The organism is Streptomyces sp. NPDC006339, from assembly GCF_040612775.1.
GTDB lineage: Bacteria > Actinomycetota > Actinomycetes > Streptomycetales > Streptomycetaceae > Streptomyces.
Window position 1 is genome coordinate 1 of sequence record NZ_JBEXQW010000054.1, and the last position, 50,614, is coordinate 50,614.

The 50,614-nt window shown below is 73.5% G+C and carries 43 protein-coding genes and 1 pseudogene; 17 read left to right on the plus strand and 27 right to left on the minus strand.

The annotated features are described in order from the left end of the window. The 3 genes from ABZ135_RS32130 to ABZ135_RS32140 all read right to left on the minus strand — a co-directional run. Window positions 1-349, minus strand: a 349-nt coding sequence (locus ABZ135_RS32130) for a sigma factor (protein ID WP_356700769.1), incomplete at its 3' end; no start/stop codon positions are given. 2 nt (window positions 350-351) lie between these two features. Further along, window positions 352-1,587, minus strand: coding sequence for an FAD-dependent oxidoreductase (locus tag ABZ135_RS32135; RefSeq protein WP_356700771.1), 1,236 nt, complete (start codon window positions 1,585-1,587; stop codon window positions 352-354). 279 nt (window positions 1,588-1,866) lie between these two features. Continuing rightward, window positions 1,867-2,313 carry a cytidine deaminase gene (locus ABZ135_RS32140; RefSeq protein WP_356700843.1) on the minus strand — a complete coding sequence of 149 codons (447 nt, stop codon included), beginning with the start codon at window positions 2,311-2,313 and terminating at the stop codon, window positions 1,867-1,869. Window positions 2,314-2,458: 145 nt separating this feature from the next. Between ABZ135_RS32140 and ABZ135_RS32145 the strand changes: the two genes are divergently transcribed. After that, a complete protein-coding gene (locus ABZ135_RS32145) occupies window positions 2,459-4,072 on the plus strand; it encodes an adenosine deaminase (protein WP_356700773.1) in 1,614 nt (537 codons plus the stop codon). 51 nt (window positions 4,073-4,123) lie between these two features. Here ABZ135_RS32145 and ABZ135_RS32150 read toward each other — a convergent pair whose 3' ends face one another. Continuing rightward, window positions 4,124-4,957 carry a hypothetical protein gene (locus ABZ135_RS32150; RefSeq protein WP_356700775.1) on the minus strand — a complete coding sequence of 278 codons (834 nt, stop codon included), beginning with the start codon at window positions 4,955-4,957 and terminating at the stop codon, window positions 4,124-4,126. 229 nt (window positions 4,958-5,186) lie between these two features. Between ABZ135_RS32150 and ABZ135_RS32155 the strand changes: the two genes are divergently transcribed. From ABZ135_RS32155 to ABZ135_RS32190, 8 genes and pseudogenes are all read left to right on the plus strand, one after another. Further along, window positions 5,187-6,302, plus strand: coding sequence for an AI-2E family transporter (locus tag ABZ135_RS32155; protein WP_356700777.1), 1,116 nt, complete (start codon window positions 5,187-5,189; stop codon window positions 6,300-6,302). 117 nt (window positions 6,303-6,419) lie between these two features. After that, window positions 6,420-7,139, plus strand: a pseudogene (locus ABZ135_RS32160) (lytic murein transglycosylase); the annotation flags it as partial. Between the two features lie 117 nt (window positions 7,140-7,256). Continuing rightward, on the plus strand, window positions 7,257-7,898 hold the full coding sequence (locus ABZ135_RS32165; RefSeq protein WP_356700779.1) for a hypothetical protein: 642 nt from the start codon (window positions 7,257-7,259) through the stop codon (window positions 7,896-7,898). A gap of 119 nt (window positions 7,899-8,017) precedes the next feature. Continuing rightward, window positions 8,018-8,398, plus strand: coding sequence for a VOC family protein (locus ABZ135_RS32170; protein ID WP_356700781.1), 381 nt, complete (start codon window positions 8,018-8,020; stop codon window positions 8,396-8,398). Between the two features lie 409 nt (window positions 8,399-8,807). Next, window positions 8,808-10,271 carry an FAD binding domain-containing protein gene (locus ABZ135_RS32175; RefSeq protein ID WP_356700783.1) on the plus strand — a complete coding sequence of 488 codons (1,464 nt, stop codon included), beginning with the start codon at window positions 8,808-8,810 and terminating at the stop codon, window positions 10,269-10,271. After that, on the plus strand, window positions 10,268-12,727 hold the full coding sequence (gene xdhB / locus ABZ135_RS32180) for a xanthine dehydrogenase molybdopterin binding subunit (protein ID WP_356700785.1): 2,460 nt from the start codon (window positions 10,268-10,270) through the stop codon (window positions 12,725-12,727). The genes ABZ135_RS32175 and xdhB overlap by 4 nt, the downstream gene beginning before the upstream one ends. Window position 12,728: 1 nt before the next feature. After that, entirely contained in the window at window positions 12,729-13,541 is an 813-nt protein-coding gene (gene xdhC / locus ABZ135_RS32185; RefSeq protein ID WP_356700787.1) for a xanthine dehydrogenase accessory protein XdhC, read from the plus strand. Window positions 13,542-13,677: 136 nt separating this feature from the next. Beyond that, complete coding sequence (locus tag ABZ135_RS32190) at window positions 13,678-14,367, plus strand: DUF4232 domain-containing protein (protein ID WP_356700789.1); 690 nt, start codon at window positions 13,678-13,680, stop codon at window positions 14,365-14,367. Window positions 14,368-14,404: 37 nt separating this feature from the next. On the opposite strand, the gene ABZ135_RS32195 is transcribed toward ABZ135_RS32190, so the two are convergent. From ABZ135_RS32195 to ABZ135_RS32215, 5 genes are all read right to left on the minus strand, one after another. Then, entirely contained in the window at window positions 14,405-15,364 is a 960-nt protein-coding gene (locus tag ABZ135_RS32195; protein WP_356700791.1) for an ABC transporter substrate-binding protein, read from the minus strand. Window position 15,365: 1 nt separating this feature from the next. Continuing rightward, window positions 15,366-17,387, minus strand: coding sequence for an ABC transporter permease subunit (locus ABZ135_RS32200; RefSeq protein WP_356700793.1), 2,022 nt, complete (start codon window positions 17,385-17,387; stop codon window positions 15,366-15,368). A 106-nt stretch (window positions 17,388-17,493) separates the two neighbouring features. Beyond that, window positions 17,494-18,579 carry a glycine betaine/L-proline ABC transporter ATP-binding protein gene (locus ABZ135_RS32205; RefSeq protein WP_356700795.1) on the minus strand — a complete coding sequence of 362 codons (1,086 nt, stop codon included), beginning with the start codon at window positions 18,577-18,579 and terminating at the stop codon, window positions 17,494-17,496. Then, window positions 18,576-20,102, minus strand: a complete 1,527-nt coding sequence (locus ABZ135_RS32210) for a GMC oxidoreductase (RefSeq protein WP_356700797.1) — start codon at window positions 20,100-20,102, stop codon at window positions 18,576-18,578. The genes ABZ135_RS32205 and ABZ135_RS32210 overlap by 4 nt, the downstream gene beginning before the upstream one ends. Further along, window positions 20,099-21,607 carry an aldehyde dehydrogenase family protein gene (locus tag ABZ135_RS32215; RefSeq protein WP_356700799.1) on the minus strand — a complete coding sequence of 503 codons (1,509 nt, stop codon included), beginning with the start codon at window positions 21,605-21,607 and terminating at the stop codon, window positions 20,099-20,101. The genes ABZ135_RS32210 and ABZ135_RS32215 overlap by 4 nt, the downstream gene beginning before the upstream one ends. 253 nt (window positions 21,608-21,860) lie before the next feature. On the opposite strand from ABZ135_RS32215, the gene ABZ135_RS32220 reads away from it, so the two are divergent. Beyond that, window positions 21,861-22,082, plus strand: a complete 222-nt coding sequence (locus ABZ135_RS32220) for a hypothetical protein (protein WP_356700801.1) — start codon at window positions 21,861-21,863, stop codon at window positions 22,080-22,082. Between the two features lie 84 nt (window positions 22,083-22,166). Here the strand turns inward: ABZ135_RS32220 and ABZ135_RS32225 are convergent, their stop codons facing one another. From ABZ135_RS32225 to ABZ135_RS32300, 16 genes are all read right to left on the minus strand, one after another. Beyond that, a complete protein-coding gene (locus tag ABZ135_RS32225; protein WP_356700803.1) occupies window positions 22,167-22,925 on the minus strand; it encodes an SDR family oxidoreductase in 759 nt (252 codons plus the stop codon). A gap of 73 nt (window positions 22,926-22,998) precedes the next feature. Next, window positions 22,999-24,243 (minus strand): MFS transporter, encoded by a 1,245-nt coding sequence (locus tag ABZ135_RS32230; RefSeq protein WP_356700805.1) that lies wholly within the window; start codon window positions 24,241-24,243, stop codon window positions 22,999-23,001. Then, window positions 24,240-25,508 (minus strand): ATP-grasp domain-containing protein, encoded by a 1,269-nt coding sequence (locus ABZ135_RS32235; protein WP_356700807.1) that lies wholly within the window; start codon window positions 25,506-25,508, stop codon window positions 24,240-24,242. Before ABZ135_RS32235 ends, ABZ135_RS32230 begins: the two co-directional genes overlap by 4 nt. Window positions 25,509-25,700: 192 nt before the next feature. Further along, a complete protein-coding gene (rocD, locus tag ABZ135_RS32240; RefSeq protein WP_356700809.1) occupies window positions 25,701-26,909 on the minus strand; it encodes an ornithine--oxo-acid transaminase in 1,209 nt (402 codons plus the stop codon). 27 nt (window positions 26,910-26,936) lie between these two features. Further along, a complete protein-coding gene (locus ABZ135_RS32245; RefSeq protein ID WP_356700811.1) occupies window positions 26,937-28,262 on the minus strand; it encodes a GTP-binding protein in 1,326 nt (441 codons plus the stop codon). Window positions 28,263-28,264: 2 nt separating this feature from the next. Beyond that, complete coding sequence (gene cysD, locus ABZ135_RS32250; protein WP_356700845.1) at window positions 28,265-29,161, minus strand: sulfate adenylyltransferase subunit CysD; 897 nt, start codon at window positions 29,159-29,161, stop codon at window positions 28,265-28,267. Between the two features lie 65 nt (window positions 29,162-29,226). Beyond that, window positions 29,227-29,790 (minus strand): adenylyl-sulfate kinase, encoded by a 564-nt coding sequence (cysC, locus tag ABZ135_RS32255; RefSeq protein WP_356700813.1) that lies wholly within the window; start codon window positions 29,788-29,790, stop codon window positions 29,227-29,229. Further along, window positions 29,787-30,659, minus strand: a complete 873-nt coding sequence (locus ABZ135_RS32260; RefSeq protein ID WP_356700815.1) for a [LysW]-aminoadipate kinase — start codon at window positions 30,657-30,659, stop codon at window positions 29,787-29,789. Before ABZ135_RS32260 ends, cysC begins: the two co-directional genes overlap by 4 nt. 22 nt (window positions 30,660-30,681) lie before the next feature. Continuing rightward, window positions 30,682-31,707, minus strand: coding sequence for an N-acetyl-gamma-glutamyl-phosphate reductase (gene argC / locus ABZ135_RS32265; protein WP_356700817.1), 1,026 nt, complete (start codon window positions 31,705-31,707; stop codon window positions 30,682-30,684). 37 nt (window positions 31,708-31,744) lie between these two features. Then, window positions 31,745-31,918, minus strand: a complete 174-nt coding sequence (gene lysW, locus ABZ135_RS32270) for a lysine biosynthesis protein LysW (RefSeq protein WP_356700818.1) — start codon at window positions 31,916-31,918, stop codon at window positions 31,745-31,747. Between the two features lie 20 nt (window positions 31,919-31,938). After that, window positions 31,939-32,889 carry a transketolase C-terminal domain-containing protein gene (locus ABZ135_RS32275; RefSeq protein ID WP_356700820.1) on the minus strand — a complete coding sequence of 317 codons (951 nt, stop codon included), beginning with the start codon at window positions 32,887-32,889 and terminating at the stop codon, window positions 31,939-31,941. Next, on the minus strand, window positions 32,886-33,731 hold the full coding sequence (locus ABZ135_RS32280; protein ID WP_356700822.1) for a transketolase: 846 nt from the start codon (window positions 33,729-33,731) through the stop codon (window positions 32,886-32,888). Before ABZ135_RS32280 ends, ABZ135_RS32275 begins: the two co-directional genes overlap by 4 nt. After that, on the minus strand, window positions 33,728-35,023 hold the full coding sequence (locus ABZ135_RS32285; protein WP_356700823.1) for a DegT/DnrJ/EryC1/StrS family aminotransferase: 1,296 nt from the start codon (window positions 35,021-35,023) through the stop codon (window positions 33,728-33,730). The genes ABZ135_RS32280 and ABZ135_RS32285 overlap by 4 nt, the downstream gene beginning before the upstream one ends. Before the next feature lie 46 nt (window positions 35,024-35,069). Beyond that, window positions 35,070-36,122 carry a BtrH N-terminal domain-containing protein gene (locus ABZ135_RS32290; RefSeq protein ID WP_356700825.1) on the minus strand — a complete coding sequence of 351 codons (1,053 nt, stop codon included), beginning with the start codon at window positions 36,120-36,122 and terminating at the stop codon, window positions 35,070-35,072. Further along, window positions 36,119-36,592 carry a hypothetical protein gene (locus ABZ135_RS32295; protein WP_356700826.1) on the minus strand — a complete coding sequence of 158 codons (474 nt, stop codon included), beginning with the start codon at window positions 36,590-36,592 and terminating at the stop codon, window positions 36,119-36,121. The genes ABZ135_RS32290 and ABZ135_RS32295 overlap by 4 nt, the downstream gene beginning before the upstream one ends. A gap of 216 nt (window positions 36,593-36,808) precedes the next feature. Then, window positions 36,809-37,540: a sulfotransferase family protein gene (locus ABZ135_RS32300; protein ID WP_356700827.1), complete on the minus strand. Its 732-nt coding sequence runs from the start codon at window positions 37,538-37,540 to the stop codon at window positions 36,809-36,811. Between the two features lie 279 nt (window positions 37,541-37,819). Here ABZ135_RS32300 and ABZ135_RS32305 point away from each other — a divergent pair, with 279 nt between their 5' ends. The 5 genes from ABZ135_RS32305 to ABZ135_RS32325 are packed head-to-tail and all read left to right on the plus strand — an operon-like array spanning window position 37,820 to window position 46,333. Beyond that, on the plus strand, window positions 37,820-38,698 hold the full coding sequence (locus ABZ135_RS32305; protein ID WP_356700828.1) for a RimK family alpha-L-glutamate ligase: 879 nt from the start codon (window positions 37,820-37,822) through the stop codon (window positions 38,696-38,698). After that, window positions 38,695-39,819: a M20/M25/M40 family metallo-hydrolase gene (locus tag ABZ135_RS32310; protein WP_356700829.1), complete on the plus strand. Its 1,125-nt coding sequence runs from the start codon at window positions 38,695-38,697 to the stop codon at window positions 39,817-39,819. The genes ABZ135_RS32305 and ABZ135_RS32310 overlap by 4 nt, the downstream gene beginning before the upstream one ends. Then, window positions 39,816-43,964, plus strand: coding sequence for an amino acid adenylation domain-containing protein (locus ABZ135_RS32315; RefSeq protein WP_356700830.1), 4,149 nt, complete (start codon window positions 39,816-39,818; stop codon window positions 43,962-43,964). The genes ABZ135_RS32310 and ABZ135_RS32315 overlap by 4 nt, the downstream gene beginning before the upstream one ends. A 10-nt stretch (window positions 43,965-43,974) precedes the next feature. Continuing rightward, window positions 43,975-45,174 (plus strand): acyl-CoA dehydrogenase family protein, encoded by a 1,200-nt coding sequence (locus ABZ135_RS32320; RefSeq protein WP_356700832.1) that lies wholly within the window; start codon window positions 43,975-43,977, stop codon window positions 45,172-45,174. 1 nt (window position 45,175) lies between these two features. Then, the gene (locus ABZ135_RS32325; RefSeq protein WP_356700833.1) at window positions 45,176-46,333 is read left to right on the plus strand and encodes an acyl-CoA dehydrogenase family protein; all 1,158 of its coding nucleotides are present in this window, start codon (window positions 45,176-45,178) and stop codon (window positions 46,331-46,333) included. A gap of 88 nt (window positions 46,334-46,421) precedes the next feature. On the opposite strand, the gene ABZ135_RS32330 is transcribed toward ABZ135_RS32325, so the two are convergent. Continuing rightward, window positions 46,422-47,075, minus strand: a complete 654-nt coding sequence (locus tag ABZ135_RS32330; RefSeq protein ID WP_356700835.1) for a response regulator transcription factor — start codon at window positions 47,073-47,075, stop codon at window positions 46,422-46,424. An 875-nt stretch (window positions 47,076-47,950) separates the two neighbouring features. Between ABZ135_RS32330 and ABZ135_RS32335 the strand changes: the two genes are divergently transcribed. After that, the gene (locus tag ABZ135_RS32335) at window positions 47,951-48,340 is read left to right on the plus strand and encodes a hypothetical protein (RefSeq protein WP_356700837.1); all 390 of its coding nucleotides are present in this window, start codon (window positions 47,951-47,953) and stop codon (window positions 48,338-48,340) included. A 62-nt stretch (window positions 48,341-48,402) separates the two neighbouring features. On the opposite strand, the gene ABZ135_RS32340 is transcribed toward ABZ135_RS32335, so the two are convergent. Continuing rightward, window positions 48,403-49,596: an MFS transporter gene (locus ABZ135_RS32340; protein ID WP_356700839.1), complete on the minus strand. Its 1,194-nt coding sequence runs from the start codon at window positions 49,594-49,596 to the stop codon at window positions 48,403-48,405. A gap of 117 nt (window positions 49,597-49,713) precedes the next feature. On the opposite strand from ABZ135_RS32340, the gene ABZ135_RS32345 reads away from it, so the two are divergent. Beyond that, window positions 49,714-50,517, plus strand: coding sequence for a hypothetical protein (locus ABZ135_RS32345; RefSeq protein WP_356700841.1), 804 nt, complete (start codon window positions 49,714-49,716; stop codon window positions 50,515-50,517). Window positions 50,518-50,614 lie beyond the last annotated feature (97 nt).

Sequence of the window (50,614 nt, forward strand, 5' to 3'; positions counted from 1 at the left end):
TTTCGAGGACGAGCATCATCGCCATCGACACGCTCTCGGCCAGCTCGACGTCCTCGGCCACGTCCGGCGCGGTCAGCAGCGGCTCGGGCAGCCACGGACCGACGTACGCCTCGCGGCGGCGCTTCAGGGCGCGCAGCCGGTCGACGGCCTGGCGGGTGGTGATCCGGACCAGGTAGGCGCGCTGGTCCCGCACCTGCTCCAGGTCCGCCCTGACCCATCGCAACCAGGTCTCCTGGAGGACGTCCTCGGCGTCGGCCGCCGAGCCGATCACCTCGTACGCGACGGTGAAGAGCAGGCTGCGATGGGCGACGAACGCCTCCGTCGCCGCGTCGGTGGCGTCGTCGCTCATGGTCAGACCCCCCGGTCGGCGGCGGCCGGTGCCTCGGCGCTCCGGGCGAGGCGGGTGCTCCGGGCCAGGTGGGCGCGCAGCAGCCGCCGGCGCCTGTCGGCGCCTCCCGGCATGCGGTGGAGCCGGAACGAGCCCGGCTTGCGCGCCTCCTTGACCAGGTGCTGGAGGATCCCCTGGCAGACCGCTTCCTTCACTCTGGCGCCCAGGCCGCCGTCGATGTGCAGCCCCACCGCGACGTCGGACCTGTCGGCGAACTGGAAGATCCCCGCCTCGCGGCCCAGGCTGACGCACTGGGCGTAGAACCCCTGGTGGAGGGTCTCCGGCCGCTCGCCCGCGAGGCGGCTGAGCACGGTGTCGGCGGCCCGCGCGCCCAGCGGCTGCGCGTTCAGGCAGCTCATCCGCAGCGGCAGGTCCGAGGGGGCCGCCGCGTCCCCGGCCGCGAGGATGCGCTCGTCGTCCACGCTGGTCAGCGTCTCGTCCGTGCGCACCCGGCCCACGGCGTCGGTGCTCAGTCCGCTGCGCGCGGCCAGGTCCGGCACGCCGAAGCCGACGGTCCAGACGGTGACCTCGCTCGGCAGCGCGCGGCCGTCCGCGAGCCGCACGCCGTCGCGGGTCACGGCCGTCACCTTCGCCTCGGAGCCGTCGACGACCGTCACCCCGAGGGCGGCGAGCCGCTTCGCGACCGAGCGCCGGCCCCGGGTGTGCAGGTACGGGCCGAGGACGCCGCCGCAGACCAGGGTCACGGCGCGGCCCTGCTCCGCGAGCTCGGCGGCGGTCTCGATGCCGGTGGGACCCGCCCCGACCACCGTCACCCGGGCCGTCGCGGGCGCGGTGTCCAGGGCCGCCCGCAGCCGCCGGGCCTCCTCCAGGGTCGCGAGCGGGTACGCGAACGCGGCCGCCCCCGGCACGCTCGGTGCGGCGCTGCCGCTGCCCACGGCGTAGATGAGGTAGTCGTAGCCGAGCCTGCCGCCGCCCGCCAGCGCCACTCCGCGCCCGGCCGCGTCGATCCCGGTCACGCTGTCGACCACCAGCCGGACCCGGTCGGCCAGGACGTCCTGGTAGGCGACGACCGCGTCGTCGGAGCCGCCCGCCAGTTGGTGCAGGCGTACCCGGTGGACGAGCTCCGCCCGCGGGTTGACCAGCGTCACGGTCACGTCGTCGCGGCGCGTCAGCCGGTTGGCCGCCATCACGCCCGCGTAGCCGCCACCGATCACGACCACCCGTGTGTTCTCCGTCATGATGCCTCCTCCGTCGCACGGTGTTCGGCCTCAAGACGTCGGCCATCCACGCCCTGTGACAGGTTGTGAGCCGGATCACTCCGCCGGGCGGGACGGCCGGGTACGGGACGGCCGCGGGCGGGAAAGAGGCGGCGGAGGAGGACGGATCCGCGGGCGCCGCGGCAGCGGGTGCCAGGGACGAGGCGACGCCTGACGCGGCGAGGAGGACCGGTGCCAGAGGCGTGGCGCTCACAGGTGCCTACACAGCGTGTCCACCGCCCGTCTCGAACGCTGAAGTGATCATCCTGACAGCGGAACGGGGAACTCCGGGCCCTCGCCGGCGTCGAGCTGGTGGTCCGCCCAGACATAGCTCTCGGGAAGCAGGTCGGTGACGGGCACCGTGCGCAGGCCGTCCTTCGTCCCGACGATGACCTCGAGCGCCGGGAAGTAGTCGAGCAGGACCTGGCGGCAGCGGCCGCACGGGGGCACCACGCCTCGGTCGCGGTCCCCCACGGCGACGACGGTCTCCAGGTCGTAGGCGCCCTGGGCGGCGGCGGTGCCGATCAGGACCAGCTCCGCGCAGGGGCCGCCGGTGAAGTGATAGGCGTTCACCGCGGTGACGATCCGCCCGTCCCCGGCGCGCGCCGCGGCCGCCATGGTGTGGTTGTCGCCCCGGCAGCGCGTCGCCGCGACGTGTGCCGCCGCCCGGACCAGTTCCTGGTCGACACGATCGGTCGGTGTGCTCATCTTCTCCGCCTTCGTACGGTGTTCGGGCGACATCTGGCCCATGGACGACGGAGTGTAGGCACCGAGGTCACCCGCGCGAGTGGTCGCCGGCGCACACGCCGCAGCGGTACGACGCATCGGGCGCCCGCGTTGCCGATCATGTGGGGTGACCGCTTCACTCCCCGGCTCCCGACGCCGGCACCGCTCCCTGTTCACCGCGGGTCTGAGCGCGCTGACCCTGCTGTCGTCGCTCTCGGCGTACGGCACGCGGGCCCACGCCGTTCCGACCGCTCCCCCCGCGCCCCAGCCGCGCCCGGCCACCGCCCTGGAGGCGGCCACGGCCGCCCGGCTCGACGCCCTGCGGGGTCACCCCCGTCTGCTGCGCGACTTCTTCCGCGATCTGCCCAAGGGCGGAGACCTGCACAACCACCTCTCCGGCGCGGTCTCCACCGAGTACCTCATCGAGCTCGCCGCCGAGGACGGGCTGTGCGTCGAGACGGCGACGATGACCGCCGTCGCGGCGCCCTGCGGCACCGGCACCCGGCCGGCCGCCGACGCCCGTACCGACCGCGCCTTCCACGACGCGCTCGTGCGGGCCTGGTCCATGCAGGACTTCCCGCCCGGCGGCAACGGCCACGACCACTTCTTCGACACCTTCGGCAAGTTCGGCGAAGTGACCTGGCGGCACCGCGGCAAGCTGCTCGCCGAGGTCGCCGACGACGTCGCCGCGCAGAACCAGTTCTATCTGGAGACCATGGTCTCCCCCGCGTCCGACGGCGCCAAGCGCCTCGCCGCCGAGGTCGGCTGGGACGCCGACCTCGCCCGGCTGCACGGCAGGCTGACCGCCGGCGGCAGGCTGGACAAGCTGGTCACCGAGGCGCGCGGTGAGGCCGACGACGCGGACACCGAGTTCCGCGCCGCCGCCCGCTGCGGCACCGACCGTGCCCGGCCCGGCTGCCGCCTCCCCGTGCGCTGGATCTCCCAGGTCTCGCGCGGCAGTTCGCCGGAGCGGGTCTTCACACAGATGGCACTCGGCATGCGCCTGGCCGAGCGGGACCCGCGGTTCGTCGCGGTCAACCTCGTGCAGCCCGAGGACTGGGACAGCTCGCTCACCCACTACAGCCTGCAGATGCGCATGCTGAAGTATCTGCGCGGGGTCTACCCCAAGGTCCACGTGACGCTGCACGCGGGCGAGCTGTGGCCCGGTCTCGTCAAGCCCGCGGACCTGAAGTTCCACATCAAGGAGGCCGTGAACGTCGCGCGCGCCGACCGCATCGGCCACGGCGTCGACCTGGTCCACGAGGACGACTGGCGGCGGACCGCCCGTACGATGGCCGCCCGCGAGATCGCGGTCGAGGTCCCCTTCACCAGCAACGCCCAGATCCTCGGCGTACGGGGCGACGACCACCCCTTCGAGACGTACCGCGCCCACGGCGTGCCGGTCGTCCTGGCCACCGACGACCCCGGCGTCAGCCGCATCGACATCAGCCACGAGTACCAGTACGCCGCCGAGACGTACCACCTGTCCTACCCGGAGCTGAAGGACCTGGCCCGCGCCTCCCTGGAATACGCGTTCCTCCCCGGCGCGAGCCTGTGGCACGGCAACCCCACCCGTGACGGATACCGCATGACCGCCGCCTGCCGCGGCCTGCGCCCCGGTCACTCCGAGCCGGGCGCGGACTGCCGCCGCCTGCTGGCCGCCAGCCCGAAGGCCGCCGCCGAGTGGCGGCAGGAGATCGCCTTCGACCGCTTCGAGCGGTCCTTCGGCCTCACCCGCTGACGGCACCCCGCCGGCGGCCCGCACCCGGCGGGCCGCCGGTGCGCGGCGTGATCAGCCGAGGCACACACCGACCAGGCACACCTGTGCCGGCGAGGACGGGTCGGTCGCCGGGGTCGTCGACACGAGGCCGCCCAGGAGCGAGGTGCCGGTGCCGGCGGAGCCCTGTGCGGGCGGGGCCGGTGTCGCCGGCTCCGGGGCGGTGGGGGCGTCGGCCTGCTCCGCCGGTGCGGTGTCCACCGCGGTACCCGCGTCCCTCTCCGCGGTCGGCGCGGGTGCCGTGCGCGGCGGGGGCGCGGCCGTCGGCTGCCGGCTCGTGGTCGATGCGGCGGCCGGGGCGGCGGGCCGGCCGGCGTGGTCCGACCGGTCGGTCGTACGGGGGAGGGTGCGGGGCCGCTCCGTGTCGGGGCGGTCCGGCCGCTCCTGGGAGCCGGCCGTCACCGGTGTCCTGGACGTGGCCGGCGGTGTGGTCACCGGCTCCGGCGGGGGCGCGGCGTGGGCGTGGCCGGTGGACGGCCGGGTGGACGGCATCGCGGCGATGGTGAGGCCGCCGCCGACCAGGGCGACGGCCGTCGCGGCCAGGGCGCGGCGCTGGTGCTTCTTCCACCGTGCGCGCTGCCGGCGCCGGGCCGCGCGGCCGTCTCCGGTGAGGGCGTCTCCGGTGAGAGCGTCTCCCGTGAGGGCCGCGCCTTCGCCGCCGGCCTCACCGGAGGCGTCCGCGCCCGGCAGGTCGGTCTCCGCCGTCCACACCTCGTGCGTCGTCGTGGTGGAGGCGACGGCACTGTGGAGGAGATGGGCGGGTGGGGCGATGTCGGGAGCGTACGCACCGCACCCCGGGCACACGAAGACACCGTTGAGGTTCCGGCGGCACGTGGAGCAGTAGTCCATCTACGTTCCTTCTGCGCTGACTTCGCTTGGTTCGCTTGGTTCGCTTGGTTCGCCGGCCGATTCGCACCCGCGATCGATCATTCGGCCACGCTAGCGGGGCGGATGGGCGGCGATGCGCAGCCCCTGTGATGCTGCTGCGAAGGTTTGTGCCGAGTGTGCGGACCTGGCGGAGAAGCGCCCGGCGGGGGCGGCCACGGGGCGCGGGCCGGCGGGTTCATAAGGTGGGCGCATGTCTGCCCAGTTGAGTTCCGCCAAAGCCGCCGGCGCGCTGCGCACCGCGGCTCGCGTGTCCGCCGAGTCCTTGTTGGTCCTGCTGATGGCCGGGGTGACCCTGTGGATCGTGGGTCGCATGTGGTCGGTCGTCTGGCCGCTCGTCGTCGGCCTCCTCCTCACGACCCTGACCTGGCCGCTGACGCGCTTTCTCCGGCGGCACGGCTGGCCTCCCGCCGTGGCGGCGGGCGTCGTCACGGTCTCGTTCCTGCTGCTCGTCGCCGGCGTCATCGCACTCATCGCGGTGCCGGTCGCGTCCCAGTCCGGTGAGCTCTCCCGGGGCGTGGTCGAGGGAATCCAGCGGCTGCGCGAGTGGGCGGCCGGGCCGCCGCTGAACATCGGTGACGACCAGATCTCCGGTGCCTTCGACACGGCGATGGCCCGCGCCCAGGACAGCGTCGGCAGCATGGTCACCGCGGTCGCGACCGGTGTGGGCACGGTGTTCAACGGGGTGGTCACGGCCTTCCTGGCGCTGTTCCTGATGTTCTTCTTCCTGAAGGACGGTCCCCGCTTCCTGCCGTGGCTCGCCCGCCAGCTTCCCGGGCGGCTCGCCGTCGACGTGCCGGTCGTCGCCGAGCGGAGCTGGGACACCCTGGGGGCGTTCGTGCGCAGCCAGGCGTTCGTCGGCCTGCTCGACGCCGTGTTCATCGGCCTGGGTCTGTGGATCCTCGACGTCCCGCTGGTGCTTCCCCTCGCGGTGCTGACCTTCGTCTCGGCGTTCGTGCCGATCGTGGGCGCGCTGTTCGCCGGCCTGGTCGCGGTGCTCATCGCGCTCGTGTCGAACGGCGTCACCGACGCGCTGATCGTTCTGGCGATCATCGTCGTGGTGCAGCAGTTGGAGGGGAACGTCTTCCAGCCCATGATCCAGAGCCGGGGACTCGGCCTGCACGCGGCCGTGGTCCTGCTGGCGGTGACGCTCGGCGGCAGCCTCGCCGGCATCGTGGGCAGTCTGCTCGCCGTCCCGTTGGCCGCGCTCATCGCGGTGTTCTGGAAGTACGTACGGGAGCAGTTGAGCGACGAGCGGCCGGAACCGGACCCCGACGAGAACCCGGCCCCCGTCCCCGTCACGCCCTGACCCGCCGGGCCGCCGATGTCCGGGTCCCGGAAATCGGCGGCCGTCCGTCGCGACGGACCCGCCCGCCGCCGCCGTAGAGCGGATGGCAGAGACAGGACGGTCGGGAGGGGCTGGCTCATGGTGGCGCGGATTGTGGTGCGGCGACGGGTGCGCGGGGGTGCGGTGGCCACGGCGGTGGTGGTGACGGTGATGGCGACCCTGACCGGATCGCAGGCGCCGGGCCTCGCGGTCCGGCCCGCAGCGGCCGGGGCGCGGGCGGGGGCCGATGCGGCCCCTGAGGCGGCGCCCGGAGACACGTACTACCGGACGGAACTGCCGCCGCTCGCGGTGCTCGGACCGGTGCCGCCGGCCGCACGCCCGGGCGCGGTGTTCGTGAGCGACCGCGGCGCCCTTCCCGCCACGGTCCTCGCCGCCTACCGGCGCGCGGAGGCGGCCCTGGGGGCGAGCGCCCCGGGCTGCGCGCTGCGCTGGGAGCTGCTGGCCGCGATCGGGCAGGTGGAGTCCGGTCAGGCGCGCGGCGGCCGGGTCGACGCGGACGGGACGACGTACGCGCCCATCATCGGTCCGCAGCTCAACGGCCGGGGTTTCGCCCTGATCCGGGACAGCGACGGGGGCGCGTACGACGGAGACCCGTCCTATGACCACGCGGTCGGCCCGATGCAGTTCATCCCGTCGACGTGGGCGAGGTGGGGGTCCGACGGCAACGGCGACGGCCGGGCCGACCCCCACAACGTCCACGACGCGGCGCTCGCCGCGGGGCGGTATCTGTGCGCGGGCGGCCGCGATCTGTCCCGGCCGGCGGACCTCGACCGCGCGATCCTCTCCTACAACCGGTCCTGGGCGTATCGGAACGTCGTCCTCGCCTGGCACGGCCACTTCCCAGGTCGGCGCCGTGGACGCGCTGTAGAGCGCGTCCACGGTGGACGGCTGCTCCTGCTCTGACAGGGTGAGGTCATGACCTCACCTGACGACCGGATCGCCGTCGAACCGCCGACGGAGCCCCGCGGCGATGGCTGCCCCTCCTGGGACGCCGCGGTCCTGCGGCTGTTCGGCGACCCGTACGTCTTCGTGGCCACCGGTCCGCGCCGGCACGAGGACTGGGCCCATGACGTCCTCGCCGTGCTGCACCGGACGGTGGACGATCCGCGGGGCGGGCTCCGGCTCGACGGGGACCGCGCGAACCCCGAACGGGACACGCTGCCCGCGTATCCCTTCGCTCCCCCGCCCGCCGAGCGGTTCCCCGACGTCCTCCACCCGCTGGAGCGCCGGGCGGCGATCGCCGCGCTCGCCGTGATGAGCGAGGAGTGGCAGGGGGAACCGGCCCCCGTTCGCTCGCGCCCCCACCGGGACGCCGTCCTCGCGGACGCCCGCACCGTGCTCGACCGGTACGGCCCGGCCGCGGGCTACTGGACCAACGCGACGGCCGCCGCCGGCGACCCGGCCCCGGACTTCGTCGCGGCGGGACTCCAGGGCACCGGCTCCCACGGCTTCGTCACCTCGGAGTACGTGAACGGCCTGGACCTCTTCGACGACCTGGGCCTGGTCGCGGTGAACGACGAGGAGGTCGGTGTCTTCTGGTCGATCGGGGCGTACTGACGGCGGAGGGAGGCGCACAGGCAGCGGCGGCCCCGGGGGCGGCGGCGCGGCGCGTGGGCCGGCGGTGGACTCGGCATGGCCTCCGCTTCGTCCGGGAATGTCCTCCTACACTGGCGGGCATGGCATGCCGCATCAGTGAGCTGGTCCTCCACTGCGCCGACCCCGAGCGCCTGGCCGCGTTCTGGAGCGAGGTCCTCGGCTACGTCGAGCTCGGCCGGGAGGACGGCAGCATCGAGATCGGGCCGCCCGGCGTCGGCTTCGGCGGGCCGCAGCCCACCCTCGTCCTCAGCCCCAGCAGCAACCCGCGGACCGGCAGACTCCCCCTGCACATCGACGTGAACGCCACCGACCGGGACCAGGACGCCGAGCTGGAGCGGCTGCTCGCGCTCGGTGCCAAGCCCGCCGACGTCGGCCAGACCGGTGAGGAGAACTGGCACGTGCTCGCCGACCCGGAGGGCAACGAGTTCTGCCTGCTGCACCGCCGGCTCGAGGCCGTCTGAGCGGCGCCCGCCCGCGACCGTCACCGGGTCGCCGCCGTCTCACGGCGGCGCCCCCCCCTCTTGACCTGCCCGGCACCAGCCGTTAGCTTGCGGTCAACGTCGGCCCGGAACGACCGAGAGGAGGCGACCGGCGGATGTACACCAGCTCCGATCTGAGTCGCCTCGCCCACACCACGGCCTGGGTTCCGGGTCGTATCGCACACGGCTGCTGACCACGCCGTTCCGAGGTGCCCTTCCGTAGGCACCCTTCCGGTCTTCTCTCCTCCCCTTTCCCGGCACGCCACCGCTGCCGCGTGCCGTTCTGCGCCCGCGCCCACTCCTGTCACGTGGCGCGTTCGAACACAGAAAGCTGCCCGACATTGGCGAACATGAAGAACCGACCGACCACGCCCCGAATCGACGGCCCGTCATGGTGACGCCGCGGATCACGGTCAACGGGACGGAAGCCCCCATCGCTCCGGCCGCGCCCCACACCACCGTGCTTGACTTCCTGCGCGAGCGCGGTCTCACCGGCACCAAGGAGGGCTGCGCCGAAGGCGAGTGCGGCGCCTGTTCGGTCCTGGTGGCCCGCCCCGGGGTGAACAAGCCCACCGACTGGGTGGCGGTCAACGCCTGCCTGGTCCCGGTCGCGGCGCTCGACGGTCAGGAGATCGTCACCGCCGAAGGGCTCGCCACCGCCGGCGCGCCCGGCACGCCGCCCACCCTGCACCCCGTGCAGGAGGAGATGGCGGTCCGCGGCGGCTCCCAATGCGGCTACTGCACACCGGGATTCGTGTGCAGCATGGCCGCCGAGTACTACCGCCCCGACCGCTGCGCGCACAGCGCGCCGGACGGCGGCACCGACGCCGAGCACGGTCCGAACGGATTCGATCTGCACGCCCTGAGCGGAAACCTGTGCCGCTGCACCGGCTACCGCCCGATCCGCGACGCCGCGTTCGCCGTCGGCACGCCCACCGACGAGGACCCGCTGGCGCGGCGCCGCGAGCAGGACCCGCCCGCGCCCGTCGCCACCCAATACGCCCGGGACGGCCGGGCGTTCGTGCGGAAGGACAGCCTGGCCGAGACGCTGCGGCTGCTGCGCGAGCGGCCCGACGCGGTGGTGGTCGCCGGCTCCACCGACTGGGGCGTGGAGGTCAACATCCGCTCCCGGCGGGCCGATTGCGTGATCGCGGTCGACCGGCTGCCCGAACTGCGGGAGCTGCGCGTCGCGTCCGACGCGATCGAGATCGGTGCGGCGCTGACGCTCACCGAGATCGAGCGCCGCCTCGACGGCCAAGTGCCGCTGCTGGCCGACCTGTTCCCGCAGTTCGCGTCCCGGCTCATCCGCAACGGCGCCACCCTCGGCGGCAACCTGGGGACCGGGTCCCCCATCGGCGACAGCCCGCCGGTGCTGCTCGCCCTGGAGGCGTCGGTGCTGCTCGCCGACGCCGACGGCGAGCGCGAGGTCCCCCTCGCCGACTACTTCACCGGCTACCGGCAGAGCGTGCGCCGCCCCGGCGAACTGATCCGCGCGGTCCGCGTCCCGCTGCCGCTGTCGCCGCTCACCGCCTTCCACAAGATCGCCAAGCGGCGTTTCGACGACATCTCCAGCGTGGCCGTCGCCTTCGCGCTCGACGTCGAGGACGGCGTCGTCCGCAAGGCGCGGATCGGCCTCGGCGGCGTGGCCGCCACCCCGATCCGCGCGCTCGCCACCGAGGCGGCCCTGGAGGGCAGGCCGTGGACGGCCGAGACCGTCGAGGCCGCGGCACCGGTGCTGCGCGGCGAGGGCACGCCGATGAGCGACCACCGGGCGAGCGCCGCCTACCGCTCCGCGATGCTCGGCCAGAGCCTGTTGAAGCTGTACGCACGGACCACCGAGGCGGTGTCGTCATGAGTCATCTGTCCGAACGCCCCGAAGGGGCCGTCGTCGGCCTGTCGATGCCGCACGAGAGTGCCACCCAGCACGTCACCGGCACCGCGCTCTACACCGACGACCTGATCCACCGGACCAAGGACGTGCTGCACGCCTACCCGGTCCAGGTCATGAAGGCCCACGGCAGGATCACCGCCCTGCGCACCGAGCCCGCGCTCGCCGTGCCCGGGGTGGTCCGGGTGCTGACCGGTGCCGACGTTCCCGGCGTCAACGACGCCGGGATGAAGCACGACGAACCGCTCTTCCCCGACGAGGTCATGTTCCACGGCCACGCGGTCGCCTGGGTGCTCGGCGAGACCCTGGAGGCGGCCCGCCTGGGCGCGGCGGCCGTCGAGGTGGAGCTCGAGGAACTGCCCTCCGTGATCACGCTCCAGGAGGCGATCGCGGCCGGCAGCTTCCACGGCGCCCGGCCGGTGATGGTGACCGGTGACATCGACGCCGGATTCGCCGACTCCGCGCACGTGTTCACCGGCGAGCTCCAGTTCTCCGACCAGGAGCACTTCTACCTGGAGACGCACGCGGCACTCGCCTACGTCGACGAGGGCGAGCAGGTCTTCGTCCAGAGCAGCACTCAGCACCCGTCGGAGACGCAGGAGATCGTCGCCCATGTGCTCGGTCTGCACAGCCACGAGGTGACGGTGCAGTGTCTGCGGATGGGCGGCGGCTTCGGCGGCAAGGAGATGCAGCCGCACGGATTCGCGGCCGTCGCCGCGCTCGGCGCCAAGCTGACCGGGCGGCCGGTGCGGGTGCGGCTCAACCGCACCCAGGACCTGACCATGTCCGGCAAGCGGCACGGGTTCCACGCGCGGTGGCGGATCGGCTTCGACGCCGACGGCCGCATCCAGGCCCTCGACGCGACGCTGACCGCGGACGGCGGCTGGAGCCTGGACCTGTCCGAGCCGGTCGTGGCCCGCGCGCTGTGCCACATCGACAACACGTACTGGATCCCGAACGCCCGCGTCACCGGTCGCATCGCCCGCACCAACAAGGTCTCCAACACCGCCTTCCGCGGCTTCGGCGGGCCGCAGGGCATGCTGGTGATCGAGGACATCATGGGCCGGTGCGCGCCGCTGCTCGGCCTGGACCCGATGGAGCTGCGCGAGCGCAACTTCTATCGGCCGGGGCAGGGCCAGTCGACGCCGTACGGTCAGCCGGTCACGCACCCGGAACGGATCTCCGCCGTCTGGGAGCAGGTCAAGGAGAACGCCGGCGTCGCCGACCGGGTGCGCGAGATCGCGGCGTTCAACGCCGCGCACCCGCACACCAAGCGGGCGCTCGCGGTCACCGGCCTCAAGTTCGGCATCTCGTTCAACCTCACCGCCTTCAACCAGGGCGGCGCGCTGGTGCTGATCTACAAGGACGGCTCGGTCCTGATCAACCACGGCGGCACCGAGATGGGCCAGGGCCTGCACACCAAGATGCTCCAGGTGGCGGCGACCACCCTGGGCATCCCGCTGCACAAGGTGCGGCTCGCCCCGACCCGTACCGACAAGGTGCCCAACACCTCCGCGACCGCCGCCAGCGCGGGGACCGATCTCAACGGCGCGGCGGTGAAGAACGCCTGCGAGCAGTTGCGCGAGCGGCTGGAGCGGGTGGCCGCCACCCAGTTGGGCGGGAACGCCTCGGACGTCCGCATCGTGGCCGGCGTCGCACGCGTGCTGGGCAGTGACCGGGAGCTGGCCTGGGACGACCTGGTGCGCACCGCGTACCTGCAGCGGGTCCAGTTGTCGGCGGCCGGTTTCTACCGGACCGAGGGGCTGCACTGGGACGCGAAGACGTTCCACGGCTCGCCGTTCAAGTACTTCGCCCATGGCGCCGCCGCGGCCGAGGTGGAGGTGGACGGCTTCACCGGCGCGTACCGCATCCGGCGGGTGGACATCGTGCACGACGTGGGCGACAGCCTCTCGCCGATGATCGACATCGGTCAGGTCGAGGGCGGTTTCGTGCAGGGCGCGGGCTGGCTGACCCTGGAGGACCTGCGCTGGGACGCCGGTGACGGGCCGCAGCGCGGCCGGCTGCTGACCCAGGCGGCGAGCACGTACAAGCTGCCGAGCTTCTCGGAGATGCCCGAGGAGTTCCACGTCACGCTGCTGGAGAACGCCACCGAGGAGGGCGCGGTCTACGGGTCCAAGGCGGTGGGTGAGCCTCCGCTGATGCTGGCGTTCTCGGTGCGGGAGGCCCTGCGGCAGGCCGCCGCGGCGTTCGGGCCGGGCGGGATCGGCGTCGAGCTGGCCTCGCCGGCGACTCCGGAGGCGGTGTACTGGGCGATCCAGGCGGCGCGCGGGGCGCGGGGCGGCGACGGGCCGGCCGAGGACGGGCGTACCGTCACGGGGCGGGTCGGCGACGGGCAGGTCGGCGACGGCCGGCAGGCGGACGGCGGGGGCCGCGTCGGCGCAGAAGCGGCGATCGGTGCCTGACATGACGTGGGTCGCCGCGGTCGCGCGGTTGCGAGCACGCCGGGAGCCCGGCGTGCTGGTGACCGTCGCGACCGTGCGCGGCCACGCCCCGCGCGACGCCGGCGCGAAGCTCGTCGTGGGACGGACCGGGACCTGGGGGTCGATCGGCGGCGGCAACGTCGAGGCCGTGGCGATCGACCGGGCCCGGGAGATGATCGACGCGTCCGAACGGGCGCCGGAGCTCCTGGACTTCGCCCTGAACGACAAGGTGACCAACCGGCACGGCGTGCAGTGCTGCGGCGGCACGGTCTCGGTGCTGCTCGAACCGCTGCCGGTGGTCCGGGCGGTGGCGGTCTTCGGCGTCGGCCACGTCGGGCTCGAACTGGCCCGCATCCTGGCCCGTCAGGACCTCGACCTCCACCTCGTCGACACCCGCGCGGACGTCCTCGCCGAGGAGCGGCTCGCCGTGCTCGCGGACGCGGTGGCGCAGGTGCACGTGCACCACACGCCGCTGCTGCCCGAGGAGGTCCTCGAGGAGCTACCGCACGGCACCCATGTCCTGATCATGACCCACGACCACGCCGAGGACGCCGCCCTGTGCGACGCCGCCCTGCGCACCCCCCGGCTCGGCTCCGTCGGTCTGATCGGCTCGGCCGCGAAGTGGGTACGGTTCCGCAAGCGCCTGCTCACCGAGGGCGGGCACGACGAGGCCACCGTCGACCGGATCAAGACCCCGATCGGTCTGGCCGACATCACCGGCAAGGAACCGGCGACCATCGCGGTCAGCGTGGCCGCCGATCTGCTGCGGACCTTCGAGTCGGAGGAGGGTCGCTGACGCGGAACCGATACTTCCCCGTCCCTCCTCGGTAACAGATCCGTGGCGGAGATGTCGGGGACGGCCCTCGTACGCAGACTGTGGTCACAGCGAGCGTCGAGAGTGGCCGCTCGCGGCCGACCACGGGGGAAACATCATGAACACTGCTGCCTGGAAGTCCTGGGCCGGCGGCGCGGCGGTGGTCGCCGCGCTGCTCGGGACCACCGCCTGCGGGCCGGACGCGGCCGAGGACTCCGCCACGGCCGCGCCGTCGGACCGGGCGGGCACGACCGGCCCGGCGAAGCCCGGCGGGGCGGCTTCGGCCACGCCGGACGGAGCCGACTCGCCGAAGCCCGGCGCCACTTCGGGAACCCCGGCCGGCTCCGACGGCCCCACCGCCGTCGCCGCCTGCACCACGGAGCACCTCGCGGTGTCCGCCCGGAAGGAGCCCGCGGACGCCACGACGGCCCGGCACCTGCTCATCACCGTGCAGAACGCGGGCGACAAGGCGTGCGCGCTGTACGGCTATCCCCGCGTCCGGCTCGGCGCCGACGCCCAGGCCACCGTTCCGGTGATCAAGGACAGCGACCCGGACCCGGGGAAGCCGGTCACCCTCGCGCCGGGTGACGAGGCCCATGCCGCGCTGCTGGTGAGCGGGGGCGCCCGGGACGAGTACGAGGCGAAGAGCATCCGCCTCACCCTCCAGGGCCGCACACCGGGCAGCACCGCCGGCCGGGCGGTCGACGTCCCCATGCCCGTCCGCACGCTGTACGCGGACGACGGTCAGCTCGTCACCTACTGGACGACCGCCTCGGGCGCCGCCCTGGACTTCATCATGTCGAAGTGACGGGAGGACCGCGGCTCCCGCGCCCGTCCCGCGCCGGTCAGGCCGGGAGCCAGGTCCGCCAGGTGGCCTCGTTCTCCTTCACCCAGCGGGCGGCCGCCTCCTGCGGTGACAGCTTCTGCTCCGCGATCATCAGGGCGACGTCGTTCTGCATCTCCGTCGTCCAGCGGAACTTCTTGAGGAAGGCGGCGGCGTCGCTCCCGCCGTCCGCGAAGCGTGCGTTGAGGAACTTCTGGAGCGGCGTGTGCGGGTACGCGCAGGCCACCTTCTCCGGTTCGGCGTCGCAGCCCTCCCGGTAGGCGGGCAGTTTCACCTCCGTCATGGGGACCTTCTCGAACAGCCACTGGGGCTTGTACCAGTAGGTCAGGAACGGCTTCCTCTCCTTGGCGAACTGCTTGATCTGCGTGATCTGCGCCGCCTCGGAGCCCGCGAACACGACCTGGTAGTCGAGGTCCAGGTTCTCCACCAGCGCCTTGTCGTTCGTGACGTACGACGGGGAGCCGTCGAGGAGCTGGCCCTTGCCGCCGCTCTCCGCGGTGCGGAAGGCGTCGGCGTACTTGTTCAGGTTCTTCCAGTCGGTGACGTCCGGGTGCTTCTCGGCGAAGTAGGTGGGGACGAACCAGCCGATGTGGCCGGTCACGCCGAGATCGCCGCCCCGCTCGATGGTCTTCTTGTCCTCGACGTACCGCTGCTCCTGCTCCGGGTGCCCCCAGTCCTCCAGGATGGCGTCCACCCGGCCCTGGCTGAGGGCGTCCCAGGCGGGGACCTCGTCGATCTGGACGGTGTCGACCCGGTAGCCGAGCTCGTGCTCCAGCAGGTACCGGGCGACGGCGACGTTCGCCTGCGCACCGACCCACGACTGGACGGACAGGGTCACCGTGCGGGAGCCCTTCGCGTCGGCGTACGGGGATGCCTGGCGGGTCATGTCGGCGGCGCCGCAGCCGGTGACGGCCGTCAGGGCGACGGCGGCCGCAAGGGCGGCGTAACGGGTGCGAGCCATGTCAGGCCCCCTTTCCTGCGGGGTCGTGGCGTCGGGTCGGCTGGGTGACCCGGTCGAGCATCAGGCCGAGGCAGACGATGGCGGCACCGGCGACCAGACCGGTGGCCAGGTCGCCCTGGGCGAGGCCGAAGACCGCGTCGTAGCCGAGTGCGCCGCCGCCCACGAGGCCGCCGATGACGACGACGGCGAGGACCAGGACGACGCCCTGGTTGACGGCGAGGAGCAGGGCCGGGCGCGCGAGCGGCAGTTGGACCTGGAGGAGCTGCTGGCGGCCGGTCGCGCCGAGCGAGCGCGAGGACTCCAGGGCGGCCGGGTCCACCGCGCGGACGCCCTGGGCCGTGATCCGTACGACCGCGGGCAGCGCGTAGACGACGGCGGCCGCGACCGCCGGGGCACGGCCCACGCCGAACAGGGCGACCACGGGGATGAGGTAGACGAACTGCGGCATGGTCTGGAAGACGTCGAGCACCGGGCGCAGCGCGCGGCCGAGGCGGGCGCTGCGGGCCGCGGCGACGCCGAGGGCGACGCCGATCAGCAGCGTCACGGCGACGGCGGCGAGGACCTGGGACAGGGTGTCGAGCGCCGGGTCCCAGGCGCCGAGCACGCCGATGGCGGCCATGGCGAGGACGGCGGTCGTGGCGGTGCGCCAGGTGCCGATGAGGAGGGCGAGGGCGCCGACGGCGAGCAGGACCGCCCACCAGGGCAGCGCTTGCAGGCCGTCCCGCAGGGGGTTGAGGACCCAGGTGGTGAACCGTCCCGCCCAGTCGGCGGTGCCGCCGACGAGGGGGACGCCGGAGTAGAGGTGGCCGGTCATCCAGTCGACCGCCCCGTTGACGGGTCCGGCGATGTCGACGGTCCAGGCGGCGGGCCAGGTGAGCCGGTCGGTCAGGCGGCCGGCGAGGGCGACGGCGGCGAGGCCGACGAGGGCGGCGGCGCGGGCGAGGCTGGCCCGGCGGGCCGGGGCCGCGCCGATCCGCCGCCCCGCCGCGGCGGTGACCCGGTCCAGGACGACGGCGAGCAGCACGATCGGCACGCCGGCGGCGAGCGCGGCGCCGACGTCGACGGAGGCGAGGGCCTGGTAGACGCGGTCGCCGAGGCCGCCGGCGCCGATGACGGACGCGATCACGGCCATGCCGAGCGCCATCATGATCGACTGGTTGACGCCGAGCAGAAGTTCCTTGCGGGCCAGCGGCAGCCGGGCGGTCAGGAGCCGCTGCCGTCGGGTGGCGCCGAGGGAGGCGGCGGCCTCCAGGACGCCGGGGTCCGCGCCGCGCAGGCCGAGCGCGGTGAGCCGGGCCATGGGCGGGGCGGCGTAGACGACGGTCGCCAGGACGGCCGCGGGCACGCCGATGCCGAAGACGAGGACGACGGGCAGCAGGTACGCGAAGGCCGGGAGCACCTGCATGGTGTCGAGGACCGGGCGCAGGATCCGGTGCATGCGGTCCGACAGGCCGGCGGCGAGCCCGAGGAGGCCGCCGAGCAGCACGGACGCGGCGACGGCGACCACCATCAGGGCGAGCGTCTGCATGGTGGGCACCCACATGCCGAGCAGTCCGCACACGGCGAAGGCGGCCACGGAGGTCAGTGCGAGCCGGAGGCCGGCGACCCGCCAGGCGAGGAACCCGGCGGCGGCGGTGACGCCGGCCCAGCCGACGGCGAGCAGCACCAGGTACACGGCGCGGACGGACACGACCACGAGGTTGCTGACGTGTCCGAGGAAGTAGAGGAACAGCGGGTGGCTGTCGCGGTGGTCGATGATCCAGTCGCTGGTGCGCTCCAGCGGCCCGGACACGTCGACGGCGAGGGACGCCGGCCAGCCGCCGGCGCCCAGGAACAGGACGCCGAGGACGAGGGCGAGGGCGGTGCCGGCGCCGATCAGCCGGCCCCGGTGGCGCGTGAGCGCGCGGAGTGCGTCGCGGCGGGTGCGGGTGGTGCCGGTGGTGCCGGTGTCGCGCTTTCCGGCGGTGCCGGTGGTGTCGGCGGTCGTACGGCCCGTACGGGCGGGGGTGGCGGTGACGGTCATCGGGCCCACCGCCCGGCGTCGACGGTCGCGGTGCGGTGGCGCGTCGCGGTCGTGCCGGCACCGGTCGTGCCGCCGCACGGCGGCGGCCAGGTCGTATGGGAGTACATCAGGCCACCGCCTTCGCCGTCGCCGCAGGGACCCCGGCGACGACACCGAGGAGTCCCGCGTGGTCGACCACGCCGAGGCAGCGGCCGCCTTCGACGACCCGCGCGTTCTCGCCCGTGCGGGCGACGGCCTCGATGGCCTCGTGGACGGTGGCGCTGGGGGCGAGCGCGGGGCCCGACTCGCCTTCGCCGGCGTGCGCGGGGCGCATCGCCGAGCGGACGGTGAGCACCTGTTCACGCGGCACGTCGCGGACGAAGTCCCGGACGTAGTCGTCGGCGGGGGCGCCGACGATCTCCTCCGGGGTGCCGAGCTGCACGATCCGGCCGTCGCGCATCAGGGCGATGCGGTCGCCGAGCTTGAGCGCCTCGCTCAGGTCGTGGGTGATGAAGACCATGGTGCGGCCCTCCTCGCGGTGCAGGCGGACGACCTCCTCCTGCATGTCCCGGCGGATGAGCGGGTCGAGGGCGCTGAACGGCTCGTCGAAGAGCAGGACCTCGGGGTCGACGGCGAGGGCGCGGGCCAGGCCGACGCGCTGCTGCTGGCCGCCGGACAGCTCGCCCGGGGTGCGGTGCTCCATGCCGTCCAGGCCGACCTTGGCGATGAACTCGGCGGCGCGCTCGCGCCGTTCGCCGCGGGCCATGCCCTGGATCTCCAGACCGTAGGCCACGTTGTCGAGCACGGTCCGGTGCGGCAGGAGTCCGAAGTGCTGGAAGACCATCGCCGCCCGGTGGCGGCGCAGCTCGCGGAGCCGGCCGGTGTCCATGGAGAGCACGTCCTCGCCGTCGATGGCGATCGTGCCCGAGGTGGGCTCGATGAGCCGGGTCAGACAGCGGACGAGGGTGGACTTGCCGGAGCCGGACAGGCCCATGACGACGAAGACCTCGCCCTTGCGGACGTCGAAGGAGACGTCGCGTACGGCGGCGGTGCAGCCGGTGCGTTCGCGCAGCCCGGCGGCGTCGAGGGCGCCGAGCTCCGGGTCGGCGGGCACGCGTTCGGCCTTGGGGCCGAAGACCTTCCACAGGTCGCGTACGGAGAAGACCGGGTCGGCGGCGGGCCGCGGCGCGGTCATGGAGTGGGGGGTGTTCATCGGGTGGAGCCTCCCAGCAGGTCGGCGCATTTCTCACCGACCATGAGCACGCCGATCATGGGGTTGACGGCGGTCATGGTCGGGAAGACGGACGCGTCGGCGATCCGGATGCCGTCGAGGCCGCGGATCCTCAGGTCGGGGGTGACGACGGCGAGTTCGTCGTCGGGGGAGCCCATCTTGCAGGTGCCCGCCGGGTGGTAGACGGTGTGGGCGACCTGGCGGGCGTAGGCGCTGAGCTCCTCGTCGGAGGTGACCTCGGGGCCCGGGCACACCTCGCGCTTGAGCCAGCCGGCCAGCGGCTCGCTCGCGGCGATCTCGCGGGCGATGCGGATGCCGTCGACGAGGGTGCGGCCGTCGTAGTCGTCCTCGTCGGTGAAGTAGCGGAAGTCGAGGGCGGGCTTGTCCTCGGGGTCGGCGCTGGTCAGGTAGAGCCGGCCGCGGCTGCGCGGCTTGGGGATGTTCGGGGTCATCGACACGCCGTGCGCGGGGCGTTCGTAGCCGATGCGCTCGGGGTTGTCGGTGAAGGGGATCTGGTAGAAGTGGAACATCAGGTCCGGTCCCTCGGACTCCGGGTCGCGGCGGACGAAGAGTCCGGCGTCGGAGTCCATGGCGGAGTTCTCCGGGATGGGGCCGTGCGTCTCCCACACGATGACCGACTCGGGGTGGTCGAGCAGGTTCTCCCCCACGCCCGGCAGGTCGTGCACGACGGGGATGCCGAGCTTCTCCAGATCGGCGCGCGGCCCGATGCCGGAGTGGAGCAGCAGGCGCGGGGTGTCGACGGCGCCCGCGCAGACCAGGATCTCGCGCCGGGCGCGGACGACGTGCTCCTCGCCGTCCTTGGTGCGGATGTGCACGCCGGTGGCGCGGGTGCCCTCGAACTCCAGGCGGAAGGCCCAGGTCTCCAGGGCGAGGTGGAGGTTGGGCCGGTCCAGGAAGGGGTGGAGGTAGGCGACGGAGGCCGAGGACCGCTTGTTGTTCTCCGGGTGGTAGGCGAGGTCGAAGAAGCCGACGCCCTCGTGGAAGGGCTGCTTGTTGAAGCCCTCGACGCGCGGGACGCCGAGCGCGGTCTGCGCCGCGTCGACGAAGTCCCGGGCGATGGCGTTCCGGTCGGCCTCGTCGACGGGGACGATGTTGTTGCGCAGCTTGGCGAAGTACGGGTCCATGGCCGCCGCGTCCCAGCCCTCGGCACCGGCCTCGGCCCACTCGTCCCAGTCGGAGGGCAGGGGCTTGAAGGCGATGAGGGTGTTGTGCGAGGAGCAGCCGCCGAGCACCCGCGCGCGGCTGTGGCGGATGTGGGAGTTGCCGCGGGGCTGTTCGGTGGTGGGGTAGTCGTAGTCGAGCTCGCCGCCGAGCAGGCCCATCCAGCGGCGCAGGGTGAGGACGTCGTCGCGGCCGACGTCGCTGGGGCCGCCCTCGATGACGGCGACGCTGATGTCGGGGTTCTCGGTCAGCCGGGAGGCGATCACCGATCCGGCGGTGCCGCCGCCGACGACGACGTAGTCGTAGAGGTGCTGGTCGTTCATGCCTGGTCCTTCGGGGTCTCGCCGGCGAACCAGCGCACGGGGCGCGGGGCGAGGTTCTGGTAGACGTGCTTGGTCTCGCGGTACTCGGCGAGGCCGCTGGGGCCCAGTTCGCGGCCGATGCCGGACTTGCCGAAACCGCCCCACTCGGCCTGCGGGAGGTAGGGGTGGAAGTCGTTGATCCAGACGGTGCCGTGGCGCAGCCGGGCCGCGACGCGCCGGGCGCGGTCCTCGTCGGAGGTCCACACCGCGCCGGCGAGGCCGTACTCGGTGTCGTTGGCGAGGGTGACGGCCTCTTCCTCCGTTCGGAAGGTCTCCACGGTGAGGACGGGGCCGAAGATCTCTTCGCGGACGACCCGCATGCGGCGGTGGCAGCGGTCCAGGACGGTGGGCCGGTAGAAGTAGCCGGGGCCGGCCGGCTTCTCGCCGCCGGCGCGCAGGACCGCGCCCTCGGCGAGGGCGGAGGCCACGTACTCCTCGGTCCTCGCCAACTGGGCGGCGGAGACGAGCGGTCCGCACTCGACGCCCTCCTCGGTGCCCCGGCCGAGGCGGATCAGCTCGGCGCGGCGGGCGAGTTCGGCGACGAAGCGCTCGCGCAGCGGCTCCTCGACGATGAGGCGGGAGCCGGCGGAGCAGACCTGGCCGCTGTGGAGGAAGGCGGCGTTGAGGGCCTGGTCGACGGCGGTGTCGAAGCCCTCGGGCGTCGCGCAGGCGTCGGCGAAGACGACGTTGGGGTTCTTGCCGCCGAGTTCGAGGGCGACCTTCTTGACGCCGGCGACGGCCGCCTTGGCGACCTTGGTGCCGCTGGCGAGCCCGCCGGTGAACGAGACGAGGTCGACGTCGGGGTGTTCGGCGAGCCGGGCGCCGACGGTGGCGCCGGGGCCGGTGACGATGTTGGCCGCGCCGAGCGGCAGGCCGGCCTCCAGGAGGAGTTCGACCAGCACGACGGTGCTGAGCGGGGTGATCTCGCTGGGCTTGATCACGAAGGTGTTGCCGGCGGCGAGGGCGGGCGCGATCTTCCAGCTCGCCTGGAGGAGGGGGTAGTTCCAGGGGGTGATCAGGGCGCAGACCCCGACCGGCTCGTGCACGACGACGCTGCGGATCTCGTCCGATCCGGCGTCGACGACGCGTCCCTCGCTGTCGCTCTCGACGAGGTCGGCGAAGTAGCGGAAGGCGTCGCGGACGCAGTCGACGTCGATGCGGCCCTCTTCGAGCGTCTTGCCCGCGTCCCGGCTCTCCAGGGCGCCGATCCGCTCGCGGTCGCGCTCCAGGAGGTCGGCGACGCGCCGCAGCAGGGCGGCCCGCTCGGCGACGGGTGTGCGCGGCCAGGCGCCGTCGTCGAAGGCGGCGCGGGCGGCGGCCACGGCGTCGTCGGTGTCCGGGACGCCGCCTTCCGCCACGACCGCGAAGGCGGTCGCGTCGACGGGGTCGATGATCTCGCGCGTGGCGCCGGACAGGGCCGCGCGCCACTCTCCGCCCACATGGATGGTCTGCTGTACTGCCGTCACGTCGGGTTTGGCCTTCCGTTTCCTCGGGTCCCCCTGCCGGTTGCCCGGCGATCCGGCCCCCTGCCCTGACTCCCGAGAACCATGCGGAATGCCTTACGGAGAGTGGCCTGCTTCACTTTCCAAGTCGACGCAAAAACGGACATATTGCACACATCGCCAGGCGGAAGAGGGAACTCCACGGCACCGTGGAGCGTCACACGGAGAGAGAACGATCACCGCCGACGCATGCACCACTCACAGAGAAGAGCCGCCCATGCAGTCGAACGCCGCCACTCCCCTGGAGGCCGAGCTCCCCGACGGCCGTCGCATGATCCTGTCCCTGCCCCCGCTCGACGCCGCCTGGGCCGCCGGTGGCGTCGCGAGCCTGCGCCCGGTTCCGGCGACGTACGAAGGCCGCGGCGAGGAGCCGCACGAGCTTCCGCCCGTGCCGGACATGCGGGCGCTGAACCTCGCCGTGCTCGGCATGGGGGCCTGAGCGCGCGAGAAGGACACGCGAAAGGGACAGGGGCCCGGCTGACGAAGAGCCGGACCCCTGTCCCTGGCGTGCGGAGCCGCCCCGCTACCGCGGGGGCTGCGGGCGCAGACGCAGGCCGTGCATGCCGTTGTCCACGGCGAGCACCGTGCCCACCGTCCCGCCCGACAGCGGGCTCGCCAGATAGGCGATCGCGCCGGCCACCTCGTCGGCCGACACCAGGCGGCCCGTGGGCTGGAAGGCGTCGAGGGCGGCGCGCGCGGCCTCCGGGTCGGGGGTGTGGCGCAGCGACCTCGCGATCCAGGGCGTGTCCGCCGAGCCGGGGGCGACGCAGTTGACCCGGATGCCCTCGCGGACGTGATCCGCCGCCATGGCCAGCGTCAGCGCGTACACCGCACCCTTGCTCGCCGAGTACAGCACCCGCTGCTCCACACCGGCCCAGGCCACGATCGAGCAGGTGTTGACGATCGCGGCCGAGGGCGAGCGCCGCAGGTGGGGCAGCGCGTGCCGGGCGACCCTGACCATCCCGACCACGTTGACGTCCAGGACGCGCATCCACTCGTCGTCGCTGTTCGCGGCGACGTCCCCGATGGCGCCGATCCCGGCGTTGTTCACCACGACGTCGAGCCGGCCGAACCGCTCGACCACGGCGTCCACGGCGGACGCGACCCGGGCGTCGTCGGTGACGTCGACCTCGATGCCCGCGATGCCGTCGGGGAGCCCGTCCGGCTTCAGGTCGAGCGCGGCGACCCGGGCTCCCCTGCTCTGCAGCAGTTTCGCCGTGGCCAGGCCGATGCCCGAGGCGCCGCCGGTCACGATCGCGACCAGTCCTGCGAAGTCACTCACGAGTTGTCTCCTGTCCGTTGCGGACCGTCTGGGAAATGTCAGCCGAGCGGTGGGGCGTCGTGGTGGCGTGGCGTCAGGGGGCCGTCTTCTCCTCCAGGGGGGCCGTGCCGCGGCGGGGCAGGGAGAGCTGGGCGGCCAGCACCCCGGCCACGCCGACGAGGATCCACAGCGCCCAGGGGCCGAAGGCGTACAGGGCGCCGCCGATGAGCGGTCCGGCGCCCGTGCCGATCGTGTACGCGACGCCGTGCAGCCCCTGGTAGCGGCCGACCATGTGCGGCGGCGCGAGGCTGCCCAGGTAGGCCATGGCGACGGAGCTGGTCAGCATCTCGCCGAACGTCCACAGCAGCACCGTCGCCGCCAGCATGACCATCCCGGTGGTGAACCCGGTCAGGGCGAGGCCGACACCGGTGATCAGGTTGCCGATGGCGAGGACGTACTCCGGCCGGTAGCGGGAGATGGCCCCGGTGATGGGCAGTTCGAGGGCGAGCACCAGCAGGCCGTTGAGCCCGATGAGGAGGCCGAAGTCCCGCTCGCTCAGCCCGACGTCGTTGACGTGCAGGGGCAGGCCGACGGTGGACTGGATGTAGACGAACTCGCAGAACACCGTCATCAGCAGGAAGCGGACCAGGGTGCGGTCGGCGAACGCCTGCCGGTACCCGACCGCCTGCTCGGCCGGCTTGTCCGTCGCCTCCTCGTCGGCCGCCGTCTTGCGGGCGTCCCGCAGCAGCAGGGCCACCACCACGCCGAACGCCAGGCAGGCGACGGCGTTGACGAGGAAGAGCTCGACGTAGGAGGTGCTGGCGAGGACACCGCCGATGACGCCGCCGAGGGCCGCGCCGACGTTCATCGCGAAGCGGAACACGCCGAAGGCGGCGAGCCGTTGCTGGTTGGTCGACACGGCGTCGACCAGGACGGCGGCCGCGGCGGGGCGGTAGATCTGCGAGGTCACGCCGATGAGGCCGACCACGGTGACGATGAGCGGCAGGGCTTCGAGGAACGGCACGATCGCCGTGAGCCCCGCGGTGGTCACGGCGGAGAGCACGATGGTCCAGCGCCGGCCGATCTTGTCGGCGAGGTAGCCGCCGACGGCGTTGCCGAGGACCTTGCCGAGACCGGAGATGCCGAGCACGAGGCCGGCCGCCCCGGCGGAGTAGCCGCGTTCAGTGAGGTAGAGGACGATGAAGACGGGCAGGAAGTTGCCCACCTGGTTGACCAGGATGCCCAGGCTGATGATCCAGACCCGGACGGGTAAGTGGCGTAACGTCTGGCGGAAGGTGGGCTCTTGGACGTCCGGGCGGTCCGGGGGTGCGGTGCTCATGCGACGGGCTCGGTCCGGACGTGGATGGCCTCGGCCAGCCGCTTGCTGTGCGCGATCGCCTCGGCGGCGTCGGCGCCGCGGGCGATGACATAACCGCCGATGTCCTCGTTCCAGGTCAGCGGCGCCACCACGTCGCCCGGGCGCAGCTTCACATGGAGGTCGACGAAGGCCGGGTCCGCGCGGACCGCGTCGACGCCGGTGATCTCCACGACCCGGCCGGGCTCCGGGGTGAGGGCCTGGAGGGCGACTCCGGCGCGGGGAGCGGGCGACTCGGTCAGCGGCTCCACCTTGTCGAACCGGATGCCGAGCGTGTAGCGCTCCATGTCGACGCCGTAGGCGACCTCGACCATCTCGTTGACGCCGTAGCCGCCGATGCGGTTGTGCGACTCGATGATCCGGGGGCCGCGCGCGGTGAGCCTGATCTCGGTGTGCGCGGGCCCGTTGCGCAGGCCCACCGCGTCCAGGAAGTCGGTCACCAACTGCCGTACCTCGTCGAGGGTTTCGGCGGGGTGGACGCTGGGCTGCGAGAGACCGAGCTCGACGAAGCCGGAGCCGCCGCCGAACGCCGCCTTGTCGGTGATCCCGACGACCACGTGCCGGCCGTCGAAGCTGAGCGACTCGACGCTGATCTCGGGGCCGTCCAGGTACTCCTCCACGAGGAACTCCCGGAAGGAGTCGGAGAAGGCGAGGTCGCCCGGGGCCCACGCCTTGTCGTCGAGGGAGCGGTAGCGCTCGGCGACGACCTCCACCTCGGCCTCGTCGCGGACGCAGAACACGCCCACGCTGCCCGATTCGCGGACCGGCTTCACGATGACCGGGAGGCCGTGGGCCGCCACGAAGTCCCGGAGGTCCTGCGCGGAGCGGCCGACGGCGGAGGCCACCGGGCTGATGCCCTTCGCGGCCAGGTGGCGGCGCATCCGCGCCTTGTCGAGGAGGAGTTCGACGGTGTCGACGGACTCGCCGTCGAGGCCGAGCTCCTCGTTGATCCGCGCGGCGGGCAGCAGCCCGAGCTCGAACAGCGCCACGGCCGACCGGAACGGATACGTCTCGTGCAGCGCGCGGGCCAGGGGCAGGAGCCGCTCGATGTCGCCGTAGTCGACCAGCAACGCCTGGTCGACATAGGGCCAGTGGCCGCGGTCGTACGCGTCCGGGTACTGGGCGTGAACCACGTCCAGACCGAGCTCCCGGGCCTTGCGCACCAGCTTCAGCTTGCCGCCGATGACCAGGACGCGGGGCCGTCCGGTGGGTTCGACATCGATGGACACAGTGGCTCCTTCTCTCACGTTCCGACCGGCGGGCTCGCCGGGAGTCGGAAAGGGCGTCACGACGGGGAAGGGCGGGTCCGGCAGCTCCGTGCGGTGCGCCGCGCGGGGGCGAGGCGGCCTCGGTTCCGTCCCCTTGGGGTCGAGACAGTCGGACGTCGGCAGACTATCGCGCACATGGGCGGGCGGCCCGGGTCATCCGAGCACCCCGGCGATCGCGTCCACGCCGAAGTCGATCTCCTCACGGGTGATCACCAGCGGCGGCGCCACCCGCAGGTGCCCCTGGTTCTCCTTGCACAGCAGGCCGCGCTCGGCCAGCGCCTCGGAGACCCGGACGCCGGTGGTGCGGCCCTCGGCGATCTGGACGCCGGCCCACAGGCCGCGGCCGCGCACCTCGGCCACGCCGTCCAGTTCGCGGAGCCGGGTGTGCAGATACGAGCCGAGCTCGCGGGACCGCTCCTGGAACTCGCCGGTCGCGAGCAGCCGCACCACGGCGCGGCCGACGGCGGCGGCCAGCGGGTTGCCGCCGAAGGTCGAGCCGTGCTCGCCGGGCGCCAGGACGCCGAGGACATCGGCCCGGCCGACCACCGCGGACACCGGCATGAGGCCGCCGCCGAGGGACTTGCCGAGGGCGTAGAGGTCGGCGCGGACGCCCTCGTGGTCGAGGGCCAGGGTCTCGCCGGTGCGGGCCATGCCGCACTGGACCTCGTCGGCGACGAAGAGGGTGCGGGTCTCGTCGCAGAGCTGACGGACCTCGGCGAGGTAGCCCTTCGGCGGGACGACCACGCCCGCCTCGCCCTGGATCGGTTCGAGCAGGACCGCCGCGGTGTTCTCGCCGACCGCCGAGCGCAGGGCGTCGATGTCGCCGAAGGGCACCACCCTGAAGCCGGGGGTGAAGGGGCCGAACTCCTTGCGGGCGAGCGCGTCGGTGGAGATCGAGACCATGGTGGTGGTGCGGCCGTGGAAGTTGGCGCCGGCGACGACGATCTCGGCGGCGCCGTCCGGCACGCCCTTCACCTGGTACGCCCACTTCCGGGCGACCTTCACGGCCGACTCGACCGCCTCCGCGCCGGTGTTGGCGGGCAGCACCGTTTCGGTGCCGGTGAGCTCGGCCAGTTCGCGGCAGAACAGCCCGTACTGGTCGTTGTGGAAGGACCGGCCGGTCAGCGTCAGCCGGTCGAGCTGCGCCTTGGCCGCGGCCACGATGTCGGGGTGCCGGTGGCCGAAGTTGAGCGCGGAGTAGCCGGCGACGAAGTCGAGGTAGCGCCGGCCGTCCTGAGCGGTGACCCAGGCGCCCTCGCCATGGGTGAGCACCACGGGCAGGGGGTGGTAGTTGTGGGCGCTCCAGCGCTCGGTGAGGGCGATGTGGTCGGGCGTGGAGGTGGTGTCCGCGGTCGTGTTCATGGCCTGCTTGACCCTTTCGGCGGTCGGTCAGTGGTCCGGCTGGTGGTCGGCCCCCGCGTCGACCATGCCGGCGCTGAGGGTCGCTCCGTCCTGCGGATCGATGAGCAGGAACGAGCCGGTGCGCCGGTTGTCGGCGTAGTCGTCGACGGCGAGCGGCTCGGCGGTGAGGATCCGTACGCCGCCGATGTCGTTGGCTGCCAGCCCATCCCGGCCCGGCAGCCGGCGGGCGAGGGCGACGTCCGTGCGGTACGTGATGTCCTCCACCACGGCCGGGACGGTACGGGTGGTGTGCTTGAGCAGCACGCGCTGTCCGGTGCGCAGGGGGCGCTGGTCGAGGTGGCAGACGGTGGCGGTGAGCCGTCGCAGCGGCTCGGGTGCGGGGTCGGCGGTGAGGACCTCGCCGCGGGAGACGTCGATCTCGTCGGCGAGGCGGACGGCGACGGACTGCGGGGCCCAGGCGAGGTCGGTCTCCCGGCCGAGCACGCTGAGTCCGACGACCGTGCTGGTGACGCCGGCCGGCTGCACGACGACCGGGTCGCCGACCCGGAGCAGGCCGGAGGCGAGCTGCCCGGCCAGCCAGCGTTCCACGGTCCGCCGGTCGGCGGAGGGCTGCCGGATCACGTACTGCACCGGCAGCCGCAGCGGCTTGCCGGTCGGATCCGCTCCGAGCGGAACGTGCTCCAGGTGGGACAGGAGCGTGTCGCCGGCGTACCAGTCCATGGCGGCCGAGGGTTCGACCACGTTGTCGCCGGCCAGCGCGGACATCGGGACGGCGACGACGTCGGAGAGGCCGAGCCCGGCCGTCCGCCCGGCGAACTCGGCCACGATCGCGGTGAAGACGGACTCGTCGTAGCCGACGGCGTCCATCTTGTTGACCGCGAGGACGACATGGGGGACGCGGAGCAGGGCCGTGATGGCGGCGTGCCGCAGGGTCTGTTCCACGACGCCCTTGCGCGCGTCGACCAGGATCACCGCCAGGTCGGCGGTGGACGCGCCGGTCACCATGTTGCGCGTGTACTGCACATGGCCGGGGGTGTCCGCGAGGATGAAGCGCCGCCGGGGCGTGGCGAAGTAGCGGTAGGCCACGTCGATCGTGATGCCCTGCTCGCGCTCGGCCCGGAGGCCGTCGGTGAGCAGCGCCAGGTCGGGGTCGTCCTGCCCGCGGCGGCGGGACGCCTCCTCGATGGCCGCCAACTGGTCGGAGAGCACGGACTTGGTGTCGTACAGCAGCCGGCCGACCAGGGTGGACTTGCCGTCGTCGACCGACCCGCAGGTGGCCAGGCGCAGCAGGCCGCCCGAGGTCCGTGCGGACGGGTCGGACCGGCCTTCCGCTTCCGCGAGGTCCGTTGACATGTCTAGAAGTACCCTTCTCGCTTGCGGTCCTCCATGGCAGCCTCGGACATGCGGTCGTCGGCCCTGCTCGCTCCGCGTTCGGTCACCCGGCTGGCCGTGATCTCGGCGATCACGGCTTCGACGGTCGAGGCGGAGGAGTCGACGGCGCCGGTGCAGGACATGTCGCCGACGGTGCGGTACCGGATCTGCCGCTCGCACAGGGGTTCGTCGTCCCGGGGGCCGCCCCAGTCGCCGGGTGTCAGCCACATGCCGTCGCGCCGGAACACCTTCCTCCGGTGCGCGAAGTAGATCTCGGGCAGGTCGATGCCCTCGTGCTCGATGTACTGCCAGACGTCCAGTTCGGTCCAGTTGGACAGCGGGAACACCCGCACGTGTTCGCCCGGTTCGTGGTGGCCGTTGTAGAGCTGCCACAGCTCGGGCCGCTGTCTGCGCGGGTCCCAGGCGCCGAACTGGTCGCGCAGGGAGAAGACGCGCTCCTTGGCGCGCGCCTTCTCCTCGTCGCGCCGGCCGCCGCCGAACACCGCGCCGAAGCGGCCGTCGCGGATCGCGTCGAGCAGCGGCAGGGTCTGGAGCGGGTTGCGGGTGCCGTCGGGCCGCTCGCGGAGCCTGCCGTCGTCGATGTAGGACTGCACGGACGCCACGTCGAGGCGCAGGCCGTGCTTCTCGACGATCCGGTCGCGGTAGGCGATCACCTCGGGGAAGTTGTGGCCCGTGTCCACGTGCAGCAGGGAGAACGGCAGCGGCGCCGGGGCGAACGCCTTGAGGGCGACGTGCAGCATGACGATCGAGTCCTTGCCGCCCGAGAACAGCAGCGTGGCCCGGTCGAACTCGCCCGCCACCTCGCGGAAGATGTGCGCCGCCTCGGTCTCGAGCGCCTCCAGGTGGGTGAGGGGCGTCACCGCCGGGGCGAGCCGAGGGCCGAGGGTTCCGGGCCGGTCCTCGACCCCGGCCCGGGCGACGGCGGTCACGACAGCCCGCGTGCCGCGAGCAGCGCACGCAGGTGCCGGATCGACTCCTCGACCGTCTGGTCCTCGGTGCGGATCCGCAGATCGGGATCGACCGGTGCCTCGTAGGGATCGTCCACGCCGGTCAGACTCCGCAGATCCCCCGCCGCCTGCCGGGCGTAGAGGCCCTTCACGTCCCGGTCGGCGCAGGTCTCCAGGGGTGTCGCGACATGCACCTCCAGATACGGGACGCCGTGGGCCGCGTGGAGGTCGCGCACCGCGGCGCGGGACATCGCGTACGGGGCGATGACGGGCACGAGGACGGTGACGCCGTGGGAGGCGAGCAGTCCGGCCACGTAGCCGATCCGCCGTACGTTGGTGTCGCGGTCCTCCTTCGAGAAGCCGAGTTCCGCGGAGAGCGCGGTGCGGACCTCGTCGCCGTCGAGCACCTGCACCCGGTGTCCCTCGGTCCGCAGTCGCTCGGCGAGGCCCCGGGCGAGGGTGGTCTTGCCAGCGCTGGGCAGTCCGGTCAGCCAGACCGTGCCGCCCTGCCACACGGCCGGTCCGCCGTTTGGTTCGGTCATGTTCGGTGCTCCCTTTCGCGCGGGCCGGCCGTGACCTGCCCTGCGTCCGTCATGGTTACGGTGGTGCCGCCGCCGGCCAGCGCCCGGCCGACCGGGTGGGGTACCCGCCCGTCCGCGATGCGGACCGACCTCACTCCGCCAGCCAGGGCCTCGCGTGCCGCGACGAGTTTGAGGGCCATGCCACCGCCGGCGAACCGGCCGGGCGCGCCGGTCGCCGGCACCTCACAGGCGGACATCACGCTGGTGTCGTCGTCGGGGTCGGCGAGCACGCCCGGTGCGCCGGTCAGCAGCACCAGCCGGTCGGCGCCGAGCGCGGCCGCGAGGGCCGCCGCGGCGCGGTCGGCGTCGACGTTCACCGGCTCGTCGTACTCGTCGATCGCGGGCGGTGAGACCACCGGCACGAAACCGGCGGCCAGCAGGGCCTCGGCCGGTCCGGGGCGCACCCCGGTGAGCCGGCCGCTGAGGTTGTCCCGGACCAGGACGGTCCGGCCGTCCACGACGGCCCGGACGGCGGACTTGCGGCGGGCCCGCAGCATCCCGCCGTCCAGGCCGGTGAGGCCGACGGCCGGCACCCCGAGCCGGGTCAGCTCGGCGACCATCCTCGGTTTGACCGAACCGGCCAGCGCGAGGACGACCACCTCCAGGGTGGCCGGGTCGGTGTACCGGGTGGTCACCTGGTCGGGGGCGACCAGGGTGCGCTGGGGCACCCCGAGCCTCCCGGCCAGTCGGGCGATCTCCCCGGAGCCTCCGTGCACCAGGAGGACGGACTGTCCCTCGCCGACGAGCTTGGCGACGTCGGCACAGATGCCCTCGGCGTCGACGGCCGGGTTGCCGCCGCACTTGACGACGGTCAGCGGTCTGGTGGTCACGAAGTCTCCTGTTCTCCGGGGCTCAGACGGGATGCAGGCCGGTGAAGGACAGGCCGAGGTTCTCCGGCCAGCCCATGCGGATGTTCAGGCACTGGACCGCGTTGCCCGCGCCGCCCTTCACGAGGTTGTCCAGGGCGGCGATGGTGACCAGCCGGCCGGCCTCCTCGTCGACGGCGTAGCCGACGTCGCAGAAGTTCGAGCCCAGCAGGATCTTCGGCTCCGGGTAGCGGAAGGTGCCCCGCTTCTGGGCGACCAGGCGGACGAAGGGCTCGTCCTGGTACTGCTCGCGGAACGCCCTGCGCACCGCCGCCGCGTCCACGCCGGGGCGCAGCGCGGCGTGGCAGAGGGTCTGCACGCCGCGCACCGCCTCGACCCCGGTCGCGGTCATGGCGGCCTCGATGCCCAGGTGCCGGGAGATCTCGGCCTCGTGGCGGTGCCCGGTGGGCGCGAACACCCGCATGGCGCCGCTGCGTTCGGCGTGCAGGTTCGCCTGGCCCGCGGTGGCGCCGGAACCGCTGGAACCGGTGCGCGCGTCGAACTGCGCCTTCGGCTCGACCAGGTTCCGTGCCACGAGCGGGTACAGGGCGAGCACGCCGGCCACCGCCATGCAGCCGGGCACGCTGACGCGGTCGGCGCTGCCCAGACGGTCCCGGTACAGCTCGGGTATCCCGGGGACGAAGTCGCCGAGCAGGTGCGGCGCGGCGTGCTCGACCCCGTAATAGCGCTCGAAGACCTCGGGGTCGTCGAGCCGGAAGTCGCCGGTGAGGTCGTAGACCTGCTTGGCCCGTCCCGTCCAGCGGTCCATCTGCGTCATGGCGGCGCGGTGCGGCGTGGCGAGGAAGACCGCGTCGCAGTCCTCGACGTCGTCGGCCGTGCAGAACAGCAGATCGGTGGCGGACCGCAGGTTCGGGTGCACGCCGTCGACCCGCTTGCCGGGGAAGCGGGACGACACCGCGCCCACCACCTCGACCTCGGGATGGCCGATGAGGAGTCGCAGCAGTTCGCCGCCGATGTAGCCGGCCGCGCCGACCACCGCGACGCGGATCACGTCGCGGCTCCGGCGCCGGTCTGGTGTCCCCGCACGGTCACTCCCCCCAGTCCTCTTCGACCTCGGGCGCGAGGGCGAGCACCGCCGGGCTCAGCGCCACGATCTCCAGTTCGCTGCGGCAGCCCGCGCACTCGACGATCTCGTTGAGCCGCACCGAGTCGCTGAGCTGCACCGCGTCCTCGCACTCCGGGCAAGCCTGCGTTGTGGTCATGGGAAGGTGTCCTTTCGCGTTCAGAGGGTCGTCCCGGAGAGGGCGGCGCTGTCGAGGGCGGTACGGACCGTCCTCACCACCCGCTCCGCGGTCAGGTCGTAGTGCGTGACGAGGTGCTCCTGGTTGCCGACGGTGTCGACGAAGCGGTCCGGCATGCCGAGCCGCAGCACCCGGGTGGGCGCGTGCTCCGCGAGGACCTCGGCGACGGCGCCGCCGAGGCCGCCGCTGCGCCAGTGCTCCTCGACGGTCACGACGAGCGGGGCCGGGCGGGCCGCGGCCACCAGCGTCTCGGTGTCGAACGGCCGGAGCGTGTGCACGTTGAGCACGGTGGCCTCGATGCCGTGCCCGGCCAGGGCGTCCGCCGCGGCGAGGCAGGCGAGCACGGGGTACGGGCCGCAGGCGGCGAGCACCACGTCGCCGCCCCGCCGCAGTGTCTGCGCCGTCCCGATGACCGGGGGCGGGGCCTCTGGCAGCGGGGGTGTCGGCTTGCGGCCGAGGCGGACGTAGAGGGGTCCGGGCACGTCCAGGCTCTGTTCGACGAACGCCTCGGTGGCGGCGGCGTCGGCGGGGACCACCACGGTCATCCCGGGCAGCACCCGCAGCACGGCGAGGTCTTCGAGGGCCTGGTGGGTGGGACCGAGGTGGCCGGCGGCGAGTCCGCCGTGGGTGGCCATGATGCGGACCGGCAGCCGGTTGTAGGCGATGTCGATCTTGATCGCCTCCAGTGCGCGGGACGCGGCGAAGGCGGCCATCGTGTTGACGAACGGGATCCGCCCGCACGCGGCGAGACCGGCGGCCATGCCCATCAGGTTGTGCTCGGCGATGCCGAGGTTGACGTACTGCTCGCCGGCCGCCGCCGCGTGGTCCGCGCTGAACAGGCCGGTGTCGCTGTCCAGGCAGATCAGTTCGGGGTGGCGCGCGAGCAGCGGCAGCAAAGTGTCCCGGTACGCCTCCCGGGTCGCGCGGCTCATCCGGCGGCGTCCGTGGTCCGGAGGAGGGCGGCCCGGGCCCGTGCGTGGTTGCGCGGGGACAGGGTCACATAGTGGCTGGCGGCCCGGCCGGCGAGGAAGGGGAGTCCGTGGCCCTTGACCGTACGGGCGATCAGCACGCTCGGCCGGCCCGGTTCCCAGGGGGCGGCGGCGAGGTGGTCGGCGAGCTCGGCGGCGTCATGGCCGTCCACGTCGCGGACCGCCCAGCCGAAGCTGCGCCAGCGGTCGGCGAGCGGCTCCATCGGCGCGATCCCGTCGGTGGCGCCGGTCAGTTGGAGGCCGTTGCGGTCCACGACGGCGACCAGGCGGTCGAGGCGCAGCGACGCGGCCGCGATGGCCGCCTCCCACACCGAACCCTCCTGGAGCTCGCCGTCGCCGAGCAGGACGAAGCTGCGCGCGTCGCGTCCCGCGGTCCGGTGGGCCAGGGCGAATCCGCAGGCCAGCGCGAGGCCGTGGCCGAGCGATCCGGTCGGCAGCTCCACGCCGGGCACCGCGCGCACCGGATGGCCCATGAGCCGGCTGCCGGGCCGTCCGTATCCGGCGAGTTCCTCGACGGGGAGGAAGCCGCGCTCGGCCAGGGTCGCGTAGAGGGCGACGGCGGCATGGCCCTTGCTGAGCAGGAAGCGGTCGCGGTCCGGGTCGTCCGGCCGCTCGGGGTCCACGTTCAGGACCGAGAAGTACAGCGCGGTGAGCACCTCGACGCTGGAGAAGGCGCCGCCGAGGTGGCCGCCCTCCGGCCCCGCGCACATGTCGACGACATGCGCGCGGATGCGGGCGGCGACCGCTTCCAGGGTGTCGAGGGCCGGGGCCTGGGTGGCGGTCATGAGGCGGCTCCCGCGAGGGTGGCCACCATGTCGGTGTTCGCCCACACCTTCTCGAAGGCGTCCGCGTAGTGGCGGAGCAGTTCGCCCGAGCCCGGGTGGAGGTGACGCTTCTGCAGGGTCAGGGAGTCGGCGATGACCGCCCGGGCCACGGGGTAGCCCTCGCCCGCCGCCGGCGCCGGCGCGCCGGTCACGGTCCACGGGTAGCCCCCGCCGAAGCCGACGCGGTCGACGAAGACCTTCTGGTCGGGCAGCGGCATGAGCTGGTACTGCGACATGGGCACGCCCTCGGCGCGCAGCAGCCGCCGCAGCGCGGCGCGCAGGGCCTCGGGCCGTACGCCGTCCAGGCCGAGCCCGGCCGCGTCGAAGCGGAAGCGCAGGATGTGCCAGGCGTGGGTGGTGTCCGGGAGCGCGGTCGGCACGCGCAGGCCGGGCAGCTCGGCGAGCCGCCCGAGGAACGCGGCGACGTTGCGCTGCCGGGCCTCCTCGTAGGCGTCGAAGCGGCTGAGCTGGGCGTCGGTGAAGGCGGCCTGGAGGGCGTTCATCTTGTGGTTCCAGCCGAGGCCGTAACTGACGTAGTCGCGGTCGCGGCCGGCCTCGATGACCTCGCCGAACTGGCGGCCCTTGCGCACCTTCTCGGCCAGCTCGGCGCTGCCGGTCACCAGCAGGCCGCCCTCGCCGCAGGTGGGGATGTTCTTGGTGGCCTGGAGGCTGAAGGCGCCGGCGTCGCCGAGGGAGCCGACCGGCCGGCCGCGGTGGGTCGCGCCGGGCGCCTGGGCGGCGTCCTCGACCACGGCGAGGCCGTGCCGGCGCGCGATGTCGGTGATGCGGTCCATGTCGGCGGGCGCGCCGTGCAGATGGACCGGGATGATCGCCCGGGTCCGGTCGGTGATCCGGCGTTCGACGTCGTCGGGGTCGATGTTGAAGGTGACCGGGTCGATGTCGGCGAAGACGGGCACGGCCATCTGGTGCACCGGCGCGAGACCGGTGGCGATGAAGCTGAGCGCCGGCACGATCACCTCGTCGCCCGGGCCGACGCCGAGCGCGGCGAGGGCGAGGGACAGGGCGGCGGTGCCGGTGGACACCGCGACGCAGTGGTCGTGGCCGAACCGCCGGGCCCAGCGCTCCTCGAGGGTGGACACCGGGTTCGCGCCGTCGGAGTTGGACACCAGTCTGGCGCCGTCGAGCGCGTCGATGACGGCCTTGCGGTCCTCGTCCTCGACCAGCGGCCAGTCCACATGGCGCCGGTCCCTGGGCACGGCCGGCGAACCGCCGAACGCTGCCAGCTTGCTCATCACAGTCCTCTCGACAGGGTCACGGTGGTCACGGCGCCGTGCGCGGTCACAGGCGTGCCGCCGCCGCGCCGACGGCGTCGACCGCACGCGCGTAGGCGCCGCGCAGCACGGTGGTGTGGTGCGCAATGTCGGCGGCGACCGCGCGCGGATCGTCGAGGCCGTGCGCGCCGGTGATGCGCAGTCCGGTCCAGGCGTGCGCGACGGCCTCGACCGCCCGTCCGGCCCCGGCGAGCTCCGGCTCGCCCCATTCCCGGCCGCGGCGGCGCAGCAGTTCGCCGTGCAGGGACGCCTGCGCCTGCATGCCCCAGCCGAAGGGGTAGAGCTCGCGCAGCGCGCCGGCGTCCCCGGCGCGGCAGCGGTCGAGGAGTTCGGCGGCGAACGCGTCGAAGCCGGGCAGGCCGGTGCGGGCGGGGCCCGCCGTGGTGAAGCCGTCGACGTCGGTGCGCAGGAAGCCGCCGAGCAGCTCGGGGGTCAGGGGCGGTGGCGGGGTGTCGAGCCGGACGTCGAGGCAGCGCCTGCCGATCCGCGAGTCGCTGAAGAACGCGTCCTGGACGTCGGTCGGGTTGGCGGAGCCCCAGCTCCGCAGGAACGCCTCGATCGGGACGGCGCCGCGGAACGCGGGCGGCATCGCGTCGGAGACGTACACCAGGCCGCGGACCTCGTCCAGGCCGTAGACCACCACCAGGTGCGCCGCGTGCACGTCGCCGTAGGCGGGCCGGAACGGCAGGTGGAAGTTGTCCACGGCGGCGATGACGGGCCGGTCGGCGGCCAGCGCCTCGCGCATCTCCCGCCAGACGTCGTCCTCGTCGGCGGGCTGCCACCAGCGCGCGTGCAGGTCGTGGTGCGGCGCCAGGGCGGCGCCGAGGTCGGTGCCGCCGGACGCGTCGGGCGGGCACGGATAGTAGAACTCCTCGGACCGTACGTCGCCCGGCAGATGGAGGAAGCGCCAGCCGGCGCCGAGGACCTCCAGCGGGTCGGCGCCCGCCCGGGCCACCAGCGTGCCGAAGGTGGCCTGCAGGCAACTGATCAGGTCGCGGTACCACCAGACGGGTTCCGGCCCGACGATCATGTACGTCCGTGCCGCCACGTCACCGGTCATGCCCCGGCCTCCGCTCGTTGCAGGGTGAGCGCGAAGACGTGCACCGCGACGTTGCGGGGCAGCCGGAGGCCGGCGAGGTCGGCGCGCCGGGTGACCGGCACCCGCTGCGCCCACATGACCGCGGAGACGTCGCGCTGCACGTGGTGCGGGTAGTGCATGACCAGGCTCTCGAACGCCTTGACCTCGCCGAACCAGGCGGGCGCCGACCAGAAGTCGGAGACCCGCAGGGCCTCCGCGTCGACCGAGCCGTCGGCGAAGTGCAGGTCGACGGTGTCCTCGCAGCGGCGTTCGGAGGCCGCCAGCACGTGGATCCAGTCGTAGCGGCCCTCGGGCAGCGCGAGGTACTGGCCCTGGCAGCGGATGTTGTCCGGTCCCTCGCCGACCGGGGGGAACCGGAAGGGGACGTCCGCGACCCGGACGAGGCTTCCGCCCTCGGGCAGGTATTCGGCGGCGAAGGAATTCCCCCACACATTGAAGGCCCCCGCTTTGGTGTTCGTCGCGGCGGAGACGGCCGTATTGTCGAGATGAGCGGAAATATCGACCGTATCGCACCGTCGATCGGTGGCGGAGGGCGCCGGGATGCCCGTCAATTGATCCCCCTCACTGGAATTCCGTGTGAATAGTGCCGAGCCGGGACGCTGATTCGCACACTGTCCCTTCGCATCGCGGTGACTCCGGAAAGTCGGTCAAGGGCGAAGGGCGGCGGCGCGCAGTTCCTCGTAGAAAGGCAGGTGGTAATCGCGATGGGCCCGCAGCACCGGGTCCGCCTCGACCGTCTCGGCGCCGCGGCCCGAGCCGCGCGTGAAGCCGGCGGTCCGGCTGGTCGACTCGTGCCATCGGCTGGTCGCCTGCCACTCCGAGCGCATGCCGGGCTGCCAGTTCAGGGCGTCGGGCAGGAAGGGGATGCCCACCGCCGCGCAGTACGCCCGCACGGTGTCGGCCGGCCGGTCGAGCAGGTCGTCCGAGTCGACGACGACCGGGGTCGTGCCGGTGGCCTCCCGTACGGCCGTGAAGATCTCGTGCAGCCGGGCGAAGCCGATCTCGTCGCGGCCGAGGTCCGGGTTGAGCGCATGGTGCGACGCGATGGCCTCGGACGGGTGACGGATGATGAAGGTGTGCGTCGCGGCCCTCAGGAAGGCCCGGTCGGCGAGCAGCGCCGGGTAGTGGAAGTCGGTGGTGTCCTTGAAGAACACCGGCTTGTCCGCGGCCATGTCGCGCAGCGCCGCGAGGACGTCCCGTTCGCCGCGGGCGACCCGGTCGCCGACCTTCACCTCGCCGAAGTCGACCACTTGGGAGAACGGCTCGTGCACGACGACGCGGTCGCCCCGCTCCGCCATCATCCGGGCGAACGCGGTGGAACGACTGCGGGGTGCGCTCCACAGCGCGAGCACGGGTATCCGCTCTGAATTGTGGTCCACGGTTTTCCCTTCCCTCTGGCGCGGCCGCGGTGCAACCGGGCGGAAAGCGTGCGGTGAACTATTGCGTCAGGCGTTCGGAATCCCGTCAAGAGTGGCACGGGCGGTGCCCGGGCCGGGTAAGCGAGATACGCAGCCGCGCGGCGGAAAAGTAAACGCGATGCGTCGCCCCGGATGAGCTTGTCGCGGACGCGCACGGCGCCGGACCGCCCGTAACGTCCCTGCGACGCGGCAGACCGGTTGCGCCGTCCGGTCAACCGGTGGTCCTACGACGGAGGTCACGTGTCAGCGACACCAGAGCACCCCGGGGACGGCGGGATCGCCGTACTCGCCAGCAGGGTCGGCGCGGACGAGAAACGGCTGTTCGACGCACTCGACCGGCACGGTGTCCCCTTCGAGCACGTCGACACGCGCCGGCAGTGGTTCCCGGCCGGACGGCGGGGCCTGCCCTGGACCCACGTGCTGAACCGGGAGATCGGGCAGGCCCGCGCGGCGTACGCGGCCCGCTGCCTCGCCTCGGCCGGGGTCGAGGTGGTCAACAGCGCCGACGCCACCGAGGTGTGCGGCGACAAGTGGCGTACCACGCTGGCCCTGGAGGCGGCCGGGCTGCCGACGCCCCGCACCGCGCTCGCCCTCACCCCGCAGGCCGCGCTGGACGCGCTGGACGCGCTCGGCTATCCGGCACTGATCAAACCGCTGGTCGGTTCCTGGGGCCGGCTGGTGGTCCGGCTGCCCGACCGGGCCGCCGCGGAGGGCGTGCTCGAATACGTCGCCGCGCTGCCTGGACCGCAGTCGCACCTCGGGTACGTGCAGGAGCTCATCGACAAGCCGGGCCGCGACATCAGGGCGATCGTGGTCGGCGGCCGGCTCCTCGGCGCCGTCTACCGGACCGGCGAGTTCTGGCGCACCAACGTGGCGCTGGGCGCGCGGACCCGCCCGTGCGAGGAGTCGCCCGAGATCACCAAGCTGTCGGTGGACGCGGCCGCCGCCGTCGGCGCGGACATCGCCGGTGTCGACCTCATCGAGGACCGCGACGGCCGGCTGCTCGTCCTCGAGGTCAATCACCGGGTCGAGTTCTCCGGCTTCCAATCCGCGTTCGGCGACCGGGTCGACGTCGCGGACCGCATCGTCGAACACCTACGGGAGCGAGCGCAACGATGAACTGGGCTTTCACTTCGTCCGGGCAGGTCACCGAGACGAGCGCGGTCGGGCTGCTGCGCGGCATGCTGGAGATCCCGTCCTCGTCCTACCAGGAACGCGCGCTGGCCGACTTCCTGGCCGAGGCGATGGCGGACCTGGGTTTCGAGGCGCACATCGACGTGGTGGGCAACGTGATCGGCGTGATCGAGCGCGGGGACGGCCCGACGCTGATGCTGCTCGGTCACCTGGACACCGTCCCGGGCCAGGTCCCGGTCCGCTCCGAGGACGGCAAGCTGTACGGCCGGGGTGCCGTGGACGCGAAGGGGCCGCTCGCGGCGATGATCTGCGCCGCGGCGAGCGCGGTGGACTTCCGGGGCCGGATCGTGGTGATCGGCGTCGTCGAGGAGGAGACGCCCTGCTCGCGCGGGGCGATGGCGATCCGCTCCACCCACGACCGGCCGGACGCGCTGATCGTCGGCGAGCCGAGCGGCTGGTCGAGCGTGGTCATCGGCTACAAGGGCAAGCTCGACCTGCGCTACACGGTCAAGGTGCCCGCCACGCACCCGAGCAACCCGACGCCGAAGGCGTCCGAACTCGCCGTCGCCTGCTGGGACGCGCTGGTCGACCTGCTCGGGCCGGAGGCGAGCCACGGCGCCTTCGCGCAGCCGGGCGCGACGCTCTGCGGCATCAACGGCGACCTGACCTCGGCGACGGCGGACCTCAGCGTCCGCACCCCGCCGGGCTTCGACGTGGAGAAGCTGGTGCGCGAGCTGCGGGACCGGCTGCCGGCCGGCCGCCTGGAGGTCCTGAACGCGGTGGCGGCCTGCCGGGCGGACCGGTCCAACCCGGCGGTCCGCGCGCTGGTGTCCGGGATCCGGCGGCTGCACGCCCAGCCCCGGCTGGTGGTGAAGACGGCCACCTCGGACATGAACACCCTCGCCGAGGTGTGGGACATCCCGATGGCGACCTACGGCCCGGGCGACAGCAGGCTCGATCACGCCGACACCGAGCACATCGTCCTGTCGGACTACCTGCGGGGCATCGACGTGCTGTCCCTCGCCCTCGCCGAGCTGGCGCAGGTGCCCGCCCAGCGCTCGGACGACCCGGTGACCGCTCCGCTCGCCGAAGGGAGTCTCGGATGACGGACATGACGCAGCGTCTGGCCGCGGTGCCCGCGGAGCGCCGGGCGCGGTTCCTCGCGCGGCTGAAGGCACAGGCGGAGCGCGCGGCCGGGGCGGGCCCGGCGCCGCGCGGGAACACGGGTCCGGCCCCACTGTCGCACGCGCAGCGGACCCTGTGGTTCCTGGAGCACGGGGCACCGGACGCTCCCGCCTCCCACCTGCCGCTGTGCACCCGGCTCCGGGGCGACCTGGACGTGGGCGCGCTGCGCGCCGCGCTGGCCGCGGTCGTGGCCCGGCACGAGGCGTTGCGGACCGCGATCGTGGAGCGCGGGGACGTCCCCGTGCAGGAGGTCGTCCCCGAGGTCCCGGTGGAGCTGCCGTTGGTCGAAGCACCGGACGGTGATCCCGGGCAGCGGCTCGCCGCCGCGCGGGCGCTGGTCGCCGAGCGGATCGCCGCGCCCTTCGACGTGGGCCGGGCGCCGCTGTGGCGCGCGGCCCTGGTCCGGGTGGCACCGGACGACCACCTGTTCCTGTTCGACGCGCACCCGCTGGTGTGCGACGCCGGTTCGCTGGGGGTGCTGACCGCCGAACTGGCCGCGTGCTACCGGTCGTCGCGCGAGGGCGGGGCACCGCGGCTGCCGGAGCTTCCCGTGCAGTACCCGGACTACGCGGTGTGGCAGCACGACTCCCTCGACGCCGGCGCGCGGGACCGTCTGGCCGCGTACTGGCGGGAGGCGCTGGCGGGCGCCGAGGTGCTGGAGTTCCCGACCGACCGGCCGCGCGGCGACACGCTCACCTTCGCCGCCGACAGGGGCGCCTTCCCGCTCGGGCACGAGGGTTTGGCGCGGGCGCGGGAGCTGGCCCGGGAGGAGGGCGTGGCGCCGTTCGACGTCCTGGCCGCCGCGTTCTTCGTCCTGCTGCACCGCTACTCCGGTCTGGAGGACCTGGTGATCGGCACGCCGGACGCGGGCCGGCGGCCCGACGCCGCGTCCTCGCTGATCGGTCCCTTCACCGGCCTGACGGCCCTGCGCGCGGACGTCTCCGGCGACCCCGGCTTCCGTGCGCTGGTCCGCCGGGTCGCGCGCGGGACGCGGGACGCGCGGGCGCACGGCCCGCTGCCGCTCGACGCGCTGGTGGAGGCCGTCGACCCGGGCCGGGACCCCTCGCGTACACCGGTCTTCCAGATCGTCTTCGGCCTGGGGACGGCCGCCGCCGCACCCGGCCTGTCCGGCCTGCCCGGCCTCGTGTCCTCGCCGGAGACGGTGCGGGCCGGCACGTCCCCGTTCGACATGACCTGGACCGTGGTGGAGCCGGCGTCCCCCGGTGCCGACGCGGTCCTGGAGATCCGGTTCGACACCGCCCTGTTCGACGGTGACGGTATCGCCCGGTTCGCCCGGCACTACGACGGGCTGCTGCGCACCCTGACCGCCGCCCCGGACGCCCCGCTGTCGGCGGCGGACCTGCTGAGCCCGGCGGACAAGGAGTTCCTCGCCGAGGTGAGCCGGGGTCCGGTGCGGCCGATCCGCGAGACCACGGTCGTCGCGGAGTTCGAGGCGCGGGTCCGGGAGGCGCCGGACGGCGTGGCGGTCGTCGTCGCGGGCACCGAGACCACGTACGCCGAGCTCAACGCCCGCGCGAACCGGCTGGCCGCCCTGCTGCGCGAGCGCGGCGGCGCCGGTCCGGGCGCGCGGATCGGCCTGTGTCTGCGCAGGAACGTGGACCTGACGACCGCGGTGCTCGCGGTGCTCAAGACCGGCGCGGCCTATGTGCCGCTCGATCCGGCGCATCCCCCGGCGCGGGTCGCGGAGATCGCCGCGGACGCGGGGGTGGGCGCGGTGATCGCGCACGCCGAGGTCGCCGGGGCCGTGAGCGCGGTCACCGCGCCCGTGGTGACCCTGGAGGAGGTCCGTGCGGAGCTGGCGACGATGCCCGACGGGAACCCTCCGCTCGCGGCGGGACCGGGCGATGTCGCGTACATCATCTACACCTCCGGCAGCACCGGCCGGCCGAAGGGCGTGCTGCTCGAACACCGGGGCGTGGTGAACTTCATCGACTCCACGCGGGAGTTGTTCGAGCTGACACCGGCCGACCGGGTGCTCGGCTTCGCGTCGATGACCTTCGACGTCTCGGTGTTCGAGACGTTCTCGGCGTTGCTGACCGGGGCGCGGCTGTGCCTGGCGACCGAGGACGAGCGGCTGTCCATCGACCGGCTCCAGTCGCTGATGGAGCGGGCCGGCGTCACCGTCATCGACCTGCCGCCGACCGTGATGCCGCTGCTGGCGCCGGAGAGGTTCACGGATCTGCGGATCGCGTTCGTCGGCGGTGAGGCGTTCAGCGGTGAGCTGGTGAACCGCTGGAACCCGGGCCGGCGGCTGTTCAACGGCTACGGGCCGACCGAGTGCACGGTGACGATGATCGTCGAGGAGTGCCCGGGGACCTGGGACACCTCGCCGCCGATCGGCCTGCCCATGACCAACCACGTGGCGCATGTGCTGGACCGCGACCTGCGCCAGGTGCCGATCGGGGTGCCGGGCGAGCTGGTGATCGGGGGCGCCGGTCTGGCGCGCGGCTATCTCGACCGCGACGAGCTGACCGCCGAGAAGTTCGTCCCCGACCCCTTCGGCACCGCGCCGGGCGGCCGGCTGTACCGGACCGGGGACCTGGTGAAGCGGCTGCCGGACGGGCGCCTCGTCTTCCTCGGCCGGATCGACCAGCAGGTGAAGATCCGCGGCCTGCGGATCGAACTCGGCGAGGTCGAGGCCGCGTTGGCGGCCTTCCCGGGCATCGGCCCGGTCCGGGTGCAGCCGTGGACCGACGACGCCGGCGACAAGCACCTGGTCGGTTACGTGACGGGGGTCGGCGAGCAGCAGGTGGCGGCGGTGCGGGAGCACCTGGGCACGCTCCTGCCGTCGTACATGATCCCGTCGTACTTCGTCGTCCTGCCCGAACTCCCGCTCACCAGCAGCGGAAAGGTGGACTGGCGCAGGCTGCCCGCGCCCGATCCCCGGGCGGCGGGCGACGGTTCGGGCGACGAGCCGCGGAGCGCGACCGAACGGGTGCTGCTGCGCGAGGTGCTCGCCCCGCTGCTGCGCAACGACCGGCTCGGCGTGCACGACGACTTCTTCCTGGCGGGCGGGAACAGCCTCCAGGCCGCCCAGTTGATGTCGGCGCTCCGGCGCAGGTTCGGGGTGGAGATCGCGCTCGGTGACTTCTTCGTCTCCCCCACCGTCGCCCACCTGGCCGCCACCGTCGACGCCGCCCGCGCCGCGCGGCCCGGCGGCGGCGAGCCGCTGGGCACGCTGGACCGGCTCCTCGCGGACGGGCCGGGCGCCTCGGCGGCGGGCACCTCGGCAGCGGAGACCTCGGCAGCCGTCGCGGCGGACGCCGGCCGGGCGCCGGTGCCGATGCGCGGGCCCGAACCGGCGCGGCTGGTCCTGCTGCACCCGTCGGGCGGTGAGCTGTTCTGCTACATCCCGCTCGTCAGGGCCCTGCGCGAGGGCGTCGGCGTGGCGGGCTTCGCCGCCGATCTCCGGGACGCCGCCGTGCCGCCCGAGGAGAGCATGGCGGCGACGGCCGCCCGGATCGCGCGGGCCCTGGCCGCGGCCGGGCTTCCGGAGTCGTCCTGCCTGGCCGGCTGGTCCTACGGCGGCGTGCTCGCCTTCGAGGTCGCCCGGCAACTGGAGCGGGACACCGGGGCACGGCCGCCGGTGGTGCTGATCGACGCCTCCTACGGCGAGGACGTCGAACCGCTCGACGAGCGGACGGTACGGCGGCGGTTCGTGCACGACGTCGCCAGGCTCGCGGGGCAGGACGGCCCGTCGGTGCGCGCCGTCCTGGACGAGACGGCCGCCGAGGTGCTCGACCTCCGGAAGACGCTGACCTCCCTGGACGTCGAACTCGACCTCACCGACGAGGAGTTGGACCGCCGCCTCACCGTCTTCCGGTCCTGCGCCCTGGCGCTTCAGGCGTATCGTCCGCCGAGCCCGTACGGCGGGCCGGTCACCGTGCTGGCCACCTCGCCCCGCGACGCCGTGGAGGCGGAGTGGCGAGCGGTGTGCACGGGCCCGTTCCGGGCCGCCGACCTGCCCGGCGACCACTACACCCTGTTCACGGAACCGGCGTTGAGCCGGGTCGTCGCCGCGATCGAAGAGACGCTCGCCCCCTGAGGAGACGCACATGCGGTTCGGATTCACCGAGGAACAACAGCGGTTCCGGGCGGACGTACGGCAGGCGCTGCGCTCCCCCGACGTGCGGGCCGCGGCCGCCGACGCCACACCGGCGGACGGCGTCGAGCCGGACCAGCGGCCGCTGTACCGCCTGCTCGGCAAGCTCGGGCTGCTCGCCGTGCACTGGCCGGCCGAGTACGGCGGGGCGGGCCGGCCGCTCACCGACGCCGCGATCGTCGCCGAGGAGCTCGTCCGCGCCGGGGTTCCGGACACCCTGCACGTCAACACCATCCAGATCATCGGCCAGTTCCTGCTGATGGCGGGCACGCCCGAGCAGAAGCGCCGGCATCTGCCGGCGCTGGCCCGGGGCGAGCGCTTCGGCTCGGTGCTCTACACCGAGCCGGACGCGGGCTCGGACCTCGGCGCGCTGCGGACCGTGGCCGAGCCGGACGGCGACGGCTACCGGCTCACCGGCACCAAGGTGTTCAGCCTCAAGACGCGCTTCGTCGACCTCGGCCTGTGCGCCGCCCGTACGACGCCGGGGGCCGGCAAGTACCAGGGCATCAGCCTCTTCCTGGTCGACCTGGACGCCCCGGGTGTGACCGTGTCGGTCATCCCGAGCGCCAACGACGAGCAGTTCCACCGGGTGGACCTCGACGGCGTGCCGGTGTCCGGCGACGATCTCCTCGGGCCGCGCGACCAGGGCTGGCCACTGCTCAACGAGGCCCTGGCCATCGAACGCACCGGCCTCGACTACCACCTCAAGGCGGAGTACTGGCTGGAGGCGGCCCTGGAGGCGCTGCTCGACCGCGAGCCGGCCGCCGCGCCCGACGCCCCGCACGCGTCCGAGGCCCGGCTCGCCCACGAGGCCCACGACGCCCACCTCGAACGGATCGGCCGCTGGGACGGCGCGCTCGCGGCCGACCACATCCTCGCCTGGGAGGTGCTGACCGGCATCGCGGCCGACCGGGTCGATCCGGTCGCCGCCGCCGTCGCCAAGTACCACAGCAGCGAACTGGCCCAGGAGATCGCCCTGTGGGCCGCCGATCTCCCCGGCCCCGGGCAGCGGGCCCGCCGCACCCGCGCGGCCGTGACCCTGGACTCCGCCTACCGGGAGGCGCCGGGGCTCACGCTGTCGGCGGGCACCTCCGAGGTGATGCTGCAGATCATGGCGACCGCGTTCGACTCCCTCGGACAGGAGAAGCGCTGAGATGGACCTGACCCCCGATCCGCTCCTCGTCGAGCTGCGCAAAGCCTTGCGTACGTCCCTGGCCCGCGTGCCCGTACGGCCGGAGGTGAACGGCGCGCCGGTGACCGACGGGGCCCACGGGCCCACGCGGGCGGTCCTCGACGAGCTGGAGGCGGCCGACTTCGAGCGGTCCGCCTCCGCCGGCGGCCTGGGCCTCGGTCTGACGGCCGGAGTGCTCGTCAGCGAGGAACTCGGCCGGGCGGCGTGCGGGAACTCCTACCGGGGCGACGCGCTGGCTGCCGACGTGGGTGCCCCGGCGGGCGCGGCGGCGGCCGGGTTCGAGGCGCTGCCGGTCGGCGGCGGGGTCACCGCGGCCCCGCGGCCGGGCGGCGGCTGGGAACTGACCGGCGCCGCCACGGTGGACGACGCGGCGGGAGCGGGGTCGCTGCTCGTGGCCACCCGGCTCGACGACGCGCCGGTGCTCGTCGCGGTCCCGGCCGGTGCGCCCGGCGTCGGCCTGGAGCCCGGGTGCCGGCCGCCGGTCGTCCGCTTCGAGGCCACGCCGGTGACGGCGGCGGACGTGGTCGCCCGGCTCGACGACTCCCCCGGGGGACCGCTGGCCCGGGCCCGGCTCCGGCAGGCCGCCTATCTGCTGGGCATCGCCGACGGGGCGCACGACATCGCGGTGGGCTACGCCGGTGTCCGGCGGCAGTTCGACACCCGGCTGCGCGATCTGCCCGCGGTGGCCTTCCCGCTGGCGCGCGCCATGGTGGCCCTGCGCGCGACCAGGGCGGTGGTGTACCGGGGCGCCTGGCTGATCGACGCCGCCGAGGAGACGGGCTCCGGGTCCGGGCCCGTGTCGGGGGCCAGGTCGGGCTCCGGGTCCGGGTCAGAACCCGGGGCCGGGTTCGGGTCCGTACCGGGGCAGGACGAGGCCGGGACCGCGCCGGTCGTGGCGCTGGCGATGGCCGCCGAGACCGCGCGGGACGTGGTGCGGTCGAGCATGCAGGTCTGCGGCGTGCGGGCGATGACGACGGAGCTGGGCCTTCACCGGTACTTCCGGCTGACGGCGGCCGAGACCGGCCGGTACGGCGAGCCCGCCGCCCTCTGGCGACTGGCCGGCGCCGCCCGGCTCGACCTGGCCCGCCGCACCCGCCACGGCGCACCCGAACCGGCCTGAGGACCCGCCCTCGGGTCGGCTCCTCGTCCCCGGGCCCCCGGCGCATCGTCGCCGGGGGCCCGTCCGGTGGAGAGCCGGGTCCGTGGGCCTAGATCAGCCCGGACCGGTAGGCGAGGGAGACGAGCTGGGCGCGGTCGCGGACGCCGAGCTTGGTGCGCACCCGGTAGAGGTGGGTCCGCACGGTGGCGACCCCGATGACCAGCTCGCGGGCCACCTCCTCGGTGGACATGCCGCGTGCCACCATCTGGGTCACCTCCCGTTCGCGCGGGGTCAGTTCGGTCACTTCCGGGTACGGTGCGGAGTCCGGGGTGTCCGGCTGTTCGCGGAACCAGGTGACCAGGCGGTGGGCGATGTCCGGGGCGAGCACGGTCCGGCCGGCGGCCGCGGCCCGGATCGCGGTGACCAGGTCCTGGGGGCTCGCGTCCTTGCCGAGCAGGCAGCTCGCGCCGGCGTGCAGGACGTCGCTGACGGTCTTGTCGGCGTCGGAAATGCGGGTGAAGACCACGATGTTCGGCGGCGCTTCCTCTTTCCCGAGCCGGCGGATCATTTCCAGGCCGGAAATCGTCCGAAGATTCAAATCGGTGACCACGACATCGGGCCGTGCGGTGCGCACCAGGACAATGGCCTCCATACCGTTGTCGGTGGTGCCGATCACGTCCATGTCCGGAACGGCGTCGAGCAAGGTCCGTAAGCCGTCCCCGATCACGGGCAGTTCGTCGCAGATGAGTACTCGAATGGTCATGGTGTTCCGCCTCCATGGGGGTAGCTGGAAGCCTCGCCCGATACGGTCGAGATCGTCGCCGTACCGAGTTCCAACCGTCTGGATCGCCATACCGGTGACCTGCACCCGGCCGGTACGCCGACGGCACCGGAACCGACCACGAGCCGATCGTGCCCGCGCTCCCGCCGAGATCCCGCACCGCGAACAGCGCGAACAAGGTGACGTATTGCGGTGAAGAAATGGTGTGGATCGTCGCGGCGCCGGTCAACGGGGGATCGGGTCGGCGCCGCGCCGCACGGGGATGCCGCCGAGCCCGGGGACCGCCGGTCCGGGCGTCCGGCGCGCCGGTCTGCCGCCGGGCGCCGGCGTCGCACAGGACCGGTGTACGGATCCTCGGTGCACCGCTCTGAACAGCATCGGAGCTTCCCCCTTGTTCTACGCCTCAACTCACGGATCGTGATCTCTCGCGAGAAGCGCTTCCGGCTCTGCCTCATGCGCGATTGTCGGGGTCGAGCGGCTCTGTCCTGTGGTGAGGAAGTCGCCATGATCGGGGGCGACTTCCCGCACCGAAGATCGAGCCTAGGAGGTTCTAGTTCATGTTTCGAACGAGTGTCAAGGGAGCCTCCGGCGGCCTGCGGAGAACGTCTGCCCCGGCATGCTCGCACACAACCGAAGGACGTTTCCGGCCATCCTTGAGTTGTACCTGGCATATCCCCGGGGAGTTCGGCGTAGGCTGCTCGATGGCGACCCGGTAATGACCGACCGGGGGAAATTCAGGGGGCGTCTGAATTTGATCTTCCTCGACGTGAGCGCGCAAGGAGATCCACTCCGACGTGCGGAGGGCTGGATAATGGCTCCGACCCAGCAGCTCCCCGACCGGAAGAGACGAACGACCGATGACGCTCACTGTGGGCCGGCGGGTGAGGCTGACGGCCGACCTGGTGCTGGCCGGCTCCGTCACCCTGGCCGCGGGGACCCCGCCGGAGAAGGAGGCCGTCGCCGGCTCGCTGGCGCTGGCCGCGGGCCTCGAGGGCACCGTGGAGCGCGTCAGCGAGCGGGAACAGCCTCCGGAGGTGCGTGAGTACGTCCGTCTGAAGTCGCTGCTCGACGACTACGGCCCGCAGATGCCTCCCGGGAGCCGGGAGCGCCTGGAGCAGGAGGTCGCCTCCCTCGAAGCGGACTGGACCGCCTTCCGGCAGCGGGGCCCCGGGGTGACGGTGCGCGTCCGCCTCGACAACGGCTTCGTCCTCGACGACGTGACCGGGGACGTCGTCCGCCCCGCCTGACCGTCTCCGCCGCCCGTCCGGTCTCCAGGAGTGCGGCGTCGGCGGCCCGAACCGGCCGTGCGTCAGGCCCGCCGCGCCGGCAGCGGCCGGCGCAGCAGATAGACGGCGGCCGCCGCGACGAGGAGGAGCATGCTGGCGATGAAGACCAGGCCCGCCCCTTCGAGGCCGAGGGGGTCGGCCAGGAGGCCGACGCCGATCACCGGGATCGAGATGCCGGTGTAGGCGACCACGAAGAGCGTGGAGATCACCGCGGCACGGCGGTCCGCGGGAGCGGCCGCGGCCACGCCGGCGAGGGCCGCGCGGAAGGCGAGTCCCTGCCCCACGCCGCCGACGAGGGCGGCCAGGACGACGAGGACGAGCAGGTCGGTGTGGATCGCGGCCGCCAGGAGGAGCAGGCCGGTGAAGAGGACGGCGCAGCCCAGGGGCAGGGAGCGGGGCACCCCGACGCGGTCGACGGCCAGTTGGCCGCCCGTCGAGGCGAAGAAGGCGAGGGCCACCACCAGGCCGCTCACCGCGTGGTCGTCCACGTGCAGGGAGCGCGCGAGGAAGGCCGGGCTGACCGAGGTGAACACGCCGAACAGGGCGAAGCCCACGAAGGACGCGGTCGCCGCCGGCAGGAACACCGCCCGCACCCCCGGAGGCAGCGCGGGGCGCTGGGGGCGCACGGTGGACAGCGGCTGTCGGTCGGTCACCGTCTCCGGGAGGCGCAGCAGGACCACGGCCGAGGCCGCCACCAGCCCGAGGTGGACCGCGTAGGGCAGCAGCAGGGGCTCGGGGGCGTATTCGGCGAGCAGGCCCGCGAGCAGCGGGCCGCAGCCCAGGCCGCCCATGTTGGCGGCCGTCGCCACGAACGTCGCCCGGGCCGCGCCGCCCGGCGGGGCGAGCTCCATGACGTACGCGGTGGCCGCGCCGGTGAACAGGCCCGCCGACAGGCCCGAGAGCAGCCGGCCCGCGTAGAGCAGGCCGGTGTTGTCGGCGGCGAGGAAACAGCCCGCGCTCGCCGCCGCGAAGCCGAGGCCCCACAGCAGCGCCGGCCGGCGGCCGACGGCGTCCGAGGCGTTGCCGGCGAGGAGCAGGACGCCCATCACCCCGAAGGCGTACACCGCGTAGACGACCGTCACCGTCAGCTCGGAGAAGCCGAACTTCTGCTGGTACAGGGGGTAGAGCGGGGTCGGCAGGGTGGTGCCGGCCATGCATACGACGAACACCGCGCCCGCGAGCAGACAGTGCGGCCATCTCCGGCCCTCATCATCCATGCCGCCGACCGTAACCCCGGGGGCCGCTCCCGCCGCGGCGGCACCACACCCCCGTACGGGTCGGGGCCGGAGCAAATCCGTTGGCATCGCCGACCGTCGGGCGACGAGACTGCACGGATGAACACCCTGCCCCCACCGTCCGGCCCGCGCCCCGACCCGCGGGTCCGCGATCTCGTTCCCGACTACGAGGGCATGCGGGCCCTCGTCGCCGGCCTGGTCCTGCCGACCGGCGGGTCGATGGAGGTCACGAGCGCGCTGGACACCTCCCGCGAGCTCCTGCGGCACTCCTTCTTCCGGTACGAGTTCGCCACCGTCGCCGTGACGCATTCCCTGCTCGCCCTGGAGCACGTCCTCGTGGAGCGGCTGGCCGTCGACGCCCCGTTGGGCGAGCTGATCGCGCGGGCCGTGGACGCGGGGCTGCTGGGCGCCGAACCCGCCGCCGCGCTCGACGGATGCCGTCTGCTGCGCGAGCGGCTCGCGCGGGGCACCGCGACCGGTGCCGCGCTCGGGCCGGAGCGGGCCGCCGCCCTGCTGCGGGCCGTCTTCGACGCCGTGTCCCTGCTCCTGCGTCCGCCGTCGGAGGGGGCGGAGCAGAGCGCCGGCCCGGCCGCGGCACGGTCCGGGGACCGGCTCGCCCGGCTGTGGGACGAGCACCGGCGGGCACCGTTTCCCCCGGGCTTCCGCGGGGTGGACGTGGAGGGCGTGGAGCTGGTGCTCCTCGACGCCGATGTCGCCGGTCTCGTCCAACGGGAGCTGCACGGCGGGCTGGACGACCGTGGCGTCGCCGACCTGTGGAGATGCGTCGCCGACCTCGACAAGGTCCTGCCGCTGATCGGCGAGGCGTACTGCGCCTCCTATTGCGCGCGACTGCGCGAGATGGCCGGTCTCGCGGCGGCGCGTTCGGTGCCGCACGCGATCTGACCCGGCGCGGGCGGAGGATTCCGCCGAGCAGCGGGTGCGGCCCGAGGACATCGGTCAGCTCGGCGGTGTTGCCGGCGTCCATCACGGCCTGGCGGAT

Excerpts from the sequence above, each read along its gene's own strand:
- ABZ135_RS32135 (WP_356700771.1), bottom strand. The coding sequence starts at position 1,587 with ATGACGGAGAACACACGGGTGGTCGTGATCGGTGGCGGCTACGCGGGC.
- ABZ135_RS32140 (WP_356700843.1), bottom strand. The coding sequence starts at position 2,313 with ATGAGCACACCGACCGATCGTGTCGACCAGGAACTGGTCCGGGCGGCG.
- ABZ135_RS32150 (WP_356700775.1), bottom strand. The coding sequence starts at position 4,957 with ATGGACTACTGCTCCACGTGCCGCCGGAACCTCAACGGTGTCTTCGTG.
- ABZ135_RS32155 (WP_356700777.1), top strand. The coding sequence starts at position 5,187 with ATGTCTGCCCAGTTGAGTTCCGCCAAAGCCGCCGGCGCGCTGCGCACC.
- ABZ135_RS32165 (WP_356700779.1), top strand. The coding sequence starts at position 7,257 with ATGACCTCACCTGACGACCGGATCGCCGTCGAACCGCCGACGGAGCCC.
- ABZ135_RS32170 (WP_356700781.1), top strand. The coding sequence starts at position 8,018 with ATGGCATGCCGCATCAGTGAGCTGGTCCTCCACTGCGCCGACCCCGAG.
- ABZ135_RS32175 (WP_356700783.1), top strand. The coding sequence starts at position 8,808 with ATGGTGACGCCGCGGATCACGGTCAACGGGACGGAAGCCCCCATCGCT.
- xdhB (WP_356700785.1), top strand. The coding sequence starts at position 10,268 with ATGAGTCATCTGTCCGAACGCCCCGAAGGGGCCGTCGTCGGCCTGTCG.
- xdhC (WP_356700787.1), top strand. The coding sequence starts at position 12,729 with ATGACGTGGGTCGCCGCGGTCGCGCGGTTGCGAGCACGCCGGGAGCCC.
- ABZ135_RS32190 (WP_356700789.1), top strand. The coding sequence starts at position 13,678 with ATGAACACTGCTGCCTGGAAGTCCTGGGCCGGCGGCGCGGCGGTGGTC.
- ABZ135_RS32195 (WP_356700791.1), bottom strand. The coding sequence starts at position 15,364 with ATGGCTCGCACCCGTTACGCCGCCCTTGCGGCCGCCGTCGCCCTGACG.
- ABZ135_RS32200 (WP_356700793.1), bottom strand. The coding sequence starts at position 17,387 with ATGACCGTCACCGCCACCCCCGCCCGTACGGGCCGTACGACCGCCGAC.
- ABZ135_RS32205 (WP_356700795.1), bottom strand. The coding sequence starts at position 18,579 with ATGAACACCCCCCACTCCATGACCGCGCCGCGGCCCGCCGCCGACCCG.
- ABZ135_RS32210 (WP_356700797.1), bottom strand. The coding sequence starts at position 20,102 with ATGAACGACCAGCACCTCTACGACTACGTCGTCGTCGGCGGCGGCACC.
- ABZ135_RS32220 (WP_356700801.1), top strand. The coding sequence starts at position 21,861 with ATGCAGTCGAACGCCGCCACTCCCCTGGAGGCCGAGCTCCCCGACGGC.
- ABZ135_RS32230 (WP_356700805.1), bottom strand. The coding sequence starts at position 24,243 with ATGAGCACCGCACCCCCGGACCGCCCGGACGTCCAAGAGCCCACCTTC.
- rocD (WP_356700809.1), bottom strand. The coding sequence starts at position 26,909 with ATGAACACGACCGCGGACACCACCTCCACGCCCGACCACATCGCCCTC.
- ABZ135_RS32245 (WP_356700811.1), bottom strand. The coding sequence starts at position 28,262 with ATGTCAACGGACCTCGCGGAAGCGGAAGGCCGGTCCGACCCGTCCGCA.
- cysC (WP_356700813.1), bottom strand. The coding sequence starts at position 29,790 with ATGACCGAACCAAACGGCGGACCGGCCGTGTGGCAGGGCGGCACGGTC.
- lysW (WP_356700818.1), bottom strand. The coding sequence starts at position 31,918 with ATGACCACAACGCAGGCTTGCCCGGAGTGCGAGGACGCGGTGCAGCTC.
- ABZ135_RS32275 (WP_356700820.1), bottom strand. The coding sequence starts at position 32,889 with ATGAGCCGCGCGACCCGGGAGGCGTACCGGGACACTTTGCTGCCGCTG.
- ABZ135_RS32280 (WP_356700822.1), bottom strand. The coding sequence starts at position 33,731 with ATGACCGCCACCCAGGCCCCGGCCCTCGACACCCTGGAAGCGGTCGCC.
- ABZ135_RS32285 (WP_356700823.1), bottom strand. The coding sequence starts at position 35,023 with ATGAGCAAGCTGGCAGCGTTCGGCGGTTCGCCGGCCGTGCCCAGGGAC.
- ABZ135_RS32290 (WP_356700825.1), bottom strand. The coding sequence starts at position 36,122 with ATGACCGGTGACGTGGCGGCACGGACGTACATGATCGTCGGGCCGGAA.
- ABZ135_RS32310 (WP_356700829.1), top strand. The coding sequence starts at position 38,695 with ATGAACTGGGCTTTCACTTCGTCCGGGCAGGTCACCGAGACGAGCGCG.
- ABZ135_RS32315 (WP_356700830.1), top strand. The coding sequence starts at position 39,816 with ATGACGGACATGACGCAGCGTCTGGCCGCGGTGCCCGCGGAGCGCCGG.
- ABZ135_RS32320 (WP_356700832.1), top strand. The coding sequence starts at position 43,975 with ATGCGGTTCGGATTCACCGAGGAACAACAGCGGTTCCGGGCGGACGTA.
- ABZ135_RS32325 (WP_356700833.1), top strand. The coding sequence starts at position 45,176 with ATGGACCTGACCCCCGATCCGCTCCTCGTCGAGCTGCGCAAAGCCTTG.
- ABZ135_RS32330 (WP_356700835.1), bottom strand. The coding sequence starts at position 47,075 with ATGACCATTCGAGTACTCATCTGCGACGAACTGCCCGTGATCGGGGAC.
- ABZ135_RS32335 (WP_356700837.1), top strand. The coding sequence starts at position 47,951 with ATGACGCTCACTGTGGGCCGGCGGGTGAGGCTGACGGCCGACCTGGTG.
- ABZ135_RS32340 (WP_356700839.1), bottom strand. The coding sequence starts at position 49,596 with ATGGATGATGAGGGCCGGAGATGGCCGCACTGTCTGCTCGCGGGCGCG.
- ABZ135_RS32345 (WP_356700841.1), top strand. The coding sequence starts at position 49,714 with ATGAACACCCTGCCCCCACCGTCCGGCCCGCGCCCCGACCCGCGGGTC.